This window comes from Peptoclostridium sp. AF21-18 (genome assembly GCF_003478825.1).
Taxonomy (GTDB): Bacteria; Bacillota; Clostridia; order Peptostreptococcales; family Peptostreptococcaceae; genus Peptacetobacter.
The window spans coordinates 57,672-115,342 of the sequence record NZ_QUGE01000003.1; the positions used below are offsets into that span (position 1 = coordinate 57,672).

The 57,671-nt window shown below is 31.1% G+C and carries 52 protein-coding genes, 1 tRNA gene and 1 other annotated feature (2 of these 54 cut by a window edge); of the genes, 48 read left to right on the top strand and 5 right to left on the bottom strand.

Annotation, left to right across the window (positions count from 1 at the left end; translation table 11 throughout):
- Window positions 1–523, bottom strand: partial view of a GNAT family N-acetyltransferase gene (locus DWX74_RS02590; RefSeq protein WP_118548579.1) — the 5' portion only. Its footprint begins 122 nt before the window's first position; the window shows 523 of its 645 coding nt (coding positions 1–523); it begins with the start codon at window positions 521–523; its stop codon lies beyond the left edge, outside the window.
- 108 nt (window positions 524–631) lie between these two features.
- Here DWX74_RS02590 and DWX74_RS02595 point away from each other — a divergent pair, with 108 nt between their 5' ends.
- The 7 genes from DWX74_RS02595 to DWX74_RS02625 all read left to right on the top strand — a co-directional run bounded on the left by DWX74_RS02595 (window position 632) and on the right by DWX74_RS02625 (window position 7,757).
- Entirely contained in the window at window positions 632–1,474 is an 843-nt protein-coding gene (locus DWX74_RS02595; protein WP_118548580.1) for a MerR family transcriptional regulator, read from the top strand.
- An 84-nt stretch (window positions 1,475–1,558) separates the two neighbouring features.
- Window positions 1,559–2,860 carry an RsmF rRNA methyltransferase first C-terminal domain-containing protein gene (locus DWX74_RS02600; RefSeq protein ID WP_118548581.1) on the top strand — a complete coding sequence of 434 codons (1,302 nt, stop codon included), beginning with the start codon at window positions 1,559–1,561 and terminating at the stop codon, window positions 2,858–2,860.
- Window positions 2,861–2,960: 100 nt separating this feature from the next.
- Complete coding sequence (gene lepB / locus DWX74_RS02605; RefSeq protein WP_118548582.1) at window positions 2,961–3,617, top strand: signal peptidase I; 657 nt, start codon at window positions 2,961–2,963, stop codon at window positions 3,615–3,617.
- Window positions 3,618–3,635: 18 nt separating this feature from the next.
- Entirely contained in the window at window positions 3,636–4,430 is a 795-nt protein-coding gene (locus DWX74_RS02610; RefSeq protein ID WP_118548583.1) for an endonuclease, read from the top strand.
- Window positions 4,431–4,470: 40 nt separating this feature from the next.
- Window positions 4,471–6,132, top strand: coding sequence for a nucleoside kinase (locus DWX74_RS02615; RefSeq protein ID WP_199647519.1), 1,662 nt, complete (start codon window positions 4,471–4,473; stop codon window positions 6,130–6,132).
- Window positions 6,133–6,227: 95 nt separating this feature from the next.
- Window positions 6,228–6,779, top strand: a complete 552-nt coding sequence (locus DWX74_RS02620) for a winged helix-turn-helix domain-containing protein (protein WP_006440655.1) — start codon at window positions 6,228–6,230, stop codon at window positions 6,777–6,779.
- 150 nt (window positions 6,780–6,929) lie between these two features.
- Window positions 6,930–7,757, top strand: a complete 828-nt coding sequence (locus DWX74_RS02625; RefSeq protein WP_118548585.1) for a deoxyribonuclease IV — start codon at window positions 6,930–6,932, stop codon at window positions 7,755–7,757.
- Between the two features lie 262 nt (window positions 7,758–8,019).
- Here DWX74_RS02625 and DWX74_RS02630 read toward each other — a convergent pair whose 3' ends face one another.
- Entirely contained in the window at window positions 8,020–8,436 is a 417-nt protein-coding gene (locus DWX74_RS02630; RefSeq protein WP_118548586.1) for a RusA family crossover junction endodeoxyribonuclease, read from the bottom strand.
- A 110-nt stretch (window positions 8,437–8,546) separates the two neighbouring features.
- Between DWX74_RS02630 and queG the strand changes: the two genes are divergently transcribed.
- From queG to DWX74_RS02655, 5 genes are all read left to right on the top strand, one after another.
- On the top strand, window positions 8,547–9,509 hold the full coding sequence (gene queG, locus DWX74_RS02635) for a tRNA epoxyqueuosine(34) reductase QueG (protein WP_118548587.1): 963 nt from the start codon (window positions 8,547–8,549) through the stop codon (window positions 9,507–9,509).
- A complete protein-coding gene (nth, locus tag DWX74_RS02640; RefSeq protein ID WP_118548588.1) occupies window positions 9,509–10,150 on the top strand; it encodes an endonuclease III in 642 nt (213 codons plus the stop codon). Before queG ends, nth begins: the two co-directional genes overlap by 1 nt.
- An 85-nt stretch (window positions 10,151–10,235) precedes the next feature.
- Window positions 10,236–10,706: a tRNA (cytidine(34)-2'-O)-methyltransferase gene (locus DWX74_RS02645; protein WP_118548589.1), complete on the top strand. Its 471-nt coding sequence runs from the start codon at window positions 10,236–10,238 to the stop codon at window positions 10,704–10,706.
- Window positions 10,707–10,723: 17 nt separating this feature from the next.
- Window positions 10,724–11,569 carry a DegV family protein gene (locus DWX74_RS02650; protein ID WP_118548590.1) on the top strand — a complete coding sequence of 282 codons (846 nt, stop codon included), beginning with the start codon at window positions 10,724–10,726 and terminating at the stop codon, window positions 11,567–11,569.
- 26 nt (window positions 11,570–11,595) lie between these two features.
- Complete coding sequence (locus DWX74_RS02655; RefSeq protein WP_158573225.1) at window positions 11,596–12,606, top strand: BMP family ABC transporter substrate-binding protein; 1,011 nt, start codon at window positions 11,596–11,598, stop codon at window positions 12,604–12,606.
- Window positions 12,607–13,983: 1,377 nt separating this feature from the next.
- On the opposite strand, the gene DWX74_RS02660 is transcribed toward DWX74_RS02655, so the two are convergent.
- Entirely contained in the window at window positions 13,984–15,444 is a 1,461-nt protein-coding gene (locus DWX74_RS02660) for an aminoacyl-histidine dipeptidase (protein WP_118548592.1), read from the bottom strand.
- 300 nt (window positions 15,445–15,744) lie between these two features.
- On the opposite strand from DWX74_RS02660, the gene DWX74_RS02665 reads away from it, so the two are divergent.
- From DWX74_RS02665 to DWX74_RS02705, 9 genes are all read left to right on the top strand, one after another.
- A complete protein-coding gene (locus DWX74_RS02665; protein ID WP_118548593.1) occupies window positions 15,745–18,126 on the top strand; it encodes an endonuclease MutS2 in 2,382 nt (793 codons plus the stop codon).
- A 282-nt stretch (window positions 18,127–18,408) separates the two neighbouring features.
- A complete protein-coding gene (locus DWX74_RS02670) occupies window positions 18,409–19,485 on the top strand; it encodes an ABC transporter ATP-binding protein (protein ID WP_118548594.1) in 1,077 nt (358 codons plus the stop codon).
- Window positions 19,469–20,338: a carbohydrate ABC transporter permease gene (locus DWX74_RS02675; protein ID WP_118548595.1), complete on the top strand. Its 870-nt coding sequence runs from the start codon at window positions 19,469–19,471 to the stop codon at window positions 20,336–20,338. The genes DWX74_RS02670 and DWX74_RS02675 overlap by 17 nt, the downstream gene beginning before the upstream one ends.
- Window positions 20,339–20,376: 38 nt before the next feature.
- Window positions 20,377–21,252, top strand: coding sequence for a carbohydrate ABC transporter permease (locus tag DWX74_RS02680; protein WP_118548596.1), 876 nt, complete (start codon window positions 20,377–20,379; stop codon window positions 21,250–21,252).
- A 31-nt stretch (window positions 21,253–21,283) separates the two neighbouring features.
- A complete protein-coding gene (locus DWX74_RS02685) occupies window positions 21,284–22,582 on the top strand; it encodes an ABC transporter substrate-binding protein (protein WP_118548597.1) in 1,299 nt (432 codons plus the stop codon).
- A gap of 46 nt (window positions 22,583–22,628) precedes the next feature.
- Window positions 22,629–23,891 carry an alkaline phosphatase family protein gene (locus tag DWX74_RS02690; protein ID WP_118548598.1) on the top strand — a complete coding sequence of 421 codons (1,263 nt, stop codon included), beginning with the start codon at window positions 22,629–22,631 and terminating at the stop codon, window positions 23,889–23,891.
- 235 nt (window positions 23,892–24,126) lie between these two features.
- Window positions 24,127–24,582, top strand: coding sequence for a DUF523 domain-containing protein (locus DWX74_RS02695; RefSeq protein WP_118548599.1), 456 nt, complete (start codon window positions 24,127–24,129; stop codon window positions 24,580–24,582).
- 180 nt (window positions 24,583–24,762) lie between these two features.
- Complete coding sequence (gene argS / locus DWX74_RS02700; RefSeq protein ID WP_199647521.1) at window positions 24,763–26,460, top strand: arginine--tRNA ligase; 1,698 nt, start codon at window positions 24,763–24,765, stop codon at window positions 26,458–26,460.
- Window positions 26,461–26,539: 79 nt separating this feature from the next.
- Complete coding sequence (locus DWX74_RS02705; RefSeq protein WP_118548601.1) at window positions 26,540–27,466, top strand: hypothetical protein; 927 nt, start codon at window positions 26,540–26,542, stop codon at window positions 27,464–27,466.
- Between the two features lie 6 nt (window positions 27,467–27,472).
- On the opposite strand, the gene DWX74_RS02710 is transcribed toward DWX74_RS02705, so the two are convergent.
- A complete protein-coding gene (locus DWX74_RS02710) occupies window positions 27,473–27,676 on the bottom strand; it encodes a hypothetical protein (protein WP_006440669.1) in 204 nt (67 codons plus the stop codon).
- Between the two features lie 171 nt (window positions 27,677–27,847).
- Between DWX74_RS02710 and DWX74_RS02715 the strand changes: the two genes are divergently transcribed.
- The 18 genes from DWX74_RS02715 to hisJ all read left to right on the top strand — a co-directional run bounded on the left by DWX74_RS02715 (window position 27,848) and on the right by hisJ (window position 46,841).
- The gene (locus DWX74_RS02715; protein ID WP_199647523.1) at window positions 27,848–29,602 is read left to right on the top strand and encodes a B12-binding domain-containing radical SAM protein; all 1,755 of its coding nucleotides are present in this window, start codon (window positions 27,848–27,850) and stop codon (window positions 29,600–29,602) included.
- 32 nt (window positions 29,603–29,634) lie between these two features.
- Window positions 29,635–30,780, top strand: coding sequence for a tetratricopeptide repeat protein (locus DWX74_RS02720; protein ID WP_118548603.1), 1,146 nt, complete (start codon window positions 29,635–29,637; stop codon window positions 30,778–30,780).
- 308 nt (window positions 30,781–31,088) lie between these two features.
- Complete coding sequence (locus DWX74_RS02725) at window positions 31,089–31,763, top strand: YczE/YyaS/YitT family protein (protein WP_118548604.1); 675 nt, start codon at window positions 31,089–31,091, stop codon at window positions 31,761–31,763.
- Between the two features lie 47 nt (window positions 31,764–31,810).
- The gene (locus DWX74_RS02730; protein WP_118548605.1) at window positions 31,811–32,716 is read left to right on the top strand and encodes a bifunctional enoyl-CoA hydratase/phosphate acetyltransferase; all 906 of its coding nucleotides are present in this window, start codon (window positions 31,811–31,813) and stop codon (window positions 32,714–32,716) included.
- A gap of 159 nt (window positions 32,717–32,875) precedes the next feature.
- Window positions 32,876–34,552, top strand: a complete 1,677-nt coding sequence (locus tag DWX74_RS02735; protein WP_118548606.1) for a formate--tetrahydrofolate ligase — start codon at window positions 32,876–32,878, stop codon at window positions 34,550–34,552.
- 105 nt (window positions 34,553–34,657) lie between these two features.
- Entirely contained in the window at window positions 34,658–35,167 is a 510-nt protein-coding gene (locus DWX74_RS02740; RefSeq protein ID WP_118548607.1) for a YcxB family protein, read from the top strand.
- Between the two features lie 20 nt (window positions 35,168–35,187).
- Entirely contained in the window at window positions 35,188–35,706 is a 519-nt protein-coding gene (locus DWX74_RS02745; protein WP_118548608.1) for a hypothetical protein, read from the top strand.
- 220 nt (window positions 35,707–35,926) lie between these two features.
- The gene (locus tag DWX74_RS02750; protein WP_118548609.1) at window positions 35,927–36,664 is read left to right on the top strand and encodes a hypothetical protein; all 738 of its coding nucleotides are present in this window, start codon (window positions 35,927–35,929) and stop codon (window positions 36,662–36,664) included.
- 3 nt (window positions 36,665–36,667) lie between these two features.
- Window positions 36,668–37,159, top strand: a complete 492-nt coding sequence (gene ilvN / locus DWX74_RS02755; protein ID WP_118548610.1) for an acetolactate synthase small subunit — start codon at window positions 36,668–36,670, stop codon at window positions 37,157–37,159.
- A 64-nt stretch (window positions 37,160–37,223) separates the two neighbouring features.
- A complete protein-coding gene (ilvC, locus tag DWX74_RS02760) occupies window positions 37,224–38,240 on the top strand; it encodes a ketol-acid reductoisomerase (protein WP_118548611.1) in 1,017 nt (338 codons plus the stop codon).
- 134 nt (window positions 38,241–38,374) lie between these two features.
- Window positions 38,375–40,039: a dihydroxy-acid dehydratase gene (ilvD, locus tag DWX74_RS02765; RefSeq protein WP_118548612.1), complete on the top strand. Its 1,665-nt coding sequence runs from the start codon at window positions 38,375–38,377 to the stop codon at window positions 40,037–40,039.
- A gap of 19 nt (window positions 40,040–40,058) precedes the next feature.
- On the top strand, window positions 40,059–41,741 hold the full coding sequence (ilvB, locus tag DWX74_RS02770) for a biosynthetic-type acetolactate synthase large subunit (RefSeq protein ID WP_118548613.1): 1,683 nt from the start codon (window positions 40,059–40,061) through the stop codon (window positions 41,739–41,741).
- Window positions 41,742–41,908: 167 nt separating this feature from the next.
- A complete protein-coding gene (locus DWX74_RS02775) occupies window positions 41,909–42,607 on the top strand; it encodes a TVP38/TMEM64 family protein (RefSeq protein ID WP_118548614.1) in 699 nt (232 codons plus the stop codon).
- A gap of 195 nt (window positions 42,608–42,802) precedes the next feature.
- Window positions 42,803–43,435, top strand: a complete 633-nt coding sequence (locus DWX74_RS02780; RefSeq protein WP_006440696.1) for a cyclodeaminase/cyclohydrolase family protein — start codon at window positions 42,803–42,805, stop codon at window positions 43,433–43,435.
- A 1-nt stretch (window position 43,436) separates the two neighbouring features.
- Window positions 43,437–44,294 (top strand): bifunctional 5,10-methylenetetrahydrofolate dehydrogenase/5,10-methenyltetrahydrofolate cyclohydrolase, encoded by an 858-nt coding sequence (locus DWX74_RS02785; RefSeq protein ID WP_118548615.1) that lies wholly within the window; start codon window positions 43,437–43,439, stop codon window positions 44,292–44,294.
- A 162-nt stretch (window positions 44,295–44,456) separates the two neighbouring features.
- Window positions 44,457–45,131, top strand: a complete 675-nt coding sequence (locus DWX74_RS02790) for a methylenetetrahydrofolate reductase C-terminal domain-containing protein (RefSeq protein ID WP_118548616.1) — start codon at window positions 44,457–44,459, stop codon at window positions 45,129–45,131.
- Window positions 45,131–46,018, top strand: a complete 888-nt coding sequence (locus DWX74_RS02795) for a methylenetetrahydrofolate reductase (RefSeq protein WP_118548617.1) — start codon at window positions 45,131–45,133, stop codon at window positions 46,016–46,018. Before DWX74_RS02790 ends, DWX74_RS02795 begins: the two co-directional genes overlap by 1 nt.
- Before the next feature lie 28 nt (window positions 46,019–46,046).
- On the top strand, window positions 46,047–46,841 hold the full coding sequence (hisJ, locus tag DWX74_RS02800; protein ID WP_118548618.1) for a histidinol-phosphatase HisJ: 795 nt from the start codon (window positions 46,047–46,049) through the stop codon (window positions 46,839–46,841).
- A 76-nt stretch (window positions 46,842–46,917) separates the two neighbouring features.
- On the opposite strand, the gene DWX74_RS02805 is transcribed toward hisJ, so the two are convergent.
- Window positions 46,918–47,011 (bottom strand) — tRNA-Ser (locus DWX74_RS02805).
- A 389-nt stretch (window positions 47,012–47,400) separates the two neighbouring features.
- Here DWX74_RS02805 and DWX74_RS02810 point away from each other — a divergent pair.
- From DWX74_RS02810 to DWX74_RS02850, 9 genes are all read left to right on the top strand, one after another.
- A complete protein-coding gene (locus DWX74_RS02810; RefSeq protein WP_118548619.1) occupies window positions 47,401–48,471 on the top strand; it encodes an ABC transporter permease in 1,071 nt (356 codons plus the stop codon).
- Window positions 48,471–49,241, top strand: a complete 771-nt coding sequence (locus DWX74_RS02815; RefSeq protein WP_118548620.1) for an ABC transporter ATP-binding protein — start codon at window positions 48,471–48,473, stop codon at window positions 49,239–49,241. Before DWX74_RS02810 ends, DWX74_RS02815 begins: the two co-directional genes overlap by 1 nt.
- Window positions 49,242–49,315: 74 nt before the next feature.
- Window positions 49,316–50,476, top strand: coding sequence for an ABC transporter substrate-binding protein (locus DWX74_RS02820; protein WP_118548621.1), 1,161 nt, complete (start codon window positions 49,316–49,318; stop codon window positions 50,474–50,476).
- 246 nt (window positions 50,477–50,722) lie between these two features.
- Entirely contained in the window at window positions 50,723–52,306 is a 1,584-nt protein-coding gene (locus DWX74_RS02825; RefSeq protein WP_118548622.1) for a ClC family H(+)/Cl(-) exchange transporter, read from the top strand.
- Between the two features lie 67 nt (window positions 52,307–52,373).
- Complete coding sequence (locus DWX74_RS02830) at window positions 52,374–54,266, top strand: ATP-dependent helicase (RefSeq protein WP_118548623.1); 1,893 nt, start codon at window positions 52,374–52,376, stop codon at window positions 54,264–54,266.
- 71 nt (window positions 54,267–54,337) lie between these two features.
- Window positions 54,338–54,549: a binding site (T-box leader), on the top strand.
- Window positions 54,550–54,815: 266 nt separating this feature from the next.
- Window positions 54,816–55,655, top strand: coding sequence for a transporter substrate-binding domain-containing protein (locus DWX74_RS02835; protein WP_118548624.1), 840 nt, complete (start codon window positions 54,816–54,818; stop codon window positions 55,653–55,655).
- Window positions 55,656–55,735: 80 nt separating this feature from the next.
- On the top strand, window positions 55,736–56,560 hold the full coding sequence (locus DWX74_RS02840; protein ID WP_118548625.1) for a transporter substrate-binding domain-containing protein: 825 nt from the start codon (window positions 55,736–55,738) through the stop codon (window positions 56,558–56,560).
- Between the two features lie 60 nt (window positions 56,561–56,620).
- Window positions 56,621–57,292, top strand: coding sequence for an amino acid ABC transporter permease (locus tag DWX74_RS02845; RefSeq protein WP_118548626.1), 672 nt, complete (start codon window positions 56,621–56,623; stop codon window positions 57,290–57,292).
- 25 nt (window positions 57,293–57,317) lie between these two features.
- Window positions 57,318–57,671: the 5' portion of an amino acid ABC transporter ATP-binding protein gene (locus DWX74_RS02850; RefSeq protein ID WP_118548627.1), read on the top strand. It continues 372 nt past the right edge of the window; 354 of the gene's 726 nt are visible here — the first part of the coding sequence; it begins with the start codon at window positions 57,318–57,320; the stop codon falls past the right edge of the window.

A 57,671-nucleotide genomic window follows, 5' to 3' on the forward strand; every position in this document is an offset into this window, starting at 1 on the left:
TTGTATCAGTGAATAAGTAGAAATCATTCATACCATCAGATTTCATATATTCTTTAGCTTTAGAGAATAGTTTCTGTCCAAGTCCCATACCTCTACAATCAGAATCTACGGCGAAGAATACTAATTCACCTGAATAATCTCTATTAGCTTCATTTAAAAGAACCGCGTCTGTATCGCTTACACCTTTAAATATTTTTGATGTCTGTCTACCTTCTTTATGTATAAGAAGAGAAAGTATAGCCATAAACTGTTTTAATTTGTATTTTATATTAGATTTTTCCTTACTTTTATTTCTAGCCATTATTACGCCAACTGGAACGTTGTCAATAAGTGCAACTTTAGTGAAAGTCTGCTGAGCTAAGCAGCTATAAAGGAATATAACAGATAATTTTCTAGCTATCTTTGGTGATGCAAACTGATCGTAGTTCCAAGTTTTTCTTATTATGTCGAATAATTTTTCGCTGTGACTTTTATTGTAGTCTTCAAATACTATTTCTTTTTCTAATTTTTTTTCATTTCCCATATTTTGTACCTCTTTTCTTAAATTTATTTATATTTTTCATTTCAATTCCGTTTGATTACGATATAATTAATATAAAGTATACAGTAACTGTAAAGTCAAGGAGGGAATATGAAAAATTTTAGAGAAAATGAAATAATAAAATTAACGGTGTCTCAATTTGCAAAATTACACAATGTAAATAAGAGAACTCTGCACTATTATGACGAGATTGGAATTTTTTCTCCAGATTATAAAGGAGATAATGGTTATAGATATTATGATTATATGCAAGGTGTTGATTTTGAGTATATAAAGATGTTAAAAGAGCTAAATATGGGACTTGATGAGATAAAAAGATATATAGATAATCCAAATGAGGAAGATTTCAAAGAAATAGCTGATGTAAAGATAAAAGAGATAGATCAGGAAATAAGGACATTAAATAGAAGAAGGGAAGTACTTGAGGATAAGTTAAAAAAATTAAATAAATGTGATGATGTAAGGAAAAAGAATTCTGTAAAAGTTATTGAATGTGAAGAGCAAAAATTTTTCTACACACCATTTAAGTTTGAAGATGACGATTTAAAGCAGCTTATATCACATATAAAAGATGTTTGGACTGTTGACGAGTATTGCAAAGGGATAGGAAGTTTTGTTTCGGTTGAAAAGATACAAAGAGGAGAATTTGAGGAATATGATGGTTTATTTATAGAGATGTTAGATGATATAGATTCTGATAATATGATAATAAAGCCAAAAGGAAAGTATATTTGCGCATATCATATGGGAGATTGGGATACATTGCCCGATTTTTACGGTGAAATTGTAAAATACGCAGAAGAAAATAATCTAACACTTGTCGGATATTCTTTTGAGATAGGCATGAACGACTTTGCTATTTCAGATATGAAGTATTATATTACTCAAATTATGATAAGAGTTGAAGAAAATAACATCAATAGTGTAAAATAAATTATTGGAATTAAAGAGATAATAAATTCTAAATAAAGGTTAGAATGATAAATTTTATAATATAAAAAATAGAGAGGAAAAAAGATGAATTTACCAGAAAGATTTTTAAATGATGTTAAGGAGCTTTTAGGGGATGAGTTTGACGATTTTATAAAAAGCTACGAGCAGAAAAAAACTACTGCTATAAGAGTAAATACAATGAAAATGGAAAAGGATAGATTAAAAGGTCTTTTAGATTGTAATACAGAGGATATTCCTTGGGCAGAGGAAGGTCTTTATTATGACGAAGATGAGTGCAAGCCAGGAAGAAATCCACTTCACGACGCAGGTGCATACTACTTACAGGAGCCTTCTGCAATGAGTGTTGTACCAAAGGCTGATATACAAGAAGGTGATAGAGTTCTTGATATGTGTGCAGCACCTGGAGGAAAATCTACATATATATTATCAAAGTTAAATAATACAGGGCTTTTAGTATCTAATGAGATAAATCCTACAAGAATAAAAGCTTTAGGTGAGAACTTAGAGAGATTTGGGGCAGCAAATAGCATAATAACAAACACAGATTCTAAGGGATTATTAAAAGTATTTGAAGGTTATTTTGATAAGGTTATAATAGATGCGCCTTGTTCTGGAGAGGGTATGTTTAGAAAAGATCAGGTTGCAATCGACGATTGGAGCTATGCAAAGGTAATAGAATGTAGAGATATTCAGCATGAAATAATTAGAGATGGATATAAAATGCTTAAAAATGGAGGAACTTTAGTCTATTCAACTTGTACTTTTGCAAAGGAAGAGGACGAAGATATAATCGACGGATTTGCAGAAGAATTTGAAAATGCAGAGGTTGTATTAAAGGAAAGATTATGGCCACATAAGGTAAAAGGAGAAGGTCACTTTGTAGCTAAGATAATAAAACATGATGAAGAGGATTGTAGTGTAAAACCAGCGAAATTCAAAAGATTGGATAAAGAGCTAAAAGACTTTAGAGATTTTGAAAAAAAATTCTTAAACATAAAACTAGATGGAGATTTCTTTATAAGAGGAGAAAATTTATATCTAATGCCTAAAGATTCTCCAGATACTAAGAAGATAAAATTATTAAGACAGGGATTACATCTTGGTGAGTTAAAGAAAAATAGATTTGAGCCTTCTCATGCATTAGCTCACTATCTTAAAGAAGAAGATGTTAAAAACTTTGCAGATTTTAAATTCAATTCAGACGAGATAAAAGCGTATATGAGTGGAGATGTAATAAGCACTGGAGAGAGCAGAGGATGGATAATTGTAGGTGTTGAAGGTGTTTCTCTAGGTTGGGGAAAAGAGTCTGGAGGAGTTATAAAGAACAGATATCCTAAGGGACTTAGAAGAAAAATTCAACTTTAGAAAAATAAAAGACGAAATTATAAAAAAGTGATATAGTATAAGTATGTTTTGAAGACAACTGATTATTTCAAGATGTGTTTATATTTATTTATGATTGGAGATGAAGCTTTTGAGTAAAAAAGATAAAAACGAAAATAAAAATGCAGAAAAAGAAAATAAAGGTGCTTTTTCTTTTGTAAAAGAATGGGTTGGAATAATAGTAACAGCCCTTATAATAGCAGGTGTAGTAGTTCAGTTTGTTAGACCTACAAGAGTTGATGGAGAATCAATGCTTTCTACACTTCAGGACAGAGATTATCTAATAGTAAATACTATAAAATATAAAATAGGAGATCCAAAGAGAGGGGATATTATAATATTTGATACAGATATGCCACTTGATGGATACTCAGATTTATCAGTTGAAACAAGAAATCCTTTTAGAAGAGCTATGGACTTTATTCTTCACGATGACAGTAGAGGTAAGGACCTTGTTAAAAGGGTAATCGGTGTTGGTGGAGACCATATACAGATATCTAATGGTGAGGTAAGAGTAAATGGTGAAGTAATAGATGAACCTTATTTAGATGAAGGAATGTACACAGAAGGAGATGTTGATGTTGTAGTTCCTGAGGGTAAGGTATTTGCAATGGGAGATAATAGAGTAAATAGTTTAGACAGTAGATTCCCAGAAGTTGGTTTAATAGATGAAAAAGATATAATGGGCCATGTTATGCTTAGACTATTCCCAATGTCTAGTTTTGGCTTTGTAGATTAATATTAAGGAATTAGAAAAATGAGAATAGGTGTAGCTTGTTTATACTACGAGATTGAAAAAACTCTAGAGATTATAGAGCGAAATAGAGATTTTATTAATCATTTAGAAATAGGAATAGACACAGTTGCTCAAATTGACAAGATAGCTCCTTTTATCGACAAGATAGAGGAGCTTGGCTTGTCTATTGGAGTACATTTGGCTATGGAGATAAATACATGCGAGGAAATAGAGTGTATTAGAAGCTCTTGGGCAAAGTTCTGTTCTGATATGTGTAGAGGTGTTGAATTTTTAAAACCAGCGTATTTAAATTTACATATGGGATATGCTATGAAGAATAGATTTTTAAAGGATAAGAAAAGATATTTAAATAATTCTGTGGATTTCTTTTTTAAATTGCAGGAAAATTTAGAACAGTTATCAAGAGTTCCTGTGATAACTGTGGAAAACTCATACAGTTTAGAGGGTGGAGATTTGATGAATACGGGGATATCCACAGGAGAATTTGAGTATATTTTTGAAAATACAAATAAAATAAGGGAAAAAGTTGATATGCCTTATTTCTGCTTTGATACAGGTCACTGTATTTTAAGTGAAGATGACTATTCTACTCTTAAAGAATATACAAAGGTTGTTCATATTAGTGATTGTAGCGGTGAAGTAGACGATCATGTTGAAACTTTCTCTGGTAGACTTACAGGGGAAGAGCTGCAAGCAGCAATAGATATGAGTCCAGATTACGCAGTAATAGAGGTTAAATCAGAGTATTTGGAGAATAGTATAACTATGGTTAAAGAATTTTTTAAAATAATATAACAATAAGTAAGTGTTAAATAAACAATTTGGGAGGTTTGAGATGGGAGTAATAGAAGTTAAAGTTGACGGAAAAATTGAAAAATTTGAAAGAAAAAATAGAGATTATTTACTTCTTTCTGAAATAGCAGATGAGTTTAATGAAGCACATGATGGAGTTGTAACTGCAGCTATAAAAGGGAAATCTCTTTGTGATTTATACGAAAAGGTATATAACGGTGAAGAGGTAGAGCTTTTAGATTTTTATAATGAAGATGGAGCTAGAGTATACTTTAGAGGTCTTTCTTTTGTATTTATAACAGCTTGCAGAAAACTTTATGAAAAAATGGAAGTTACAGTAGAGCACTCTTTATCAAATGGTGTCTACTATAGTATGGATATAGGTAGAGAGCTTACAGATAAAGATATAGAAGATATAAAAAATAAAATGAGAAATATAGTAGCTGAAGATTGTCCAATTAAAAAGGTTGTAATGGATAAATTGGATGCTGGACAGATTTTTAGAATACTTAGCAGAGAAGATAAAGCAGAACTTATAGAAAATAAGGATGAAGAGAATGCAAAAATATATGTGTGTGAGGGCTATATAGATCATTTTTATGGAATGATGCCACCTTCTACAAAATATATGGATGTATTTGATGTAGTTAAATACAAAAAAGGTGTCGTTCTTATGGGGCCATCAGAAGATGATGCACTAGTTCCAGAGAAGTTTATAGATCAGCCTAAGCTATCAAATATTTACGATGAGTCTGAAGATTGGGCGGCAAAATTAGGTGTAATGAATGTAATAGATTTAAATAGAATAATTGAATCTGGAGAGTCAGGAGATGTTATAAGAACTGTTGAAGCACTTCATGAGAAGAAGATTTCTCAGATCGCCGATATGATAAAGGAAAGAAATAGTAGAGTTATTTTAATAGCAGCTCCTTCATCATCAGGAAAGACAAGCTTTGCACATAGGCTTTCTATTCAGATGAGAGTTAGTGGTGTAAAATCTAGAGCAATTTCATTAGATGACTACTTTATAGAAAGAGAGCATACTCCTCGTAAGGCAGATGGTTCTTATGATTATGAATCTATAAATGCTATAGATGTTGAAAAATTTAATGAAGATATGAATACACTTCTAAGTGGTGGAGAAATTGAGATAATCAGATATGACTTTAAAACTGGTAAAAGAGTGTTTACTGGAGAGATGATGTCTATTGGAGAAAATGAATCTATAATAATCGAGGGAATACATGGACTAAATCCTAAATTAACTGCTCATATAGATGATAGTAAAAAGTTCAGAATATATATAAGTGCATTAACTCAGATAAATCTTGATTCTCATAATAGAATACCTACAACAGATTTAAGGCTTATAAGAAGAATTGTAAGGGATTCTAATTTTAGAGGATATAGTGCAGAAGAAACTATAAAGAGTTGGAAGAATGTAAGAGAAGGTGAAAAAGAAAATATATTCCCTTATCAGGAGGAAGCTGATGCTATGTTTAACTCAGCATGTGTATACGAAATTTCAGTATTGAAGAAATATGTTGAGCCACTTTTAAAGGAAGTAGATCCAGAAAGTGTTGAATATATAGAAGCAGCTAGAATTTTAAGCTTTATACAATACTTTGCTACGATAGAGGATGTTTCTGATATACCATCAACATCTATTGTTAGAGAATTTATTGGAGGAAGCAAAATAGTTTAATGACATAAAAATTTTTTTTGACAATATAAGGATTGGTAATATATAATTGAGAGTAGTATGATTTATATTAAAAAATTTTTTTAGGAGAGAGAATTATGAAAGAGGTAATGGTTTTAAGAGATTTAGAATGCATAAAAGCTGTAGCGCATCCAAAAAGAATAGAAATATTAAACCAGTTCGAAAATTCTCCACTATCTGCTAAACAATTGTCAGAAATTTTAGAAGAACCTCATGCAAAAATAAACTACCATATAAAGATGCTTTATAAGGTGGGGATATTAGATTTAGTAGAGGAAAAAATAAAATCAGGAATAGTTGAAAAATACTATTATCCAACAGCTAAAAGTATAGAGATAGGGAAGAATGTTTTTAATTTTTCATTAGCAGGAAAAATTGAAGGGGAAACTGATGAGTTCTATGTAAATAAGTTTGAAGATGTTAGCGAAGCGTTTTTCAATGCTGCTGAAGCTGGAAAATTAAGTGGATCTAATATAGAAGATTTCCACAATGTAGAATTATCAAAAGAGGAAGCCGAAGAAATAAAAGAAACTCTTCGTGCCAAACTAGAGGAAATATCAGCTAGAGCAAATAGAGATGCTGATAGAGAACGTTATGAAGTGGCTTTTGTTTCTATACCAGAGAAATAAATATTATAATATGAGATATAACAAGGGATATCTAGTTAATTAAAGGTTAATTAGAATCCCTTATTTTTTTGTTTTGCTTATTATATAATTTTTAGGGTATAAGAATGTATATGAAATTACGAAATTTATAATTTATTAGGAGGATTATTTATGTTTACTATAGGTGCACATGTTTCAATAGCAAAAGGATTTAAAAAGGCAGCTCAGATTTCTGTGGATATCGGAGCAAATACGTTCCAGTTTTTCAGTAGAAATCCAAGAGGTGGAAATGCAAAAGAATTTAATGAAAAGGATATGGAGGCATTTCAGAAGATTAGAGAGGAAAATAATTTTGGAAAATTATTAGCACATGCTCCATATACTATGAATTTAGCAGCTGCAAATGAAGATACTTATGAATTTGCAAAGATGGTTATTAGAGAAGATGTTAAGAGAATGGATTCAATAGGTGTTGAGTACATTTGTTTCCATCCAGGAAGTCATGTAGGTGGTGGAGTTGAAGAAGGTACTAGAAAGATAATAGAAGGTCTTAATCAGGCTATAACTGGAGATGAGAATATAACTGTACTTCTTGAAACTATGTCTGGAAAAGGTACTGAGATAGGAAGAAGTTTTGAAGAAATAAGAGCTATAATCGATGGTGTTGAGCATAATGAGAGAATGGGAGTATGTATGGATACTTGTCATATATTCTCTGCAGGATACGATATAGTTAATGATTTAGATGGGGTTTTAGACGAGTTTGATAGAGTGATTGGTCTTGATAGATTAAAGACTATACATTTGAATGATAGTATGATGCCTTTTGGAAAGAATAAGGATAGACATGCTGGTATAGGTGAAGGAGAGATTGGGATGAAGGCTCTTTTAGAGGTTGTTAATCATCCTAAATTAAGAGATATTCCATTCTTCCTAGAAACACCTTATGATGATGAGGGACATGGAAGAGAAATTGCAATGCTAAAAGAAAATAGATAATATAAAAGGACTGTTTCAATGATTTATCGCAGCCAATGACTTAACACAAGTATTCGCTCTCCAGGCTTCAGCGCCCCACTTGTTTATGTAACACATTTTAGTGTTGTGGGGCGCTTGCAGAATTGTCGGTGCGATATACTTGTGTTTAAGTCTTAAAAAAGGCTGCGAGCAAATCTATTGTTAACAGCCTTTTTTGTTATCTATTTTTTAGTATTGTAATTAATATAGAAGATTGATGTATATAATTATTAATTATTGAGTTTTATTTTTCGTTATCTTTTTTTATGATGTTGTATTCTATAGCGTATTCTGATGCTGGGTATAGTTCTATTTCTACTCTAGGGTTTTCTTTGTCTATGAAGTCAAATAGCATGACAGGTTTTAGTTGTTTGTCATTTTTTATTATTCCGCTTTTTTCTAGTCCGTCACATATGCTTTTTGGATAGTTGTGAAGGTCTCCCATTTTTTTGTTTGGGAAGTATAGTTTCATGACTGTTATTAGGTTTTCTTCTATTTGTTCACCTTGATATTGTTGGTTTACGTATCCTGCAATCATGTTTTCGTAAGCTAGATATTTTGAATATTTACCTTTTGCTGGCATCCAAGCCTGTCCGTTTACGTTGTGTAGTTTGAAGTTGGATTTACTTATTGGTCTACCAGGTATTACCAGTTTTATCATAATTTACCACCTTTTTTTAATTTGTGTTATCATATTAATAATAACATTATACTTTTTTAGTGATGTTAAATCAAATTGAATGTTTCTGAAGTAAAAAGGAGGAGGCATTTTTGTTAATTAAAGATGGTTTTGAAGGTATAGAGAAAAAATCGAGAAACGATATTGTGAAGTCAATTTTTTTAGAGTATGGAGTTGAGTGTTGTGGAATTGCTCCAGTAAAATTTGGAAATGAGATTAGAGAGATTTTGCAAAAGAGAGCAGATGAGAATCATCTTAGCGGTATGGAAGAGAGTGATATAGATAAAAGGCTTGATGCTACTTTGATAATGGAGGATGCTAAGTCGATAATAGTTGCAGCTTTTCCATATTATTGTGGAGAGAATAATGATTCTAATATTTCCTGTTATTGTAGAGGATACGATTATCATTTAGTAATTAGGGGTATAATGAACAATATCTGTGAAAAAATACAGGAAAAATTTTCTAATGGAGAAAATTGTACAAATGAAAATTCTATAAAAATGGAGATATTTGTAGATAATGGGCCGTTAGTTGACAGGTATTTGGCTTATATTTCAGGGATAGGATTTTGGGGGATGAATGGTAGCATAATAACTGATAAATATGGATCATATGTTTTTATTGGTTATATTGTTACCAACCTAGATATAGAAAAAGATGCTCCTTTGGAAAAGACCTGTTTAAAATGTGGAAAATGTATAAAAAGCTGTCCAGGAAATGCACTTCTTGAAGGATATGATATGGATGCTAAGAAATGTCTTTCTTATATAACACAAAAGAAAGGCGAGCTTAGTGACGATGAAAAGAATATAATCAAGGAAAATAAAATTATTTTTGGATGTGATATGTGTCAAAAGGTATGTCCTCATAATAAAAATGTTGAAATGACAAATATTGAGGAATTTAAAAATGATTTAATTGAAAAGCTTGATTTGGATGAGATAAATCGGATATCAAATAAGGAATTTAAAAGAAGATATTATAATAGAGCATTTTCTTGGAGAGGAAAGGGAATTATAAAGAGAAATCTTGAGATATTGGAGGAAGATTAATGGGAAAAAGTAGTGAAGAGATAAAAGAAATTTTAGATTTATTAGAGATTCAGTATCCTGATGCTGAGTGCGAGTTGCATTATACGACTCCTTTTGAATTGTTAGTTGCGACAATTCTTTCTGCTCAGTGTACGGACGTTAGAGTAAATAAGGTAACAGATGAAATGTTTAAGGTTTGCAATACGCCAAAACAGTTTGCAGATCTTTCTGAGGAAGAAATAGGAGAGATGATAAAAACTTGTGGTCTTTACAAAAGTAAGGCTAAAAAAATAAAAATGACATCAGAAATTTTATACAACGATTACAACTCAGAAGTTCCAGACTCATTAGAAGAACTTGTAAAACTTCCAGGTGTAGGAAGAAAAACTGCTGGAGTTGTTTTAAGTAATGCATTTGGGCATCCTGCGATTCCAGTAGATACTCATGTTTTTAGAATAGTAAATAGAATAGGAATTGTCGAAACTTCTACTCCTGAAAAAACAGAATTTGAACTTATGAAGGTTCTTCCTAAAGAAAGATGGTCAAAAGCACACCATTTATTTATCTTTTTAGGAAGAAGAATGTGTAAGGCTAGAAAGCCAGAATGTACCGACTGCCCGATAAAAAAGCATTGTAATTATTTTTTAGAGATAGTAAAATAAAAGACTGAGAATACTTTATAATGAGGAATACTATTGAATAAAATAAATGCTTTATAGGAATAGTATATATGTAGGAGGAAGATAGATGGCAATTAATATAGTTTTAGTTGAGCCTGAAATACCACATAATACAGGCAATATAATAAGAACATGTGCGGTTACAGGTGCAAAATTACACCTTGTAAAACCATTAGGATTTGAATTAACGGATAAACATCTTAAAAGATGTGGTCTTGATTATTGGGATATAGCAGATGTTAAGATATATGAAAACTTTGAAGAACTAGAGGCTCAGAATCCAGATGCACAGTATGTTTTAGGGACAAGTAAGGTCAAAAGAACTCATACTGATGTAGAGTATAAAGATGGATGTTTTCTTGTTTTTGGAAGCGAAACAAAAGGTTTATCTAAAGAAATAATAGAAAGACATATAGAGGATTGTGCAAGAATCCCTATGCTTGATTTAGAAAGAGCTAGATGTTTAAATCTTTCTAATGCTGTTGCGGTTATGACATACGAAGCGCTTAGACAGCTAGATTACCCAGGAATGAGATAAACAGGAGGAGAATAGATATGAGCAAAATAAAAATAATATGCGATAGTCTTTGTGATTTAGACAAAAGCATAGTAGAGCAGAATGATATAGAAATGATACCACTAACTGTAATAATCGGGGAAAAAGAATATAGAGATGGTATAGATATTTCAAAAGATGATTTTTATAAAATGTTAAGAAATGAAAATGTATATCCAAAAACATCTCAGGTAACTTATGGACAGTTTAAAGAAGTGTTTGGTAAATACAATTCAGAAGATACCAGCATATTATATATAGCTGCATCTTCTTCAGCAACTGGAACTTGCCAGAGTGCAATAATGGCAAAAAATGATATGTCAGGAGATATAAGAGTTTTCGATTCTCAACAAGTTTGCTACGGTATAGCTAGATATGTTATAGAGGCAATAAAATTAAGAGATGAAGGAAAAACTATAGATGAGATATTAGAAGCTCTTGAAGCTATGAAAGAAAAAGTATTTGTAATGTTCTGTACAGATACACTTGAATACCTTCAGAAAGGTGGAAGAATTTCTTCTACTAAGGCTGCTATAGGAAATATACTAAATATCAAACCTATATTATACGTTAAAGATGGTTTAGTATCACAGTTATCTCAGGTTAGAGGTAAAAGAAATTTAGTATCTAAAATGGTAGAATTGACAAAGGATGAATGTGGTGATCTTGCAGGACAGACTGTATATGTGGGATATACTGATAACGATGAAGATGAAATAAAGAAATTTATGGATTGTGTAAAAGAAGAACTTCATCCAGATAATATAGAGTTATTCCAGATAGGAACAGGAATAGGAACTCATTCAGGACCTGGAGCAATGGGAATTATTTGTTTAAAGAAATAGAATAATTATTTTTTATGGAGGGCAAGATGAGGTTAAAAAAATTTATAATTTCATCTCTTTCGGCTATTATGATTGCTACTAGCCTTGGTGGTTGTAGTATGATTAATAAAGAAAAGGAAAAAGAGGAGCCGGTATCGGATTTAGTAAATGTAACTCTTTTAACTGATGCAGAAGGTGGCGCAGGGGAAGCACTTATTTCATCAGCAAGAGCAGGACTTGAAGAGGCTGAATCTGGTCTTGGTATAGATGGAAGATTTATAAAATGTTCAAGCAAAGATGATATAAAGAGTAATATAGAGGTTCTTGTAAAAGGTGGGAAAACTGCTCTAATAATAGGTGCAGGACCTAGATTTGAAAATATAATAAGTGTATGTGCTAAAAAATATCCTAACCAAGATTTTGCATTAATAGATGCTACAGTAGATGGAGATATGCCTAAAAATTTAACTACTATAACATTTGATGATGAAAGATCTGGATTTATAGCTGGATTTATAGCTGGAAAAATGACAGCTAAGAATAAAGTTGGATATATAAGTGGAACGAGTGGAAGTAGTGAAAATGCGTATAGACAGGGATTTGAAAAAGGTCTAAAAAAAGCAAATGATAAAAATCCAGAAATAATATCAAGAAATGTAAATATTTATGAATCATATGAGGATGCAAAAAATGCATTTGTAGATGTAGAATATTATGGAGCTGATATATTATTTGCTCCGACAGAAGACGATTCAAAGGCAGCTATAGATTCTATTAATAACAATTATTCAAAAATTATAGCAGTAAACAAGGATCAGTATCATTATTCTAAAGATAAGGTAGTTGCATCAATAACAAAAAGTTACTCAAAAGCTGTTTATGATTTATGTGCAATGGTATATGATGGAGGAGATTCTTTTAAAGGTGGAAAAAATACTGAATATGGTGTAGCTGAAAAAGCAATAGCATTGGCGCCATCTACAGAAAATACAGTTCCGCCAGATGTTCTTAGCTCTTTGAGCAAGGCATTAAAAGAAGAATACTCTGGATCTAATTAGAAATTTTGAGAAAAGAAAAATATTTTTTGAAAAAACTTCAAAAAATGATAAAAAATTAACTTTAGAAAATAATATATAAAAACTTTTATATGTTAAAAAGGCAAGGTATTTAAAAAATATCTTGCCTTTTTTGATTGAATATATTGTTGCACTTTAAAAAGAAAGAATTAATAAAAGATTCTGAAAAATAATTGACAGCTTGCAAAATAGAGAGTATAATCTAATTAAAGAAAAAGATAAAAACACTTTTTCAAAACTAAATCTAATAAAAAGATTAAGTTAATTGGAAGATTTGGATAGAATCCAAAAATAAGGAAAAAGAAAGTGGTGGGTCCAATGAAAATATAAGGAATAAATAAAAATCTATTCTCTAAACATTAAAGCAATTAAACTTCATCCAGCAAAGTAGTAAGTAACAGAAAAAACCTCCGAGAAAAGTAGTTCAAAGTTACATTAATCGCATTATAATCTAATATGATAAAAAATATAAACTAAAATAATTTGCAAAAGGATAATTAAAGCTAAATATTAATTAAAATTCTAAAAAGGACAGGTAAAAAATGGTAAAGAAAAACGGTGATACATTATAGACACCATCTCTAGAAGGTCAAAGAAAATTGGCAAAGATGGTGTCTATAATTTTTTTTGTTTTTTTGTAGTTGATGTATGTAATAATCAAAGTTGGATCTTGTTTAATCAAATATTAAAATCTGAGCAGGAAGAATATTTAAGGATAAATTCAAAAAATATTCTGAAAAATAATTGACATCTTGCAAAAGTGGGGGTATAATCTAATTAAAGAAGAAGATAAAAAAGCTTTTAAAATAAATCTAAATTTAGAAATCTTCGAATACAGCTAAAGTAGCTAATATAAAAAGGAAGTGGTGAGTCCAATGAAAAGTTAAAGATTAAATAAAGTATCCAGCATAGAGTTTACATTAGCCATTACAAATTAAAACCTCCAAGATTAAAGAAGTAAAATCAGTACAAAGAAGTTAAAACTAAAGGATAAAGCAAGTGGATCTTAAAAAGATTCGTTATATACTAACAAGTGTTACAAAATATAACATATTGATAAAATAGATAAGATCATCTAAAAGAGAAACAATTAAGCGAATTTAATTAGATGATATAAAAAATAATATTACAATTAAAATTAATATAGATTGTGGAAAAGGAAAGGTAAAAAATATGATAAAGAAAAACGGTGACATATTATAGACACCATCTCAGAAGTAAAAACTGAAAGAGATGGTGTCTATTTTTTATTTTTGAAGTTTAAAGGATTAGTATAATAAAAAAGAGATTGAATCTTAAAGAAACAACCTCTTTTAATCTATTATTTATTCAGTTTTAATTTTGTTTGTACTTTTAATTTTAGTACTGGTTCATAGATTCTAATACATCTAGAACGAATTCGTAGCAGTTTTTAGTTGATGGTATGCTTAAATGTTCTTTTTCAGAGTGAACATCGAACATATCAGGTCCTATAGATATAGCTTCTACACCTTCCATTTTGTCAAGAAGAAGACCACATTCAAGTCCTGCATGTATAGCTATTATAGCTGGAGTTTTACCAGTTATTTTAACCCAAGAATCTGTACATATTTTTTCTATAGTAGAGTGAGGTATTACTTCCCAAGCTGGGTATCCTGCTATTATTTCGAATTTGCATCCTAAAGCAGCAGCAAGTAATTCAACTCTCTTAGCTATTTCTTCTTTTATAGTTTCTTTAGCACTTCTTATAGAGAAAGTAACTTTAACCTGATCTCCAACGTTTTCAACTATAGCCATGTTTGTTGAACTTTCTGGAAGAGAAGTATCTAAAGTACCATCTTCGTTAACTGTGTAAGAATTTACACCGTGTGGTAATACTGTTAATAATGTTAATAATTTTGTTTTGAATTCATCAGTATAAACTTTTTCAACTGAAGCATCTTCAAATACTAAGTTCATGTGAGGTTCAGAAACTGCGAATTCAGCTCTCATTTTGTTGTATAATGCTTCTAATTCAGCTTTAACAGCATCAACATCTTCTACTAATATAACAGCTTCAGCGTGGTTTGGTATAGCATTGTGCATAGTACCACCAGTTAAGTCAGCTAAATCGAAATCAACTGAAAGCTGAGTTAACATTCTTACAACTAATTTAGTTGCATTAGCTCTCTGTAACTGTATTTCCTGTCCTGAATGTCCACCAAGTAAATCAGTAACAGCGAATTTTAATGCTTTTTTGCAGCTGCAAGCTTCTTTGTATTCTCTATCTAATGTTAGAAGTGGAGTTTTACCACCAGCACATCCTATAGTGAAGCATCCTTCTTCTTCAGAGTCTATGTTTAGAAGGTATTTACCTTTTAATAAAGAAGTATCTAGAGCATAAGCACCATCCATACCACTTTCTTCATTTATAGTGAATACAGCTTCTAAAGCTGGATGTTTTAAAGTGTTGTCTTCTAATATAGCTAAAGACATAGCAACTGCTATACCATTGTCAGCACCAAGAGTAGTGTTGTTAGCGTATATCATATCGTCAACTATTCTCATTTCTATTGGATCAGTATCGAAATTGTGGTTAGATCCTTTTCCTTTAACTGGAACCATATCCATGTGTCCCTGAAGTATAACTGCTGGGCAATTTTCATAACCTGGAGTAGCTGGTTTTTTGATTATTATGTTACCAACTTTATCCTGGATAGTTTCTAATCCTAATTTTTCACCGAATTCTTTTAACCAGTTACTAACTGCTTCTTCATGATATGAAGCTCTTGGTATCTGGTTCATTGCTTCGAAGTTTTCGAAAACTCTTTTTGGTTCTAAGTGTCCTAATACATTTGACATTTGTAAAGTCCTCCTGAATAAAATAATAATAAATAAAATTGCTTTTGTATTATACAAATTTTATATGTTTATGTATAATATTAAATAGCTACATTAACAGTATAATACAAAATTTAAAAAAAAACATTGGAAAACGTCAAATTTATATTGAAATCTGAAAATTTTTTGAAAAAGAAAAAACGATTTTCTCAATATGTCCTAAAATTCAACGTTTTATAAATAAATATAAATTATATTAAATTTAATTGATAAAAAAAATTGATTAATAAATTTAAAAAATTTTGAGAAAGAGGGGATATTATGGACAATAAATCATTTAAAGTTCTTGAGTTTGATAAAATAATAGAAATTTTAAAAACAAAAGCATCGTCATCTCTAGGTCTTAATAAGGTAGAAAAATTAGAACCTAGTTCTGATTTTGAAGAAGTTCAGTATAGATTGCAGGAAACTACAGAGGCTCAATCTATTTTAATAAAGAGAGGACATGTAAGTCTTGGAGGAATACACGATGTTTTAGATAAGGTAAAGAGAGCGGAAATAGGAGCATCACTTGATCCAGGAAGTTTATTAATGGTTGCTGATACGTTGAGAGCAGCTAGAGTATTATCTAATAGCTTATCTGGAGATGGTGAGGAAGAAGATTTTAATTATCCTATAATACAGTCACTTGCTACATCTCTTTATATACACAGAGAAATAGAAGACGCAGTATACAATGCGATAGTTAGTGAAATAGAGATTGCAGATAGTGCATCTCATACACTTAGGGATATAAGAAGAAAAATCGTACAAAAAAATCAGTCTATAAGATCAAAGCTAAATACTATAATATCTTCAGCTACATACCAGAAATACTTACAGGATAGTATTATTTCTATGAGAGGAGATAGATTTGTTGTTCCTGTAAAAGCGGAATACAGATCTGTTGTAGCTGGGATAGTACATGATCAATCTTCATCTGGTGCAACTTTATTCATTGAGCCAATGAGCATAGTTGAGATGAACAACGAGCTTAGAAAGTTAAAATTAGATGAGCAAGAAGAAATTGAAAGAATATTAGCTGAATTATCAAAGATGATAGGTGAAATAGCTAGAGAGATTATATCAAACCAAGAAATACTAGAAAAAATAGATTTTATATTTGCAAAAGGTAAACTTTCATTAGAAATGAAAGGTATAGATCCTAAGCTTAATAAGGACAAAAGCTTTGTAATAAAAAATGGACGTCATCCATTACTAGATCCTAAAAAAGTTGTTGCAAATACTATATATCTTGGAGATGAATTCCACACATTAGTTATAACAGGACCAAATACAGGTGGTAAAACAGTAACTATTAAAACTGTAGGTTTATTTGCACTTATGACACAGAGCGGTCTACATATACCAGCTGATTTTGGAAGTAGTATGTGTGTATACGACAATATATTTGCAGATATAGGTGATGAACAGAGTATAGAACAGAGTTTATCTACATTCTCATCTCATATGACTAGAATTGTATCTATATTAGATAAGGTTACAGAAGATTCTTTAGTAATATTTGACGAACTTGGAGCAGGAACAGATCCAGTAGAAGGTGCAGCACTTGCAATAGCAATACTAGAAGATGTTCGGATGGCAGGAGCAAAATGTATAGCTACTACTCATTACAGTGAACTTAAAAACTATGCCCTTACTAAAAAAGGTGTTGAAAATGCTGCGGTTGAGTTTGATGTTGAAACATTAAGTCCAACATATAGACTTCTTATCGGAGTGCCAGGAAAATCTAATGCCTTTGAAATATCGAAAAAATTAGGGCTTAGCGAATTTGTTATAAATAGAGCTAAAGAATTTATAAATACAGAAAATATAGAACTTGAAGACCTTCTTCAGAATGTAGAAAAGAATAGAATAAAAGCAGAAGAAGATAGAGCAGAAGCTGAAAAGTTAAAAACTGAAATACAGATGATAAGAGATGCTGAGGCCGAAAAACTAGAAAAACTAACTAATCAGAAAGAAAAGATGATGGAAAGAGCCAGAAGTGAGGCATTCTCTATAACAAGACAGGCAAAAGAAGAAGTAGACGAAATAATAAAACGTCTTAGAGAATTAGAACAAGAAAGAGCATCTAAAGAAAAAAATAGACAGATTGAGCAGCTTAGAAAAGAATTGACGGATTCAATGGGAAGTTTACAGCCTACTGTTAAGAGCATGATAGTGCCTAAAGTAGCTTCAAAGGAAATTAAAAACTTAAAGGCTGGTGAAGATGTAAAAGTAATTACACTTAACCAGGAAGGTATAGTTGTTTCAGCTGATGATAAAAAGAAAGAAGCAGTTGTACAGATTGGTATAATGAAGATGACCCTACCATATAAGTCTCTTCAGAAAATTAAGAATCAGCAGCAGGCTACAGTTACTAAGAAAACTAGAAGTGTAATAAAAGCAAAATCAGGAAGAGTAAAAGGAGAAGTTGATTTAAGAGGTATGAATCTTGAAGAGGCAACTCTTGAACTTGAAAAGTATCTTGATGATGCTACAGTTGCAGGTTTAGAACAGGTAACTGTAATACATGGTGTTGGGACTGGAGTATTAAAGACAGGACTTCAGGATGTTCTTAAAAAGAATAAACATGTAAAGAAAAAAAGACCGGGTGGATACGGTGAAGGTGGCGTAGGTGTCACAATTGTAACATTAAAATAAAAATATAATATTAAAATTAAAAGGTGAAACTCATCAATTGCGATAGAGTTTCACCTTTTTTATATAAATAAAATTTAAAATTTAATATATATTTCGTTTTTTTTTGTTTTAAAAAAATAACGTTTTACTTACTGATGTTAAAAAAATTATTTGTTATTTAATTCTAATTTAAATAACTTTACCATAAGTTTAATTATATTTAATCTTCTCTTTATAAACCAATAGTAATATTAGTTATGCAATTAAATAATTAATCTAGAAAATAAATTTAGGAGGATAAAAATGGCAGATATAAGGCTAGAAAATGTAACAAAATCTTATAATAAAAAAAACACAGTTATAGAAAATTTAAATCTTAGTATAGAAGACGGTTCTTTTACTGTATTAGTAGGACCAAGTGGATGTGGTAAATCTACAACATTAAGAATGATAGCAGGACTTGAGGATATAACTTCAGGAAAATTAGAAATAGAAGGAAAAGATGTTACACATACAGATGCAAGTAAAAGAGATATAGCAATGGTATTCCAGAACTATGCACTATATCCACACATGACTGTTAAAGAAAATATAGAATTCGGTCTTAAAAATAGAAAAATAGAAAAAGAAAGGAGAGAAAAACTTATAGATGAATTTATAGACATTGTAGGATTAAGAGAATATTTAAATGTAAAACCAGGAAATTTATCTGGTGGACAGAGACAGAGGGTAGCACTTGCTAGAGCAATGGTTAAAAATCCAAAAGTATTCTTAATGGATGAACCACTATCTAACCTAGATGCTAAGCTAAGAAATCAGATGAGAACAGAATTAATACAGTTACATCAGAAGTTAAAATCAACATTTGTTTATGTAACTCATGACCAGATAGAAGCAATGTCTATGGCTGACAAGATAGTTATAATGAACAAAGGTAAAATAATGCAGGAGGGTTCTCCTAAAAATATATATCAAAATCCTGAAAATTTATTTGTAGCTCAGTTTATAGGTAATCCATGTATGAATATATTAGAAAAAAATGATATTAAAATTGGTTTTAGACCTGAAAAAGCAACTTTAGAAGACATAGATATGAACATAGACATAAAAAGCGATGATGATGTATTTAGCTTATTAGGAGAGGTAATAACTAAAGAAGTACTAGGAAATGAAACAATATACTGTCTATCAGTTCTTAATAATGAAGTAAGAGTTAAAACAGAAAATGATATGTTTGATATGGGAAAAACTTTAAGAGTAAATATATTAGAGAAAGATTTATATTATTTCGATAAAAATGGAGAAAGAATAGAAGATTCGGAAGCATGTAAAAATATATATTCTGAGATTAAAGGAGATATTTATGAAAAAGCAATTTAATAAAGCGTATTTATATATAGCACCAGCTATTTTTGGAACTTTATTGTTTATAATATATCCGATAATTAAAACAATATCTTTAAGTTTTCAGTCAGGAAGTCTTATTAGCTCAAGTTTTGAAAATGTTGGATTAAGAAATTATATAGACTTATTAAATAACCCAGAATTTATACAGACTATAACAAATACAGCTATTTATACTTTCTTTATGGTAACTATATCAATAACATTGGCGGTATTACTTGCTGTTTGGTTAAATAAAAATTCTATAATACATAACTTAACACAAAGTATAATATTTACACCATATGTAATATCTTTAGTATCTGTTGCTGTATTATGGCTTTGGATTATGGAGCCTCAGTATGGACTTTTAAACTGGATATTATCTACATTACATTTGCCAACATCAAAATGGCTTTCGAGTGAAAAATCGGCATTAATGTCATTAATTATAATAGGAATATGGAAAACACTAGGATACAATGTTTTAATCGTTTTATCAGGACTTAAATCTATACCCAATTATATATACGAAGCATCTAAGTTAGATAATGCAAATAAAATAACTACTTTCTTTAAAGTAACATTACCGTTATTATCTCCTACTATATTCTTCCTTATGATAACGACAACAACAGCATCTTTCCAGGTATTTGACGAGATAAGTATAATGACTCAGGGTGGTCCTCTTGGATCTACAAATATGTTGTCTTACTTTATATACGAATCTGGATTTGTATATTATGACATAGGTCAAGCAAGTGCAGCTAGTATGTTCTTATTGGTTATAGTTATGATAGCAACTTATGCTAACTTTAAATTATTATCGAAAAAAGTTCACTATCAGTAAAGATAGATAAGAAAAGACATATTTAGAAGGAGGATAAAATGGATATTACACAAAATATCAAGAAAGAAAAAGTTGAAGTAAAAGAAATTGATGTAAAAAAAATAGCATCAAAAGCAATAGAAATAGTAGCTCTATTAATCCTATCTGCTATATTTATATTTCCTTTTGTGTGGATGTTATCGACATCTGTAAAAAATCCACAGGAAATGATGCAATTACCACCTACAATAATTCCAAAAGAAATTGTATTAGAAAATTATAGTGCAGCATGGAATTCAGGGCCATTTTTCAGGTATTTATTAAACAGTATATTTGTAACAGGAAGTATTTTAATTATACAGTTTGTAGTTATGGTTCCAGCAGCCTATGCATTTTCAAAAATAAAATTTAAAGGTGAAAAAATACTATTTGGAATTCTACTTGTAGGACTTATGATTCCACCACAGGTTACTTTTTTACCTGTATATATGATGATGAGTAAACTTGGACTTATAAATACTTATGTTCCACTTATAATTCCATTTATGACAACTTCATTTGGTATATTTTTACTAAGACAGAATTTTATGCAGATTTCTGATGAAATTATTGAGGCAGCTAAACTAGATGGAGCTTCTGATTTAAAAATAATGTTTAGAATAATGGTACCTATGGCTAAACCAGCTGTAATAACATTTATATTATTTAACTTTATATACCATTGGAACAACTACTTCTGGCCTTTAGTAATGACAAATACAGATGCCATAAGAACACTTCCAATAGGAGTAGCTTTATTAAAATCTTCAGAGGGAATTACTGCATGGAATGTAATAATGGCAGGAAATATAATTCTAATTTTACCTATAATTCTTGTTTATATATTTGCAAATAAAAAAGTAAAAGAAGCTTTTATGTATTCGGGAATAAAATAAAAAAATAAAAAGATAAATTTGGAGGAAAAACATGAATTTCAAAAGAAAAATAGCAACAGGATTGGCAATAACATTATTAGTAAGTTCGTTAGTAGGTTGTTCAAGTTCTAATAAATCAGGGGATTCTGCAGATGCTAGTGGAAGTGCGACAACTATAGACTTCTGGGCTCCTTTAGGTGGAACTAACGGAGAAACTGCTCAGAAAATGGTGGATCAGTTCAATAGTGAGCACGAAGATATAAAAGTAAATATGTTAAAACAGAAAGATTATTATGAAAATGCGACAAAATTACAGGCAGCTTTAACATCTAAAGACCAGCCAGACGTAACATTATTGGAAATAACTCAGACAGGAACATTTGCATCAGAAAATGCATTAGTTGATATGAGTAACTATTTTGACAAAACATATCAGGAAAGATTCTTCCCAGGTCTTTTAACAAATTCATATTATGAAAATAAATTTGTTGGTGTACCATTTAATAGAAGTACTCCTATACTATATATAAATAAGGATATGGCAACTAAAGCAGGCCTTGATCCAGCAGGGCCAAAAACTTGGGATGAACTTAAAGAATACGCTACTAAAATGACAAATAAATCAGAAGAAATTTATGGATTTGAAACACCAATAGATATTTGGTTCTATGAAGCGATGGTAATGCAGAGTGGAGGAGAAATAACTAACGGTAAAAAAGTAGCATTCAACAATGAATCAGGACAGGCTCCTGTTAAATTCTGGCAGGAAATGATGAAAGAAGGCGTAATGAAAATGCCTCCAGGTGAAGATTATAATGCTTGGGATGTAGCAAAACAGGACTTTGTAAATGGTAAAGTAGGTATGATATTTACATCAACAGCAGATTTAGCAGGTCTTATACAGCAGACAGAAGGAAAATTTGAAATATCTACAGCATTCTTACCTGAAAATCAGAAATACGCAACTCCTACAGGTGGAGCTAACTTAGCAATGCTTGAAGGTGGAACAGATGAAGAAAAAGAAGCAAGTGCTGAATTTATAAAATGGATGACAGAAACAGATAGAATAGTTGAATTTAGTTCATCAACAGGATACTTACCAACAACTGAAGATGCAACAAACTCAGAAAAATTACAGACATTATACAAAGAAAAACCACAGTATAAAGTTGCAACTGATCAGTTACAGTATGCTGTTGCGCTTCCAATGTTAAGTGGTTATAAAGAAGCAACTGATAAATTAATGGATGAAATTAAAAAAGGACTTACTGACCTAAATTCAAATCCTAAGGATATAGTAGAAAAAGGAACTTCTGCTATGCAGGCAGTAATAGACAAAACAAACAAATAAACATATAAAAAGTATTAAATTATATGTAAGTAAAGGGGAAGTGTAAATGACAAAGGCTATAGTATTATCAATAGATTCTTTATTTGAAAAAGACTTAGAATTTGTAAAGGATTTGCCAAATTTTAAATCCATATTAGAAAATTGTTCAATAGTTAAAAATATAAACTGTATTTATCCAACTTTGACATACCCATGTCATACAAGTATGGTTACAGGTGTATATCCTAAAAAACATGGAATATATCACAATGAGAAGTTTGAGCCAAATAAGAAGAACAGCGATTGGTACTGGTATTCAAAAGATATAAAAGTAAAAACAATTATGGACGTGGCAAAAGAAAATAATCTAACTACATCAAGTGTATTATGGCCTGTAATGGGTGGAAATCCCAATATAGATTACAATGTTGCGGAAATATGGGCTCCAAATAGAGAAGATGACCCAAGAGAAACTTTTGAAAAAAGCTCAAGTAAGATTATAATGGATGATATTTATAATAGACATTGTCATCACCTTGATTGGAAATTTGAGCCAAATTTAGACTTCTTTGGTGTAAATTGTGCAGTTGATATAATAAAAGAATATAAGCCAGATTTAATGTTAATACACCTAGCTACACTAGATCATACAAGACATGACAATGGTCTTTTTAATGAAAAAGTTGATGAAGCATTAATAATGAATGATAAATGGTTAGGAGAAATTATTCAAGCTACAAAAGATGCTGGAACATATGAAGATACAAACTTTATAGTACTTGGAGACCACGGACATCTTAGAGTAGATAAAGTTGTAAATCCAAATGTACTTCTTAAAGAAAGAGGATTTATAAAAGTTGAAGATGGAGAAATTAAAGATTTTGATGCTTTTGTAAACTCTTCTGGAATATCAGCTCAGGTAATAGTAAATAATTTAGATAGACTTCAAGAGTTAAGAGAACTTCTTGAAGAATACAAAGATGAATTATTTATAGAAAGTATTTTTTCTAAAGAAGAAGCCTCTGAACTTGGAGATGAAGGCAATTTTGAAATGGTACTTGAAGGACTTGAAGGAATTTCGTTTGGAAATGATTTAGATGGAAGTGTTATAAAAGGACCAGATACAAAAGATTATAAGTTTGCTGTTTCTACACATGGGCATCTACCAACAAAAGGAAATAGACCTCCATTTATAGCTTTTGGACCAAATATAAAAAATGGAGAAGTTGTAGAAGAAGGCGACATAAGATCACACGCTGCAACAATATTAAAAATATTTGGTTTAGAGTTGGATGGTGTAGAAAAAGAAGCATTCAACTTCATTAAATAGTCTAAAAAGATTTGTTATAAGTTAAAATAAATATTTGCTTTATGCAAAGGAAAGACTTCTATTAAAAAATAGGAGTCTTTTTTTATTTATATAAGTATTTTGATTAAGTAGAAGGTATAATTGAATTAGTAAGTATAGATAGTGAACTGGTAAGTACAGGCATATAATATATAAAATAATATAAAATAAATTTAATCAGTAATTATCTATAGAGATAAAAATAGGAGGATGTTTTATGATAGTTGTATCAGCTTGTTTAGTTGGAGAAAATTGTAAGTACAGTGGTGGAAATAATAGAAATGAGGCTGTTTTAAGTTATTTAGAGGGAAAGGAATACATAACTATTTGCCCAGAATGTACAGGAGGTCTTTCTACTCCAAGAGAGCCTGCAGAGATAATAGGTGGAGAAGGAAAAGATGTAATAGATGGAAATTGTAAGGTTATATCTAGAGTGGGAGCAGATGTTACAAAAGAATATATGAAGGGTGCAGAGGTTAGCTTAGAAGAGGCTAAAAAGTATGATGTAGAATTAGCTATTTTGAAAGAAGGAAGTCCTTCTTGTGGCGTTAATAAAATACACAATGGAGAATTTAAAGGAATAAAGAAAGAAGGAAAAGGAGTAACTGCAGCTCTATTTGAAATGAACGGAATAAAAGCGATTAGTGAGAAGGACTTAGAAGCTCAAAAGTAAATAAATAGAAAAAGAAAAAATGAATGATTAAATTCTCTAAATAGCTTGAAAAATAGTTGAAATTGTTTTAACATAGAGAGATAAGTGTAAGTATGTAAAATCGAAAAAATATGATTTTTGTACGGAAAATATAAAGAAAATTAATAATATATAAAGAAAATATTTGAGGAGGAAGAAATAATGGATTTTAAATTAGAAGTAGCTTCTGCTTTAAAGGAACAGATAGAAGACCTTACTTTAGAAGAAATACAGAGCTATATAGAAATACCACCTAATAAAGAAATGGGAGATTATGCATTCCCTTGTTTTAAATTAGCTAAAATATTTAGAAAAGCGCCAAATATGATAGCTGAAGATATAGCAGGAAAGATAGAACCAAAAGGATCTATATCAAAAGTTGTTCAGTTAGGAGGATATGTGAACTTCTTCGTTGACAAATCAAAATTAGCTGAAACAGTTATAAATAAAGTTCTTACTGAAAAAGAAAACTACGGTAAAAGTGAATTAGGAAAAGGTAAAACTGTTGTAGTTGACTTCTCTTCTCCTAACATAGCAAAACCATTCCATATAGGACATATAAGAACTACAGTTATAGGTAATGCACTATACAAAATATACAATTCTCAGGGATACAATATGGTTAGAATAAACCATCTTGGTGACTACGGAACACAGTTCGGTAAATTAATAGTAGCATTCAAATTATGGGGAGATAAAGAAACAGTAGAAAGCAACCCAATACCAGAATTATTAAAATTATACGTAAGATTCCACGATGAAGCTGAAGTACATCCAGAAATGGAAGATGAAGCTAGAGCATGGTTTACAAAACTAGAAAACGGTGATGAAGAAGCTAAAGCTTTATGGCAGTGGTTCAGAGATGAAAGTTTAAAAGAATTCTCAAGAGTTTACGACCTTTTAGACATAGAATTCGATTCATACGCAGGAGAAAGTTTCTATTCAGATAAAATGGATAGAGTAATAGATTTAATAAAAGAAAAAGGATTACTAGAAGAATCTGAAGGAACAAATATAGTAAATCTTGACGCATATAATATGACACCAGCTCTTATAACTAAAAAAGACGGTTCAACACTATATATGACAAGAGATTTAGCAGCTGCTATATACAGAAAAGAAACTTATGATTTCGATAAATGTTTATATGTAGTTGGTTCTCAGCAGGCACTTCACTTCCAGCAGCTATTCAAAGTACTAGAACTTATGGGATACGAATGGTCTAAAGACCTTGTTCACGTTCCATTTGGTATGGTTGCTCTTGAAAGTGGAACAATGTCTACTAGAAAAGGTAGAGTAGTATTCCTTGAAGACGTTTTAAGACAGGCAATAGAAAAAACTAAAGATATAATACTTACTAAGAATCCTAACGCTGAAAATGTTGATGAAATAGCTAAACAGGTAGGTGTAGGTGCAGTAGTATTCCAGGAATTATCAAACAGTAGAATAAAAGACTACACATTCTCTTGGGATAAAACACTTAGCTTTGATGGAGAAACTGGACCTTATGTACAGTACACTCACGCTAGATGTTGTGCGGTACTTAGAAAAGCTGGCGAAGAGGTTACTTCTGATATAGATTACAGCCTACTTTCTGATGAAGGAAGCTCAGAAGTTCTAAAAGTTATAGAATCATTCAACAAATGTATACTTGCATCAATGAAGAAAAATGAGCCTCATATAGTAACAAGATTTGTACTAGATCTTGCTCAGGCATTCAATAAATTCTATCATGACAACCCAATACTTGTAGACGATGCAGAATTAAGAAAAGCAAGACTTGCTCTTGTTGAAGCTACAAGACAGTCAATAGAAAATGGTCTTGCATTATTAGGAATGCACGCACCACATAAAATGTAGTTTTTAGATTTAAAGTAGTTTAGAGTAAAGAGAGAGGTTTATTTTTATAAGCCTCTTTTTTTAAATTAGAGGTGAAATTATGGAAAATCAAATAGATAATTTTGTGAAAAATGCCTATATAAGTGCGTTTGATACAGATAGTGATATAATAAAAATGTTGATGCTTGTAAATACAAAATGTCTAATAGATGATTTTAAGCAGAGATATTTATTTGTAGATAATAACAGACTTAGAGATGAGCTTAGATATTATAAGTTTTATGGAGCTGAGTACAACGGTGAAAATCTTTTAAATATTTTCCTTCCGGTAATATTGGGAAATAATGATGGAGAAAAATGTGATAAAGAGCTTGTTGAGCTTGTAAAAAAATATGTTATGTACTTTAAAATTGAAAATAAGTATAGCGAATATTTAATTGCAACGTTGATTTACAGTGAATTAATTCATAATTTATTAAAAAATCCATCTATTGAGTATGATGAGATAATGGACATGATAAAAGAAAGAGTGGTTTCTTTAAATATAGATATGGAAAAATCTCATGTAGTAAAATTCCAGATGTACAGAATTGGTATTATAAAAACTATAGATGAGTATAAAGATGGAAAGAGAAATTCTAGTAGTGATATATGCTCAGGATTACTTGATGCTATTTTTGATATATATGTTGAAGATAGAGATGAAAAGTCTGATATAGATTCAATAAAAAAAGTCCTATTCTCGCTATTAGGTCAAAAGATTTCAACGGAAATAGAGAATATAGACTTTGTGGATTCCATGGCTGAATATACTGTAAAACTTAAAAAATATAAAATTAATAAAAAAGAGTATAATGCTAAGGCAAATCCTCTGGAAATTATTTCGTTAAATGAGGGTGATTCGATTCAAGACCCTATATTAAACAAGCTTACAGTAAAATCAAAGATTATAAATGGAAATTTATTAAAAATAAATGTGCACGCTAAATCAGGAGAGTACTGCTTTAGATTTGCTAAAAAATCTTAATTAGAATTATTCTGATTTAGATTCGATATAAGAAAGAAATTCTTCTTCAGTTGTTTCAGTAAGGAAACAAAGCTCTTTTACAAGATTATTTCTAAGATCGCCAAATACATTTAGTTTAGTATTTTCGTTAGTGTATTCAAGGGCTTTTATTATAAGAAGAAGATCTTGAACAGATAAATCATTAAGTGAGACTTTTTCGAATTTTTCCATGATAGCTATCCTTTCTGTCAAAATAGACGATTATAATATATTACCTACAATTATTATAATAATAAAATAAAGAACAAAATACAAGGAAAGATGAGAATGTTGCAATATTAAACTAAAATAGATGAAAATATTGCACAAATAAATATAAAAATAATTTTGGAGGGTGATTTTTTGAAGATATTACTTACAACCCTTAACTCTAAATTTATTCATACAAATTTAGCGATAAGATATTTAAAAGAATTTGCAAAAGATGTACAGGAAACAGAAATAAGAGAGTATACGATAAATAATCAGGCAGATTATATTTTAAAAGATATATATAAAGGTGGATATGATGCTGTATTTTTCTCAGTATATATTTGGAATGTTGTAGATATAATGAGCCTTTGCGAAAATTTAAAAAAGGTTATGCCTAATTTAATAATAGGTTTAGGTGGGCCTGAGGTTAGTTACGACAGCGAAAACTTAATGAAAGAGAATAAATTTATAGACTATATTCTTTATGGCGAGGGTGAGGTTACATTTAGAGATGTTTGCTTAATGTTAAACGGCAAAATGAATGCAGCTGATATAAAAGGTCTTGTTTGGAGAGATGGAGAAAAAGTTGTAGTTAATGAAGAAAGACCTTATCTACAGGACTTAGACTTAATACCTAGTCCATACGATAATATGGATCCTAAAGAATACGAAAATAGAATAGTTTATTATGAATCTTCAAGAGGATGTCCATTTAACTGTCAGTACTGCCTATCATCAGCAATTAAAGGTCTTAGATATTTTAGCTTAGATAGAGTTAAAAAAGATTTAAAAAATCTTATAGATGCTAGAGTTGCACAGATAAAATTTATAGATAGAACATTTAATGCTAAGAAAAAAACTGCTATGGATATAATGAAATTCCTTATGGAAAATGATAATGGATTTACGACATATCATTTTGAGGTAACTGCTCATTTAATTGACGATGAGATGTTGGAATTCTTAAAAGACTGTAAGCCAGGTTTATTCCAGTTTGAAATAGGTGTTCAGTCTACAGACCAAAATGTACTTGAGGCATGTGGAAGAAAAGACGATTTTGTAAAACTATCTAAAGTTGTAAAACAGATAGAATCTTATAAAAATATACATCAGCACTTAGATTTAATAGCAGGTTTACCTTATGAAGGGTATAAAGGATTTGAAAAATCTTTCAATGATGTATATAACTTAGGAATAGAGCAGCTTCAGCTAGGATTTTTAAAGATGATTAAGGGAACTGGAATAAGAAAAATGGCTAATATGCATGGTTTTGAGTATAAATCATATCCTCCGTATGAGGTGTTATCTAATAAATATATCTCTTATGGTGAAATATTAAAACTAAAAGATATCGAGGAAATGGTTGAAAGATACTACAACTCAGGAAACTTTAGAATGTCTATGGAATTTATTGTAAAGAGATATTATAGAGAATATCCATTTAAATTCTATGAAGAATTTGCAGAGTATCACGATTCAAATGGATATTTTGATGCGGGGCAAGGAAAAAATCAGAATTACAAGATATTACTAGATTTCTATGAAGAAAAAATTGGAGAGGATATAGAATTGTTTAGAGATACTCTAAAATACGATTATGTATCTCTTGGAAAAACTAGTAATGTACCAGACTTCTTTGTTAGAAATTATCCTGAGGACTTTAAAAATAGATGTCATGTATTCCTTCAGGATGACGAAAATGTTAAGAAGTATATTCCAAAACACTTCGATACTCCAGCTAAAATGATAATAAAATATGTTCAGTTTGAGCCATTTAGATACGATGTAGAGGCATTAAAAGAAAATATTATGATAAATCCTGAAAAGATTGACAATATAGTGATGTTCGATTATGATATTTCAAAGATATTTGAAAAATCTCTATCATATAGAGTAAAAATTTAGTTGAATATACAAAAAAGGAAAGGTGAATAAATATGAAATATAAAATAGAAAAATACCTTCTTAAAAAGACAGATGAGCTTGCTTTTATAACTCTGAAAGCAGACGGAGATTTTAAGATAAAAGGATATGATATTCCAGCAGAAGGGCTTGACGTTCCAATAAAAAATGAGGTTCTTGTAAAAGGAATAAAAGACAAAACTGCTCAGGAAAGCTTAAACTCTATGTCTATAGCAGATGCGATGATTTATATAATGGGGATAGATTCTACATTCAAATACAATGAAGAATACGATAAATTTATAGAAGCACTTGCTAAAGGATTAGACTTAGATTTAAAAGCATATATGGGATATATGTCTAATAAATACTTTGAAATAGGTGAATACACAGATTCATTAATATACATGAAATCATTAGTAAATAAATATCCAGAAGATGTAAACGGACTATATCACTATGCAATAATCTGTCAGCAGATAGCAGAACAGTATAAAAAAGATGAAGATGCAAAAGCGGTAAATGATTTTTTACTTGATGCACTTGATAAATTAGAAAGAGTAATAAATATAGATCCAAACTTTGGTTTAGCTTATTATCAGTTAGGATATCATTACTACAATCAGGACCAGTATATAAAATCTAAATTAACTTGGGAAGAAGCTTTAAAATTAGACTTAGATGATGATATAGTAGCCGAAATTCAAGATAATTTAGGTAAGATGGACTATAAAGTTCAGTATGAAGAAGGGTATACTCTAGTTCTTTCTGGAAAATGCGAAGAAGGTTTAGAAAAACTTCTTCCATTAGAAGATGAATTCCCAGATTGGTGGAACTTATTATTTATGATAGCACTTGGATATAAAGGTATGGCTGATATTGAAAACGCCCAGAAATACTTTGAAAAAATATTAGTGTTAAGACCAACTCAGGTTGATACTCTTGTCGAAATGGGACTTTTAGAAGCTCAGAAATACAACCTTGAAGGAGCTATAGAATACTTTGAAAAAGCTGCTAAGCTTAGAAAAGAAGACCCAGAGATACTTTGTAATCTAGGAATGGCATATTTCAACAATGGAAATACGGATGATGCAGCTTACTACATAGAAAGAGCTTATGAACTTGATCCAATGGATGAGGTTACAAATGCTTGTTTAAGAGAGTTAAATAAATATAGATAAAAAATCGTGAGAATAAAAAATAACTATACTCGTTTCCTGGCTTCAACTACGGCTTAGCTTACGCCTGTAGATAGTCAACGAGTTATAGTTATTTTTTTATTCTCATTTTTTATCTATATTTATTGTTAATTCTATTAAACAAGTATTTTGTATAATGAGAGTAGGAAATATTTATAAGTTTTGAAAATGTTTAATCTTTTTTGAGTCTTAGAAATAAATTATGTGATATTTTTTCTTATAATTTACTTATTTACGAAAAAGTTATAAACTTATATTAGTAGAATTTTTTTAGGGAGAGGGTCGAGATTTTGGAAAAGGTTAAGAAGAGTGAGAGAGTGAGTTTGTTTAGACTAATTAGATTGTTTGCAGGATTTTTTATAGGTGCTACAGGTACGGTATTTATGATAAATGCAAATATCGGAGTTGCACCATGGGATGTGTTGCATATAGGTATTTCAGAAATGTTTGGAATTACTATAGGTCAGGCATCTATTATGGTTTCTCTGTTGGTTATAATTTTGGACCAGATATCTGGAGAGTATATTGGATGGGGAACTGTTTTAAATATGATATTCTTTGGATTGTTCATAGATTTAATAATGTATATGGACTTTGTTCCGCATACTAATGGATTTTTAATGAGTGTTTCTATGGTGATAATGGGTCTTACACTGCTTTCTATATGTATGTGGTGGTATATAGGTGCTGGAATGGGTTCAGGGCCGAGAGATGGTATGATGCTTTTATTCCATAGAAGAACAGGAAAACCTATTGGACTTATAAGAAGTTGTATAGAGGTAATAGTATTAATTATAGGGTACTTCCTTGGAGGACCTGTTGGAGTAGGGACTCTTTTAAGCGCATTTGGAATGGGTGTTGTTATGCGGATTGTTTTTAAAATAGTAAACTTTGATGCAAAAGAAGTAAAACATCAGTATATAGAATTTTTAATTTCTAAGGAAAAAAGAGAGAATATAGGATAAAATATTTTTAAAATATTTATTATAAAAATACATCTGGAGGTGGAGCGATGATAAAAAAATTAGACGATATTTTTAATGAGCTAAAATCGTGTGATAAAAAAGCTGTTCTTTCTGTTGCAGCTGCACATGACGAAGAAGTATTACTAGCTGTTAAAGACGCTTGTGAAATGGATATTATAAAAGCTATTCTTATTGGGGAAGAAGATAAGATTAGAAAAATAGCTAGTGAAATCAATTTTAATTTAGATAATGTAGAAGTTATCGATGAGAGTGATTTAAAACTGTGTGCTGAAAAGGCTGTAAAATTAGTATCATCTGGTAAAGCTGACTATGTTATGAAAGGATTACTAGATACTTCTATAATATTAAAAGAAGTATTGAATAAAGAATATGGACTTAGAACTGATAGTTTACTAAGTCATGTTATGATTTATGAGGTACCATCATACCACAAACTTTTAATTCTTACTGATGGTGGAATGAATATAGATCCAGATGTATCTCAGAAAAAGAAGATAGCAGATAATGCTATAAAAGCTGCAAAATCTCTAGGCATAGATACTGTAAAAGTTGCTTGTTTAGCAGCTAAGGAAAAAGTAAATCCAAAAATGCAAGCTACATTAGATGCAGACGAACTGAAATCTATGTGTAAGGATGGAATGTTCGGAAAAGGGGTTGTTGTTGAAGGACCAATAGCATTTGATTTAGCTGTTTCTGAAGAAGCATGTAAAATAAAAGGATATGAGAGTGAAGTAGGTGGAGATGCTGATATTTTACTTGTTCCAACTATAGAAACAGGTAATGGGATAGGTAAAGCGCTTACATATATGGCAAATGCTAAGTCTGCTGGTATAATTATGGGTGCAAAGGCTCCAGTTGTACTAGTTTCAAGGGCTGATACACATGAGTCTAAATTATATTCTATAGCATATGGAGCTATAGCTACAAAATAGAACTACAACGACTATTAAATAATATTAAAAACATAATAACAAGAATGATTTTGAAAAAATACTTGAAATTATTCGTGTTTTTGAATATAATCTAAATATAGGAACGTAAAAAAATATTTTTATCTATAAAATCAAAATTATTAGTTGGAGGGAATTAACATGGGATTCAAATCTGATATCGAAATAGCACAGGAAGCTAAACCTTTAGACATAAGAGAGGTTGCTAAAAAAGTTGGTCTTTCAGAAGACGATATAGAACTTTACGGAAAATATAAAGCAAAAGTTGACTACAACTTATTAAAAAAAGATACAGGGAAAAAAGCTAAATTAATACTTGCAACAGCAATAAACCCTACTCCAGCAGGAGAAGGTAAAACAACTACAACAATAGGTGTTGCAGATGCATTCTCAAGATTAGGAAAAAATGCATTAGTTGCTCTTAGAGAACCATCACTAGGACCAGTTTTCGGTATAAAAGGTGGAGCTGCAGGTGGAGGATATGCACAGGTAGTGCCAATGGAAGATATAAACCTTCATTTCACAGGTGACTTCCACGCAATAGGAGCAGCAAACAACTTATTAGCTGCTATGCTTGATAACCACATACATCAGGGAAATGCTCTTAACATAGATACAAGAAGCATAACTTGGAGAAGATGTGTGGACATGAACGACAGACAGCTTAGAAATGTTGTAGACGGATTAGGAAGAAGAGTAGACGGTGTAACAAGAGAAGACGGATTCGATATAACAGTTGCTTCAGAAGTAATGGCTGCTTTCTGTTTAGCAAATGATATAGCTGACTTAAAAGAAAGATTAGGTGACATAATAGTTGCTTACAACTACGATGGACAGCCTGTAACAGCTAGAGAATTAAAAGCTAATGGAGCTATGGCTGCATTATTAAAAGACGCATTAAAACCAAACTTAGTTCAGACATTAGAAGGAACACCAGCATTTGTACATGGTGGACCATTTGCTAATATAGCTCATGGATGTAACTCTGTTATAGCTACAAAAATGGCTATGCATTTCTCAGATTATGTATTAACTGAAGCAGGATTTGGTGCTGACCTAGGTGCTGAAAAATTCATAGATATAAAATGTAGAATGGCTGACTTAAAACCAGATGCAGTTATAATAGTTGCTACAATAAGAGCATTAAAATACAACGGTGGTGTAGCTAAAGATCAGTTAAATGAAGAAAACTTAGAAGCACTTGAAAAAGGTCTTCCAAACTTATTAAAACACGTAGAAAACATAACTAAAGTATTTGGATTACCAGCAGTTGTTGCTATAAATAGATTCCCAATGGATACAGAAGCTGAGCTTAAATTAGTAGAAGATAAATGTAAAGAATTAGGTGTAAATGTTGCATTATCTGAAGTTTGGGCAAAAGGTGGAGAAGGTGGAATCGAAGTAGCTAAAGAAGTTTTAAGATTAATAGACGAAGAAGAAAATAACTTCCAGTTCTGCTATGAAGAAGATCTATCAATAAAAGAAAAAATAAATGCAATAGCAACTAAAATATACGGAGCTGATGGTGTAGATTTCACTAAAGAAGCTGAAAAAGAAATAGCTAAATTTGAAAGATTAGGATTCAACAAATTACCAATATGTATGGCAAAAACTCAGTACTCATTAACTGATGACCAGACTAAACTTGGTAGACCAGAAGGCTTCAGAATAACAGTTAGAGATTTAACTGTATCAGCTGGTGCAGGATTCATAGTAGCACTTACTGGTGCTATAATGAAGATGCCAGGACTTCCAAAAGTTCCAGCAGCGGAAAGAATAGATGTTGATGAAAACGGAGTAATATCAGGACTATTCTAATTTAAAATTTGATTTGTAGATTGTTTAATAGAATCCCCGGATTTTTTAAAATTCGGGGATTTTTTATGTTATAATATACTATACTACGCAAAAAGAGGTGAAAACATGACGATCAAAACTAGAAATGAAATAAGCGAAAAAGATATGATAGAGGTTATGAAATTTGGAATACCAAAATTTTATTCTATAATGAGTTTATTCTTTGGTGTCTTTGGAATAGCTATGGGATTTTACGGAATAAATAAAGGTAAAACTTTTGCAGCAATAGCTTCTATACTTCTTGCAATAGGGATACTTATTTGGAGATTCTATTATCTACCAGTTAAAATGGGTAAACGCCAGTATAGAGCTAAATTACAGGCTCAAGGTGGTAAAGAAATGGTTCAGAATGTAAACTTTTTTAATAACCATGCAGAAATGATAACAAGTGGATCAAAGATGATAAAGTTAAAATATGCTGATATGCATATGATGAGAGAAACTAAGGATAAATTAGTAATAATCCTAGGAAATGATGTAGTTATGATAATCAAAAAAGATGGATTTAAAGAGGGAACAGTGCAGGATTTAAAAGATTTACTAATCCCTATAATTAATAATAATGAGGTTAAATAGTTATAACGGAGGATTGAAAATTGGCAAAATCAGAAATAATAAAAGCTAGAAATACTAGCTATATAACAAAAGAAGATTATGTAGAATCAGTAAAACTTTCTACAAATAGAAAAATAAAAACAGTAAGTATAATATTGAGTTTAATATTAGTTGTTGTAGGTGGATATGGTGCATTTACAGGAGCTATTGCATACGGACTAGCATTTGCGATATTTGGACTTGTTATGCTTATATGGGAATTATTCATATCTTATAACGTACTTGGATCAAAAAGTTTTAAAAAAGTTGTAGAAGAAAATGGTACTGACAAGATAAAATTAAAAATAGACTTTTATAAAGATCACTTAGTATTAAATAATCAGAATGGATTAAAATCAGAATTAAAATATAGAAAGATACAGAAGATGGGAAGAGGACAGAATGTAGTAGTTTTAGTTTTTAATAAAGATTATGCGGTTACATTTAAAAAAGATGGCTTCACATATGGAGATTTTGAAACGGTAGAAGATTTAATATATGCAGCAAGAGGAATGAAATAGGGGCAATAAGCCTCTATTTTTTTATATTTTAATAATTTTTTCATTAATAGAAAAACAATTTTTTATCAGAAAATTTAAATTTTACAGAAAAAAGTGTTGACTAAATTTTCGGAAAAAGATATTATATAAAGCAAGAAAAAAATGCGCCATTAAAAAAAGGTTAGATATAAAATTATAAAAATAAGTATACATTATACTAAGAAAAAGGGAGGTAAAGGAAATGAAACAGCGCAAGTACAACATAATAGACATAATAAAAATAGAAAACCGTACTTGTGCGGATCATGAAATTTCAGGACTAATTATTGAGGATAATCTCATACCAAAGGAATCAATAATTAACATTGTCATACAGGAAAGAGCTTGTATAATAATAAGAATTTTTGATTCAATAATAATTTCAGGTATAGCTATAATTTACATATGTAATTCAATAGCAATACGTCAGAAAGAGATAGTTTTCAATAAAAGTAAATATGAAATTAAAAAAGCAGTAGAGAAGATTGAACTTGTGAAAACTCTGTCAAATAAAAATGATGGTGTGGTAATCAATGATGATTTACCATATAGTTTTGCGAGTAAAAAAATCGATTATGCAATAGATGTATATGAGGTGCTTAATGATACATTGGGAGAGGATAAAAACAGTAAACTGATAAAAAATCTGAACTCGATGTTTATAGAAAATGCACTTGATATTTATATAAATCATACTGAATGGATGTATAGGAAATTGATGTACAGAAATTTAAAAAAAGTAGATGGAATTATTGTGGATGATTTTATTCACGTAATTACAGATAATGAGAAGTTGCTTCTACTGAATTGGCATGTATTAAATATGCTGATAGAGTGGAAGCAATTTTATTTTTTTATAAAAAAGTGGGATATACTGTATATTTTAAGATGTATACAGTATTTAAATTCAATATTCAGAATATTAAAGAAAGAAGGGTAGGATATGAGAAAACTAGTTTTATCTATACTGGCAAGGGATGATGCAGGTGTTCTTACAAGAATCAGTGGATTATTTGCACGAAGAGGATATAGTATTCTTAGCATATCGGCGGGGATAGCTGAAAATAAAGGTTTATCAAGACTTACTGTTGTTGCTCAAGGTGAGCCACAAACTCTTGAACAGATAAAAAAACAAGTAAAAAAACTAGAGGATATTTTAGAAGTAGATATTCTTGAACCTGAAAAATCTGTTTTAAGAGAACTTGTTATGATAAAGATAAAAGCAGATTGTACTAAAAGAGAGGCAGTATCTGCTGTAGCTAAAATATTTAGAGCAAAAGTGGTAGATGTATCAAAAGACTCTATGGTTGTAGAAGCTACTGGTGATAGCGTTAAAATAGATGGATTTATAGAACTTCTCAAAGAATTCGAAATTATGGAAATAGTGAGAACAGGTTTATCGGCAATCAAAAGAGGATGCGAATACCGGAATTAAAATTAATAAATAAATAAAAATAAAATAAATAAAAAACAATAAATGATAAAAAGGAGATAGGAAAATGGCAAAAATATATTATATGGAAGAATGTAATCAGAAATTATTAGAAGGAAAAACAGTAGCAATAATAGGGTATGGTTCACAGGGGCACGCACATGCATTAAATCTTAGAGATAGCGGTGTTAAAGTAATAGTTGGTCTTTATGAAGGATCTAAATCATGGAAAAAAGCTGAAGAACAGGGATTTGAAGTATATACATCTGCTGAAGCAGCTAAAAAAGCCGATATAGTTATGATACTTATAAATGATGAATTACAGGCAAAACTTTATAAAAATGAAATAGAACCAAATCTTGAAAAAGGAAATATGCTTATGTTTGCCCATGGATTTAATATACATTTTGGACAGATAGTTCCTCCAGAAGGTGTAGATGTTACTATGATAGCACCAAAAGCACCAGGACATACTGTAAGAAGTGAATATTGTACAGGTAAAGGAACTCCTTGTCTTGTAGCTGTTGAACAGGATGCTACAGGAAATGCAAAAGATTTAGCACTTGCATATGGAGCTGCTATAGGTGGAGCAAGAGCAGGACTTCTTGAAACAACATTTAAAACAGAAACAGAAACAGATTTATTTGGAGAACAGGCCGTATTATGTGGAGGTATATGTGCACTAATGCAGGCAGGATATGACACTTTAGTAGAAGCAGGATATGACCCTGAAAATGCATATTTTGAATGTGTGCATGAAATGAAATTAATAGTTGACCTTATATACCAGTCAGGATTTGAGGGAATGAGATATTCAATATCTAATACAGCTGAGTATGGAGATTATGTAACTGGTCCTAAAATAATAACAGATGAAACAAAAGCTTCTATGAAAAAAATATTAAAAGATATACAGGATGGAAGTTTTGCAAGAGAATTCCTTCTTGAAATGTCAGAAGCTGGTGGACAGGCTCATTTCAAAGCAATGAGAAAACTTGCGGCAGAACATGGTTCTGAAAAAGTAGGTAAAGAAATAAGAAAATTATACAGTTGGTCAGATGAAGATAAATTAATAAACAACTAATTAATATATATTATTTAGGCAGACTAAAATGTATTTCTGCCTGAATAATAAAAATAATAAGTATCTTTTATAGGGGTAAAAGCAATGATTAAAAAATTATTAGCCTTATAGATGTAAGAATATAGGAGGAAAATATGAAAAGTAATAATGTGAAAAAAGGAGTGGAAAGAGCTCCTCATAGATCTCTTTTCAACGCACTTGGCATGACAGAGGAAGAACTTAATAGACCGATAATAGGTGTAGTTAATTCATATAATGAAATAGTTCCAGGACACATGAATCTTGATAAAATAGCCGAGGCTGTTAAAAAAGGTATATATATGGCAGGTGGAACACCGGTTGAAGTTCCTGCAATAGCGGTATGTGACGGAATAGCTATGAATCATACAGGAATGAGATATTCACTTGTTACAAGAGAACTAGTATGTGATAGTACTGAGTGTCTTGCAAGAGCACATCAATTTGACGGACTTGTAATGATTCCAAACTGTGATAAAAATGTTCCTGGACTTCTTATGGCAGCAGCAAGACTAGATATACCAACAGTATTTGTAAGTGGGGGTCCAATGCTTGCAGGAAGAAAACTTGATGGAAAGAAAACTTGTCTATCAACACTTTTTGAGGCTGTAGGTGAGTACAATGCAGGAAAAATGAGCATGGATAAATTAAAAGAATTTGAAGAAAAAGCTTGTCCTACATGTGGCTCTTGTTCAGGTATGTATACCGCAAATTCAATGAATTGCTTAACAGAAGCTCTTGGAATGGGACTTAAAGGAAATGGAACAATACCAGCAGTTTATAGTGAAAGAATAAGACTAGCAAAACATGCTGGTATGAAAATAATGGAGCTTGTTGAAAAAGATATAAAACCTTCAGATATAATGACAGAAAGTGCGTTTAGGAATGCAATGGCTGTTGATATGGCACTTGGATGTTCTACAAACTCAATGCTTCATCTTCCGGCAATAGCATATGAAGCAGGAGTTGATCTTAATCTTGAAATAGCAAACGAAATAAGTCGGAAAACTCCTAACCTTTGTCATCTTGCCCCAGCAGGAGATACTTTTATGGAGGATCTTAATGAAGCTGGTGGAGTATATGCGGTAATGAATGAGCTTGATAAGCTAGGAATATTAGATAAGGAATGTATGACAGTTACAGGATTTAGTGTTGGAGAAAATATAAAAGGATGTGAAAATCTTGATACAAGTGTAATAAGACCAGTTGAAAATCCGTACAGTAAAACAGGTGGAATAGCTGTATTAAAAGGAAATCTTGCTCCAGATAGCTGTGTTGTAAAAAAATCAGCGGTTGCGCCAGAAATGATGAAACATAAAGGATCAGCAAGAGTATTTGATGGTGAGGAAAGAGCAATAGAAGCTATAAGAGCAGGAAAAATCAAAGCTGGTGATGTTGTAGTAATAAGATATGAAGGACCAAAAGGAGGTCCAGGAATGAGAGAAATGCTTTCTCCTACATCAGAAATAGCTGGTATGGGACTTGATAAAGATGTAGCTCTTATAACTGACGGAAGATTTTCTGGAGCTACAAGAGGTGCATCTATAGGACATGTATCACCAGAGGCAGCACTTGGTGGAACAATAGCATTTGTAAAAGACGGAGATATGATAGATATAGATATAGAAAATAATAGTATAGAGCTTCTTGTTTCAGATGAGGAACTTGAAGAAAGAAGAAATGGATTTGTACCAAAAACTCAGAATGTGAGCGGTTATCTAAAAAAATACGCTTCAATGGTTACTTCAGCAAATACTGGTGCAGTCCTTAAAGTAAAATAAAAGAGGATGGTGAAAATATATGAGGCTTAAAGGAGCAGATATGGTAATGGAATGCCTTTTAGAACAGGGAGTTGAGACAGTATTTGGTTATCCTGGAGGGGCAATACTTGAAATATATGATAGTTTATATAAATATAAGGATAAAATACAGTCAATACTTACATCTCATGAACAGGGGGCATCTCATGCAGCTGATGGATATGCGAAATCTACTGGAAAAGTAGGAGTTTGTATGGCTACAAGTGGTCCTGGTGCGACAAATCTTGTAACAGGAATTGCAACTGCATTTATGGATTCAGTTCCTATTGTTGCAATAACTGTAAATGTTGGACTTTCATTTCTTGGAAAAGACAGTTTTCAAGAAATAGATATTACAGGAATTACAATGCCAATAACAAAGCATAACTTCATAGTAAAAAAAATTGAAGACCTTGCTCCTGCAATAAGAAAAGCCTTTAAAATAGCTAGAGAGGGAAGACCTGGGCCTGTAGTTATAGATATAACTAAAGATGTAACAGCGGGATATGGAGAATACGAAAAAAAAGAGATAGATACAAATTCAAATAATTTACTATTATATAATGAAGAAAACTATCAAGAAAATCTTGAAGAGGCAGTTAAACTTATAGAAGAAAGTAAAAAGCCATTTGTATTTGTTGGCGGTGGTATAAAATCGTCTAATGCATCTGATGAGCTTAAAAAATTTGTAGAACTTATAGATGCACCTGTTACAGATTCGCTTATGGGAAAAGGTGCTTTTGATGGAAAAAGTAGAAGATACACAGGCATGTTAGGGATGCATGGTACAAAGGCTAGTAACCTTGGAGTAGCAGAATGTGATCTTCTAATAGCTATAGGAACTAGATTTAGTGATAGAGTAATTGGAAATTCAGCGAGATTTGCATCTAAAGCAAAAATAATACATATAGATATAGATGAGGCAGAAATAAATAAAAATATACTTGTAGATCTTGGAATAACAGGAGATGCAAAATATATACTTAAAAAGCTAAATCTTATGTTAAAAAAACAAGAACATAAAGAATGGATGGAAGAAATAGAAAATCTTAAAGATAAATATCCAATGAAATATAATAAAAATGTGCTTACAGGCCCATATGTAATAGAAAAAATAGAAGAGTGCTTTGATGATAATACAATAATATGTACAGAAGTTGGACAAAATCAGATGTGGGCTGCACAGTACTTCCATTATAAAAATCCAAGACAGTTTGTAAGTAGTGGCGGACTTGGAACAATGGGATATGGTTTGGGTGCAGCTATAGGTGCAAAATATGGAAATCCAAAATCAAGAGTTATAAATATAGCTGGAGATGGATGCTTTAGAATGAACATGAATGAGCTTGCAACAGCTTCAAGATACAACGTTCCGATAATACAAGTTATACTTAATAATAAGGTTCTTGGTATGGTTAGACAGTGGCAGACATTTTTCTATGAGGGAAGATATTCAGATACAGTTCTTGATGATCAGGTTGATTTTTGTAAGGTTGCAGAAGGACTAGGATGTAAAGCAGTAAGAGTGACAAGAATGGACGAATTAGAAAAAGCACTTTTAGAAGCAGATTCATATAACGGTCCTTTTGTTATTGAATGTATGATACAGGAAGATGATAAAGTATTTCCTATGGTTGCTCCTGGCAAAAGTCTTAAAGATACTTTTGACCAAGATGATTTATAGAATTAATTTCATTCTACAATTAAATTAAAAAAATATATATCATAGATAATATAAATAATACTTATATATACCATAGACAAAATGTATAAACCAAAATATAATTACTATAGTATTATTAAAGGTATAGAACAAGATTAAAAAATTTATATGTAGAAGGGAATATATAAATGACTAAAGAAAATCAGAAAAAACTAATCACAAGAGTAGGTGCGGTTTTAATAGTATTTGCAATCTACTTTTTTGTAACTCCAGTAAAAACATTTGTAAATCAGATGGTATTTTACTTATCTAGCTTAGACTTAGAATCTATAAAACAATACATACTTTCATTTGGAATTTGGGCTCCAATAATTTCATTCTTACTTATGCTACTTCAATCAGTAGCTGCACCACTTCCAGCATTTTTAATAACATTTGCAAATGCAGCGTTATTTGGTTGGGTATGGGGAGCTATACTATCTTGGTCAAGTGCAATGGCAGGAGCAGCGCTATGCTTCTTTATAGCTAAATTCTTAGGAAGAGATGTTGTTGAAAAGCTTACTAGTAAAATGGCTATAAACAGTATAGACGAATTCTTTGATAAATATGGGAAATATACTATATTAGTTTGTAGATTACTTCCATTTATGTCATTTGACATAGTAAGTTATGCAGCAGGTCTTACTTCAATGAAATTTATGCATTTCTTTATAGCTACTGGATTAGGTCAGTTGCCAGCGACAATAGTTTACTCTTATGTAGGTGGAATGCTTACTGGTGGAGCAAAATTATTTGTAACAGGGCTAATGATATTATTTGCTCTTACAGTTGCTATATATATGTTTAAGAAAATATATAACGATAAAAAAAATAAATCAAATGCATAATACTAAAGTAATAATACATTTAAAAGGACACCAAGTTATATTTTTTAGCTTGGTGTTTTTATTTTTGAAAAATAACATTAAAATGAAAAAATTATAAATTTATATAAAAAATATTTAAGTATAGTGTCTAAATTGATATAATAGAATACAAGATTAAAAAGTTAGAAAATTGAGAAAGAAAAGAGGTGCTGATTATTGAATATAGTAGATAAAAGCTGCGTAGAATTTATAGAAGTTCTTTCTTCAAGAGAGCCAGTTCCTGGTGGGGGTGGCGCTGCTGCTTTTGTCGGAGCGATAGGTGTGGCACTTGGAAATATGGTGGCAAATCTTACAATAGGTAAGAAAAAATACGCAGAATATGAAGAAGAGATAAAAGAGCTATTAAAAGAGGCAAAAGAAATAGAAGCAGAACTATTATCAATGGTTGATAGAGATGCAGAGTGCTTTATGCCACTATCTCAGACTTATGGTTTGCCAACATCGACAGAAGAAGAAAGAGAATATAAAACAAAAAGAATGGAAGTAGTATTAAAACAAGCTTGTGAAATACCTTATAAAGCAGCAAAAGTTTGTTTTAAGGCTATAAAAATACATGAGAATATAGTGGACAAATCTTCTAGAATAGTTATAAGTGATATAGGGGTAGGAGTTCAGTGTTTAAGAGCATGTTTACTTGGATCAAAGCTGAATGTAAAGATTAATACAAAATCTATGAAGGATAGAGAATACGCCGACAAGATTTCTAAAGAAGTAAACGAAATAGTAGAAGAAGGGATTGCTATATGTGATCAAGTCTTTGAAAGAGTAGTAGAAATTATGGAGGAATAGTATGGAAACTAATATAATAAAAGGAAAGCCGGTTGCCGACAATATAACCGAAAATTTAATAGAAGAAGTTAAAAATTTAAAAAATGATGGAATAGAACCAAGTCTAGCTATAGTTAGAGTAGGAGAAAATCCAGATGATATGTCTTATGAAAGAGGAGCTATGAATAGATGTGGCAAGATAGGCATAGATGTTAAAAATATTATTCTAAAATCAGACGTATCTGAAGAGGATTATATAAATGCTATAGAAGATTTAAACAATGATAAATCTATAAACGGTATACTTTGTCTAAGACCACTTCCTAAACATATAGATGAAAACAAAGTAAAATATGCTATAGATGCTGAAAAAGATGTGGATTGTTTTAATCCTATAAATTCAGCTAAACTTTTTGAAGGAGATACTGATGGATATGCTCCATGTACTCCTGAAGCAGTTATGAAAATTTTAAAATATTATAATGTGGAATTATCAGGCAAAAGAGCTGTTGTTTTAGGAAGATCTTTAATAGTTGGTAAGCCAGTATCTATGATGCTTATGGCACAAAATGCAACTGTTACAGTATGTCATTCTAAGACAGAAAATTTATCAGATGAGGCTAAAAAAGCTGATGTACTTATTGCAGCTATAGGTAGAGCAAAAATGGTGGATAACTCTTATGTAAAAGAAGGAGCAACAGTTATAGATGTAGGTATAAACGTAGATGAATGTGGAAATCTATGTGGAGATGTGGATACTGAATCTGTTTTAGGAATTGCTAACATGGTTACTCCAGTTCCAGCTGGTGTAGGATCTGTCACTACATCTGTACTTGCTGAACATGTTATAAGAGCTTGTAAAAAACAAAATAATATTTAATGTATAAATTTAATAATAAAATAAAAACCTGCGTGTATTTTGCGCAGGTTGATTTTTTATAAAGACATATATAAAAAAATTAAACATATTAGAATTATTAAATAGATAAAAAATTAAAGTTAAAAAACAAAAAAATATAATTTAAAAAGGGGGTTGTAAAATATGATTATTTCAGGAAATAAGCCATTTGATGAGATAAAAGAGTTTTTAAAAGATGATAAGACTGTATTTATAATCGGCTGTGGAAAATGTGCGACAGTTTGTAAAAGTGGTGGAGAGGAGCAAGTTCAGGCTATGAAGCAGCTTCTTGAGCGGGAAGGTAAAGTAATAACAGGAACTACGATTTTAGATCCAGCATGCACACTTTCAAAAACTAAAAGAGATTTAGAGGAATTTATGGATATTATTCAAGACACAGACTCTATTTTATCTATGGCTTGTGGCGATGGAACGCAGACTATAGCAAAAGTTATGGAATATAAGCCAGTTTATCCAGCAAATGACACACTGTTTATTGGTGAGGTTCAGATGTTGGGTAGATATGAAGAGGCATGTAGAGCATGTGGAGATTGTCAGCTCGCTTGGACAGGAGGAATTTGTCCAGTAACGTCTTGCTCTAAAGGATTGTTAAATGGAGCATGTGGAGGGGCTGATAAAGATGGAAGATGTGAGGTAAATCCAGAATATAGATGTGCATGGGTAAAAATATATAAAAGATTAGAAAGATTAAACCAACTTGAAAATTTATTAAAAGTCAGAGATGAAAGAGATTACTCAAAACTAAATAGAAAAAGAGATATAACTATGAAGGAATTGAATGATAGGAGGAAACGCTAATGGGTAGATTAAAAGACTCTCTAGAAAGTGGAAAATTTACTGTAACATGTGAAATAGCACCTCCAAAAGGAACTGATATTTCTCATATTATGGAGTGTATAGATGTATTAAAAGGAAAAGTAGATGCCGTAAATGTGACAGATTTTCAATCAGCTGTTGTACGCTCTACATCACTTGTAACTTGTAAAATATTAAAAGATAATGGAATAGAGCCGGTTTTACAGATGACAGGTAGAGATAGAAATAGAATTGCAATACAGGGAGAGCTTTTATCAGCAGGAATTTTGGGGATAGAAAATTTATTTGCTATAACGGGAGATCATACAAGCAAGGGAGATCATCCTCAAGCAAAAAATGTATTCGACCTAGATAGTATAAATATATTAAAGGCTGCTGAATATATTTCATTTGGAAGAGATATGAATCACAATGAATTAAAAGGACATCCAAAATTTTATATGGGAGCTGCTGTATCTCCGGGATTTGTTCCTATAGAAATTCAAATTATAAAAATGATAAAGAAAATAGCAGCAGGAGCAAAATTTTTCCAAACACAGGCTGTTTTTGATATAGAAACTGTTAGAGAATTTAGAAGAAGAACTAAAAATTTTGAATGTAAGGTTCTAATAGGTGTTATTCCATTAAAATCACCTGGAATGGCTAGATTTTTAAATAGAAATATTCCTGGTGTGGATGTTCCAGAAAATATAATAGAAAGAATGGAATCTGTTGGAAAAGAAAATTATAGAGAAGAAGGAATGAAAATAGCAGCAGAGTTTATTAAGCAATTAAAAGAAGAAAAATTATGTGACGGTGTTCATATAATGTCTGTTGGAGCAGAAAAAAATATTCCTGAAATTATAAAAATGGCTGGAGTTGAAAGATAGATAAAATATTTTTATAGAGGTGATTTTTATGAAAGATGGTCATATACATTCACATTATTGTCCTCATGGGACAAGTGATTCTTTTGAAATGTACATAGAAAATGCTATAAAAAACGGATATGATGAAATAAGTTTTACCGAGCATTTTCCATTACCTGAGGGATTTGTAGATCCTTCTCCAGAGCAGGATAGCACACCTTCTGTTGAAGCTTTTGAACGGTATTTAGATGAAGCTGAGGAAATGAAAAAGAAATATCGTGACAGAATAAAGATAAATGTTGGTACTGAAGTAGATTATCTTGAAGGATATGAAGAACAGATAAAAAATAATTTAGAAAAATATGGAAAGAGATTGGATGATGCTTTGCTTTCTGTACATAATATGAAGGTTTGTGGTGAATTTGTATGTATAGACTATAGCCCAGAAGAATTTAAAAGAATCGCTGATTTATCTGGAGGAGTAGATAAGCTTTATGGTAAATACTATGAAACTGTTAAAAAAGCTATAGAAGCTGATTTAGGAGAGTATAAACCAAAGAGATTTGGGCATCTAAACCTAATAAGAAAGTTCTGCAAGGTGTTTGAGTATGATTATATTGAACAAGATATTTTAGAGGATATAATGAAAGCATTAAAAGAAAACGGATTTGAACTTGATTTAAATGTTTCTGGAATTAGAAAGCCATACTGTGGAGAGGTATACGTTTCAGGATATTTAAAAGAATTAGCTGATAAATACGATATAAAAACTGTTTTAGGATCTGATTCACATACAGCTGAAACAATAGTGAGTAGAGAAGAGTACGAAAAATTTACTAGATAAAATAGAGAAAATTAATATTAAAAAATTTTATAAAAAGATATAAAAAAAAGACCTTTGAAAAAAGGTCTTTTTTTACTGGCGGAGAAGGAGGGATTCGAACCCTCGCACCGGTGTTACCCAGCCTAAACCCTTAGCAGGGGCTCCTCTTATAGCCTCTTGAGTACTTCTCCAAATACTTATTATATTCTACCTTATAAAATTAAATTAGTCAATATATTTATGTATAGAAATATAATATATAAGGTGAATAAGTCTTAAAACTAAGAATTTAAAAATAAAATTAATAAAGTAAAGTTAAATAAAGTAAATTTGAATGAAAGTAAATAAAGTTTTGATTATAGATTTAATCTATGCTGCTATAGAAAAAATAAATGTACAGAAAATTTTTTATAAAAAAATCTTATTTACTTATAAAAAACAAGTATTTAACAAATGTTGAGGGATATTGTAAAATGTTATAGAAATAAATATGAAAAACGAAAGAAATAAGTATGAAAAATAAATGTAAGTCAAAATTTTAAGTGAAAAAATTATAAAAAATGAAAGGGAGAATTGATTTATGGGAGCAAGTAATGAAGAAATTTCTAAAAAGAACGCTGATGCTAAATTAGGAAATCTTACACGTCAGCAGTTAAAAGACTTAGAAGCAAGAGATAAGAGTAAACTACAGAAAACTTTGGATTTATTAATCATGATTTTACCTGTAGTTTGTGGAATAATAGCTATTTGTGAATACAAGTTCATTCCAGATAACAGTCCAAATGAAAATCCAAATACATATCTGGGATTACTTATAATATTAATCGGTGCATATGTACTATATTTAGCATATGCAGGAATTAAAAATGTGAGAAATGATAAAACGGTTTTAGAAAAGATACGTTATAAAGCGCCGTTATATTCAGCATTATTCTTACTATTAGGAATGTACGATTACCTTACACTAAAAACAGGTGTATTAACACAGCCTTTCGTTCCATGTCTAAACTATGTATTAAATATAGCATGGATAGATAGAGGATATTTAATAGAGTCTACATTACATACTTTAAGACTATTATTCTTAGGATACACAATAGGGGTAGCTCTTGGACTAGTAACTGGTATAGCTTGTGGATACTCAGAAAAAGCACGTTACTGGATAAACCCTATTATAAAATTCTTAGGACCAATACCAACATCTACTTGGATACCTATAATAATGGTTGTTGCAACATCATTATTCGGAGGAGCTGTTTTTATAATAGCACTAGGATCTTGGTTTGCAGTAACAGTTGCATCTATGACAGGTATATCTAACGTAGATAAGTCATTCTTTGAAGCAGCACGTACATTAGGTGCGAGTGAAAGACAGCTTGTATTTAAAGTTGCAATTCCACACGCTATGCCTTCTATACTTCAGGGATGTACACAGGCGATGAGTTCTGCATGTACAGCAATAATGGTAGCAGAAATGATGGGGGTTGAAGCCGGTCTTGGATGGTATATGACTTGGGCTAAATCATGGGCAAGTTACGACAAGATGTTCGCAGCACTATTTGTAATTTGTTTCATATTCACAGTTGTTACTAAAATACTTGATTTAATCAAAAAACGTGTATTAAGATGGCAGAATGGAGTTGTGAAATAATGGCAGAAAAAGAAGTAGTATTAAAATTAGAAAAAGTATCTAAAAGTTTCGCAAAGATAGAAACTGATGAGGTAACTCATGCACTTAACAACGTAGATTTAACAATGAAAAGTGGAGAATTTATAAGTCTTGTTGGGCCATCAGGATGTGGTAAATCGACTATTCTTCGTCTTATAGCAGGTCTTATAAACCCTACAACAGGAAAAGTAACTATGGATGGGAAAGAAGTTTTAGAGCCATCTCCAGAAAGAGGTATGGTATTCCAGAAACCAACATTATTCCCATGGCTTACAGTTGAAGATAATATAGCATTTAGTTTAAAAATGCAGGGAAAATTAAAAGGAAATGAACCTAAAGTTGAACGTATGCTTAAAGTAATCGGACTTGAAGCATTTAAAGATGATTATCCAGGGCAGTTATCAGGAGGTATGGCACAGAGGGTTGCTCTAGTTCGTTCTCTTATAAATGAACCAGATGTTTTACTTCTTGACGAACCACTAGGAGCACTTGATGCATTTACACGTATGAATATGCAGGACGAGATTATAAGAATGTGGCAGGAAAAAGGTCAGCTTGCAATAATGGTAACACACGATGTAGACGAAGCAATATATATGGGAACTAGAGTAATAGTTCTAGAAGCAAATCCAGGACGTGTTGTTGCAGATATAAAAATAGATGATAGCTATCCTAGAGATAGAGCATCAGAAAAATTCGTTAAATATAGAAATGATATATTAAATAAACTTCATTTCGCAGGTAAAAGATAATTTACCAAAATCTATAACTTAGTACCAAAAACCATTTAAATTTGGTTATATATTTTTAGAGGAGGATATATTTTATGAACAAAGGATTTAAAAAATTTATGGCATTAGCTTTAGTTTCTGCTATGATGATCTCTACTGTTGCTTGTGGTAAAAAAGAAGCTACAGAAGAATCAAAAGAACCTGCAAAACAGGAAGCAAATGTAAACATGGAAAAACCAGAAGCGGTTTCAGAAGAAGATTGGGAAGCAATGAAAAAAGAACCAGCTTTCGGAACAGAATTAAACTACTTATTCAACGGTGGACAGTGTGTTTCTGCTAAATACTTAGCTGAACAGCTTGGATACTACAAAGAATACGGAATCAATGCTAAATACGTTCAGGGTAGTTCAGTTGTTGAAACTGTAGGTAATGGTAAAGCTTTATGGGGAACTGACCATATAGCAACTATGCTTGTACCAGTAACAAAAGGTGTTAATATGACATTCGTTGCAGGTGCACATATAGGATGTAAATCAATATTCGTACCAAAAGATAGTCCTATAAAATCAGTAGAAGATTTAAGAGGAAAAACTATAGCTATACACGATGGTATAGGTAACTCTGACCAGAATATAAGCTACCGTTTATTAGATGAATACGGAATAGACCCAACTAAAGATGTTAAATTCAAAAATATAGAAGATAGTGCAGCTACAGTTGCAGCTATGGAAAATGGAGAAGTTGATGCTTCTATATTCTCTGATTACTTTGTACTTTCAACATATAGAGATGATATGCGTATGATATGCTCTATAACTCACAGCCCTGAATTCCAGGATGAAGCTTGTTGTGTAACAGCAATGAACAATGACTTTATAAAAGATAACCCAGTTCATGCTAAATATGTTGTTAAAGCTATAAAACGTGCTGGTGAATTTGCTCGTTTACAGCCAAATGATGCAGTGCAGATAATGTACGATACAGATAAAATGACTGGTAAAGAAGAAGATCAGTTAGAATTCTGGAATACTTTACATTTCGGATTATCTGATGAATTCACAAAACAGGCTCTTGAAGAAATAGCTGAAGATTATTTAAGATTAGGAATAATAGAAGACAAAAACTTATCTGTTGAAGATGTAATGGCTAAAGCATGGAAAGATGTTTGCCCTGATTCAGAAATAGAAGGATTAACAGTTGGTGATCCAGTTAAACCTGAAAATGCTACAGTTACAATAAAACAGAGAGAAGAATAATATATAATTGATTAAAAAATCATTATAGAAACTATAGGGAGATATTATATCGGTACTTTATCGATATAAATCTCCCTTTTTTATTATTTTTATATTATAAAGATACAAATAAAAACTTTCGGAATAATGGCAAAATCTTTTTTTAAGAAAATTTATGATATACTAATAGAGTGTGAAAATTTCAAGTAAAGTAATAATAAAAATTGAAATAAAAATAAAAAAGGATATTAATGCGAGAGGTGAATTATGGACGGAAAAGGATTAAAGATTTCTGATATATTTCAGAGAACTAGAACTATAAAAAATAGGCTTATTTTGGATTCACTTATGGTCGGAATAATAACAGGTGTTGTTATAGTTGTTTATAGAATATTAGCATCAAAATTAGCTGTATTTTTTAATTATCTTTATGGATATGCGGATAAAAATATACTTATGATACCAGCGGTATTTATATTACTTGCGGCATCGGCTTTTGTAGTTGCAGAATTTGTAAAGAAAGAGCCTATGATTTCAGGAAGTGGTATACCACAGTTAGAGGGAATACTTTCAAGAAAATTAAGCATAAACCGGATGAAGGTATTATTTTATAAGTTTGTAGGGGGAGTAATCTGTTTAGGTGCAGGTCTTTCTGTGGGTAGAGAGGGCCCTTCTGTTCAGATGGGTGGATGTATAGGTGAAGAATTCTCTAAAAAAGGGAAGAAGCCAGACTATGAAGAAGTGTATCTAACTACTTGTGGAGCTAGTGCAGGCCTTTCAGCAGCATTTAATGCACCTATGTCTGGAGTTATGTTTGCACTTGAGGAGGCTCATAAAAACTTCTCGCCAATGATTTTATTGTCTGCTATGATTGCATCACTTACAGCCGATTGTGTTGCAAAACAGTTCTTTGGTATAATACCATCTTTAAAGTTTAATCAGTTAAATATAATGCCGATAAAATATTACTGGGTACTTATAATATTGGGGATAGCTGTTGGAATTAGCGGTGTTATATTCAATAGTGGAATACTAAAAACTCAAAAGATGTTTAAGGAAAGTAAATTAAATAGATATGTAAAAATAATGATACCATTTTTTATAACAGGTGTTATAGGAATGATTTCACCAATACTTATAGGTGGTGGACATGAGCTTATAATGGAGCTTCAAAGCACAGATTTTATGCTTATGACATTAATAGTATTTTTAGTAGTTAAATTTATTTTTACGTTTATATGTTTTGGATCAGGAGTGCCAGGAGGGATATTCTTCCCACTTTTAGTACTTGGTGCACTTGTAGGAAATATAGTTGGACTTATATCAATAAGATATCTTGGAATACCTAGTATATATATAATGAACTTTGTCGTACTAGCTATGGCAGGACATTTTGCTGCAATAGTAAAGGCACCTATAACAGGTATAATATTAATTTCAGAAATGACAGGATCTCTTGCTCATCTACTACCACTTGCAATAGTTAGTGTAGTTGCGCAGTTGACAGCAGATGTATTAAAAGGAGAGCCTATATATGAAAGCCTACTTGATAGACTTCTTGCTAGAGAACACAGTGCAAACGAATATAAAGGTGCGTCTAAACAGAAAACATTGCTTGAAGTTTCAATAGATATGGATTGTATGGCAGATGGTAAAAAGATAAAAGAGATAAAATGGCCGGAAACATCTTTAATAGTTGCTGTAAATAGGGGAGAAAAGGAAATAATTCCAAAAGGTGATTTAACGCTTATACATGGCGATTTAATAACTGTAATGACTTCTCAAGATAATTCTCCTTATGTACTAGAAGAGTTAAAAACAATATCAACTTTGACAACTGTCAATGAATAGATATAAAAATGAAAATATATGTTGATACTTACAATAGATAAGACTTTTGAGAAAGGAGGAGAAAAGTATGAATTTAGATAGTTTAAATGAAAACCAATTAAAGGCTGTAGAGCATATAGAGGGCCCTTGCATGGTTCTTGCAGGTCCTGGTTCTGGAAAGACTAGAGTTATAACATATAGAATTGCAAATATGGTTCTCAATAAAAATATTCCAGGAGCTAGAATTTTGGCGATAAGTTTTACAAAGGCTTCATCTATGGAAATGAAAAATAGATTAATGGCAATATCTAATGATGTTAGATTAGCAAAAGTTACATGTGGTACTTTCCACTCGGTATTCTTTAGGATGTTGAGATATTTTGAAAATCTGCAGCTAAAAAGTATAGTCGATGACAAAGAAAAAAGATATGCTATAAAGAATATAATAAAAAATCTTAAAATAGAAAATACTGATGACGATGATACAATTACTCAGATAATGACTGAGATTTCTTATATAAAAAATGAACTAATGAATCCTTCTGATTTTAATTCTGATGTACTCACAAGGGATGATTTTACAAGAGTATACTCTATGTATGAAGGTTATAAGGAAAATGTAAGAAAAATAGATTTTGATGATATGCTTATTAGAACATATTATATGCTTAAAGAATATCCAAATAGATTGGATTTTGTAAGAAATGTGTATAAATATATACTTATAGATGAGTTTCAGGATATAAATAGGGTACAATTTGAGATTATAAGAATGATTGCAAATCCTTTAAATAATATATTTGCTGTTGGAGATGAAGACCAGAGTATTTACGGATTTAGAGGTGCTAGACCAGATTTTCTTTTAGAATTTGAAAAGTACTTTGGAGGTACTGAGAAGATTTTTCTTGATGTAAATTATCGCTCTAAAAAAGAGATTATAGATATATCAAACAGCTTAATTAAAAACAACTTAAATAGATTTGAAAAAACTATAAAATGTGCATCTGGAGAGGGTGCATCTGTTAGGTATATAGAGCCTTATGACCCGGAAGAAGAGGCTACATTTATAGCTAAGGAAATACAGAAAAAAGTACAAGAAAACGACGATGAGTACAGTGAATATGCGGTCATATACAGGACTAATATTCAGTCGAGAGCTCTTGTAGACGTTTTTATGAATATGAGAATTCCATTTAGTGTAAAGGACTCTGTGGTAACTATATACAGTCATTGGGCAATTTGTGACATTATATCATATTTAAAATTGGCATTAGATCCTAATAGGAATATGGATTGGGAGAGAATAATAAATAGACCTCTTAGATATATTCCAAAAGTAGCTATATCAAAGGCGAAGGCGTCTAAAAACTTTATCGGATGCCTTATGTCTGAATGTGATTTAAAAAAGATACAGATTAGAACTTTAGAAGAACTAGATATAGATATGGGATATATAAAAACTTTGCAGCCTAAGTACGCAATATCATATATAAGGTCTACATTGGATTATGATAGATATATTCTGGATTATTGTCAAAATAGAAAAATTAAGCCAGCTGGAATTATAGAGATAATGAATGAATTTGAAAGCTCTGCTGTAAATTTCAAAACGATAAAAGAATTTTTAGATCATATTGAAATGATAAAGAAAAAGGCAGAAGAAAATACTCTAAATTCGCAGCAAGATGGAGTAATATTTACCACAATGCACAGTGCAAAAGGGCTTGAATTTGAAAATGTATATGTAATTGGAGCAAGTGAAGGAATTTCTCCGCATGAAAAGACATGTGATATTGAAGATGATGATAAAAAAGAATCTCAGATAGAGGAAGAAAGAAGACTTATGTATGTAGCGGTTACAAGAGCGAAGAATAATGTTTGTATAAGTTCTCCTAAAAATAGATACTCAAAAAAAATACAGGTATCTAGATTTGTAAAAGAGATGGAAGATACAAATAAAAGAGTAAAAATAAAGAAGTAAAAAAATTTTCAAAAAATTGTTGACAAAAAGAAATAGTAAAAGTATAATAATAATCAACAACTGAAAGACATATAAATCCAGTGACAAAGAGAGTAGCCTATAATGGATTTCCAGCGAGTCGGAGTTTGGTGTGAGTCCGATAATGAAGTATAGAGTGAAGAGAACTTTTGAGGAGAATTCCAGAAATAATAGTATGGAATTAGGTCGCCCGCCTTAAGGGTTTGAGAGGGTAGGTAGAAATACTTATCAATAAGAGTGGTAACGCGGTTAATTCGTCTCTTAGTCTTCGGACTAAGAGATTTTTTTATTCCTAAATTCGAAAGACTAAAAAGAATTCACTAATTACTACATAGTATTTAAACCTATCAATAAGAGTGGTAACGCGGTTAATTCGTCTCTTAGCTAAGTAAAATTAGCTAGGGGACTTTTTTATTACTCAAAACTGGACAGTTGTATCTGAACTACCAATTCAGATTGGCGACAAACTACCAAAATACCAAAAAAACTAAAAAACAAAAAAGGAAAAATTAAAAAAAGGAGTGGTTTCATATGAAAATGAAAAAATTAATCAGCTTAGGAATGGCAATGGTATTATCTTTAGGCTTAGTAGCCTGCAGTGGAGGAGAAGATAAAGAAGCTTCAACTTCATCAACATCAGACAAATTAGAACAGGTAAAAGAAAGTGGAAAATTAGTTGTAGGTATATACCCAGACTACCCACCATTTGAGTTCCACTCAACTGCTAGTGGTTCAGATCAGATAGCAGGAGTTGACAAAGATCTAGGAGAAGCAATAGCTAAAGAATTAGGTGTAGAGGCAGAATTCAAAGAAATAACATTTGATGGACTTATAGGAGCATTAAAAGCAGATAAAATTGATATCATACTTTCAGGAATGTCTCCAACACCAGAACGTGATAAAAGCGTAGACTTTACAGATTTATACTACACTGGTAAAAACATAGTAGCAGTTAAAGAAGGAGAAGAAGATAAAATAAAATCAGTAGATGAATTAAAAAATCTTAAGATAGCAGTTCAGAAAGGTTCAATACAGGAAGCATATGTAACAAAACTTGGATGTACTTCTATAAAATCTCTTGAAGCTATACCAGATGTTATGACAGAACTTAAAAATGGAAATGTAGATGCAGTAGTAGTAAACGATACAGTTGGTATATTAAACATGCAGGAAATGGGTGGACTTGTTCAGGCTAACTTAGAACTTCCAGCAGGAGATTCTGAAGAAGGTATGGCAGCAGCTGTAAAACAGGACGACAACAACAAAGCTTTCTTAGAAGCAGTAAATAAAGCAGTAAGTAACTTCAAAACTAATGAGTTTGAAAAATCATTAAAAGAAAATACAGATTTAGCAACACAGGAAAATAAATAGTAATATACAAAAGCTGATTTTAAATAATGACTAAAATAAAAAATAATAAAAAATTTATAACATGAAGGAGAGTAATTAAAATGAAAATGAAAAAATTAGTAAGTTTAGGAATGGCAATGGTATTATCTTTAGGTTTAGTAGCTTGTGGCAACGGAGGAGGAGAAGAATCTTCTGAAGCAGCAGATAAACTAGACGCAGTAAAAGAAAGTGGTAAATTAGTAGTAGCTATGTCAGCTGACTATCCACCATTTGAATTCCATTCAACAAAAGACGGAGCAGATAAAATAGCAGGTGTTGATGCAGATTTAGCAAATGCAGTAGCTAAAGAAATCGGAGTAGACGTAGAATTCAAAGAAATGACATTTGATGGATTAGTAGGAGCTTTAAAAGCAGACAAAGTTGATATGGTTATATCAGGAATGTCTCCATCTCCAGAAAGAAAGAAAAATGTAGATTTCTCAGATGTATACTACACTGGTAAAAACGTACTTATAGTAAGAGAAGGTGAAGAAGATAAAATAACTTCTGAAGATCAGGTTAAATCAATGAAAGTTGCAGCTCAGAAAGGTTCAATACAGGAAACATACGCTAATAAAATAGGATGTACTGGATTAAAATCTCTTGAATCAGTGCCAGATTTAATGATGGAACTTAAAAATGGAAATGTAGATGCAGTAATAGTTAATGATACAGTTGGTTTAATAAACATAAATCAGATAGATGGTATAGCATTATCTAGCTTCAATTTACCAGAAGGTGATGCAGAAGAAAGTATGGCTATAGCAGTTAAAAAAGGAAACAACACAGCATACTTAGAAGCAATAAACAAAGCAGTAAAAGATTTCGTAGCTAACGATCTTCAGAAATCATTAGAAGACAATTCAGCTTTAGCTGCTCAGGAATAATAAGAAACAAATACGATAAAGAATAAGAATTCTTTTGTAAGGGGATAGGAGAGATATAACATGAGTTTTGATTTTGTAGGACCATATTTACCAACCTTTATAAAATCAACATTAACAACTATAGAAATATCATTTATAGCATTATTCTTTGGTTTTATAATAGGGCTTATACTTTGCTTAGCTAAAATGTCAAAAAATGGCATATTCAAAGCATTATCAACAATATATATAGAAGTAATTCGTGATACACCACTTTTAGTACAGTTATCAATCATATATTACGGACTTCCACAGGTTGGAATTAATTTCCCAAGTTTATTTGGAATACCAAGTGACTTTATAGCAGGTGCTTTTGCATTATCTATAAACTCTGGTGCATACGTAGCAGAGATAATGAGATCTGGAATACAGTCAGTAGATAAAGGTCAGATGGAAGCAAGTAGATCACTAGGGCTTAGCTACTGGGCAACTATGAAACACGTAATAGTTCCTCAGGCAGTTAAAAACATACTTCCATCATTAGCGAATGAATTTGTTTCATTAGTAAAAGAATCAGCAATACTATCATTCATAGGAGTAATCGACATAATGTTTACTGCTAATACAGTTAAAAATGCTACATACGATAGTTTTGGCCCATATCTATTCGCAGCGGCAATCTACTTCGTATTAACATTTACTCTATCAAAACTAGTTGGTCTTCTTGAAAAGAAGATGGCTGCATCAAATTAATTATAGATAAAGGAAAGTGAGAATTATGATTACGATAAAAGATTTACATAAATCTTTTGGTGACCACGAGGTACTAAAAGGTATAGATTTAGAAATTGAAAAAGGTGAAATACTAGTTATAATAGGTCCATCTGGATCTGGTAAAAGTACAATATTAAGATGTATGAACCTTTTAGAAACTCCTACATCAGGGGATATAATATTTGAAGGAAAAAGCTTAGTAGATAAAAATACAAATATAGATGAAGTAAGACAGAACATAGGAATGGTGTTCCAGCACTTCAATCTTTTCCCACACAAAACAATATTAGAAAATGTAACTTTAGCTCCTATAACTCTTAAAAAGATGAGTAAAGAAGAGGCTGAAAAGAAAGCTGAA

Bases quoted from the DNA above. Each gene is read 5' to 3' on its own strand.
- DWX74_RS02595 (WP_118548580.1), top strand. From the start codon at position 632: ATGAAAAATTTTAGAGAAAATGAAATAATAAAATTAACGGTGTCTCAA.
- DWX74_RS02600 (WP_118548581.1), top strand. From the start codon at position 1,559: ATGAATTTACCAGAAAGATTTTTAAATGATGTTAAGGAGCTTTTAGGG.
- lepB (WP_118548582.1), top strand. From the start codon at position 2,961: ATGAAGCTTTTGAGTAAAAAAGATAAAAACGAAAATAAAAATGCAGAA.
- DWX74_RS02610 (WP_118548583.1), top strand. From the start codon at position 3,636: ATGAGAATAGGTGTAGCTTGTTTATACTACGAGATTGAAAAAACTCTA.
- DWX74_RS02615 (WP_199647519.1), top strand. From the start codon at position 4,471: ATGGGAGTAATAGAAGTTAAAGTTGACGGAAAAATTGAAAAATTTGAA.
- DWX74_RS02620 (WP_006440655.1), top strand. From the start codon at position 6,228: ATGAAAGAGGTAATGGTTTTAAGAGATTTAGAATGCATAAAAGCTGTA.
- DWX74_RS02625 (WP_118548585.1), top strand. From the start codon at position 6,930: ATGTTTACTATAGGTGCACATGTTTCAATAGCAAAAGGATTTAAAAAG.
- DWX74_RS02630 (WP_118548586.1), bottom strand. From the start codon at position 8,436: ATGATAAAACTGGTAATACCTGGTAGACCAATAAGTAAATCCAACTTC.
- nth (WP_118548588.1), top strand. From the start codon at position 9,509: ATGGGAAAAAGTAGTGAAGAGATAAAAGAAATTTTAGATTTATTAGAG.
- DWX74_RS02645 (WP_118548589.1), top strand. From the start codon at position 10,236: ATGGCAATTAATATAGTTTTAGTTGAGCCTGAAATACCACATAATACA.
- DWX74_RS02650 (WP_118548590.1), top strand. From the start codon at position 10,724: ATGAGCAAAATAAAAATAATATGCGATAGTCTTTGTGATTTAGACAAA.
- DWX74_RS02655 (WP_158573225.1), top strand. From the start codon at position 11,596: ATGAGGTTAAAAAAATTTATAATTTCATCTCTTTCGGCTATTATGATT.
- DWX74_RS02660 (WP_118548592.1), bottom strand. From the start codon at position 15,444: ATGTCAAATGTATTAGGACACTTAGAACCAAAAAGAGTTTTCGAAAAC.
- DWX74_RS02665 (WP_118548593.1), top strand. From the start codon at position 15,745: ATGGACAATAAATCATTTAAAGTTCTTGAGTTTGATAAAATAATAGAA.
- DWX74_RS02670 (WP_118548594.1), top strand. From the start codon at position 18,409: ATGGCAGATATAAGGCTAGAAAATGTAACAAAATCTTATAATAAAAAA.
- DWX74_RS02675 (WP_118548595.1), top strand. From the start codon at position 19,469: ATGAAAAAGCAATTTAATAAAGCGTATTTATATATAGCACCAGCTATT.
- DWX74_RS02680 (WP_118548596.1), top strand. From the start codon at position 20,377: ATGGATATTACACAAAATATCAAGAAAGAAAAAGTTGAAGTAAAAGAA.
- DWX74_RS02685 (WP_118548597.1), top strand. From the start codon at position 21,284: ATGAATTTCAAAAGAAAAATAGCAACAGGATTGGCAATAACATTATTA.
- DWX74_RS02690 (WP_118548598.1), top strand. From the start codon at position 22,629: ATGACAAAGGCTATAGTATTATCAATAGATTCTTTATTTGAAAAAGAC.
- DWX74_RS02695 (WP_118548599.1), top strand. From the start codon at position 24,127: ATGATAGTTGTATCAGCTTGTTTAGTTGGAGAAAATTGTAAGTACAGT.
- argS (WP_199647521.1), top strand. From the start codon at position 24,763: ATGGATTTTAAATTAGAAGTAGCTTCTGCTTTAAAGGAACAGATAGAA.
- DWX74_RS02705 (WP_118548601.1), top strand. From the start codon at position 26,540: ATGGAAAATCAAATAGATAATTTTGTGAAAAATGCCTATATAAGTGCG.
- DWX74_RS02710 (WP_006440669.1), bottom strand. From the start codon at position 27,676: ATGGAAAAATTCGAAAAAGTCTCACTTAATGATTTATCTGTTCAAGAT.
- DWX74_RS02720 (WP_118548603.1), top strand. From the start codon at position 29,635: ATGAAATATAAAATAGAAAAATACCTTCTTAAAAAGACAGATGAGCTT.
- DWX74_RS02730 (WP_118548605.1), top strand. From the start codon at position 31,811: ATGATAAAAAAATTAGACGATATTTTTAATGAGCTAAAATCGTGTGAT.
- DWX74_RS02735 (WP_118548606.1), top strand. From the start codon at position 32,876: ATGGGATTCAAATCTGATATCGAAATAGCACAGGAAGCTAAACCTTTA.
- DWX74_RS02740 (WP_118548607.1), top strand. From the start codon at position 34,658: ATGACGATCAAAACTAGAAATGAAATAAGCGAAAAAGATATGATAGAG.
- DWX74_RS02750 (WP_118548609.1), top strand. From the start codon at position 35,927: ATGAAACAGCGCAAGTACAACATAATAGACATAATAAAAATAGAAAAC.
- ilvN (WP_118548610.1), top strand. From the start codon at position 36,668: ATGAGAAAACTAGTTTTATCTATACTGGCAAGGGATGATGCAGGTGTT.
- ilvC (WP_118548611.1), top strand. From the start codon at position 37,224: ATGGCAAAAATATATTATATGGAAGAATGTAATCAGAAATTATTAGAA.
- ilvD (WP_118548612.1), top strand. From the start codon at position 38,375: ATGAAAAGTAATAATGTGAAAAAAGGAGTGGAAAGAGCTCCTCATAGA.
- ilvB (WP_118548613.1), top strand. From the start codon at position 40,059: ATGAGGCTTAAAGGAGCAGATATGGTAATGGAATGCCTTTTAGAACAG.
- DWX74_RS02775 (WP_118548614.1), top strand. From the start codon at position 41,909: ATGACTAAAGAAAATCAGAAAAAACTAATCACAAGAGTAGGTGCGGTT.
- DWX74_RS02785 (WP_118548615.1), top strand. From the start codon at position 43,437: ATGGAAACTAATATAATAAAAGGAAAGCCGGTTGCCGACAATATAACC.
- DWX74_RS02790 (WP_118548616.1), top strand. From the start codon at position 44,457: ATGATTATTTCAGGAAATAAGCCATTTGATGAGATAAAAGAGTTTTTA.
- DWX74_RS02795 (WP_118548617.1), top strand. From the start codon at position 45,131: ATGGGTAGATTAAAAGACTCTCTAGAAAGTGGAAAATTTACTGTAACA.
- hisJ (WP_118548618.1), top strand. From the start codon at position 46,047: ATGAAAGATGGTCATATACATTCACATTATTGTCCTCATGGGACAAGT.
- DWX74_RS02810 (WP_118548619.1), top strand. From the start codon at position 47,401: ATGGGAGCAAGTAATGAAGAAATTTCTAAAAAGAACGCTGATGCTAAA.
- DWX74_RS02815 (WP_118548620.1), top strand. From the start codon at position 48,471: ATGGCAGAAAAAGAAGTAGTATTAAAATTAGAAAAAGTATCTAAAAGT.
- DWX74_RS02820 (WP_118548621.1), top strand. From the start codon at position 49,316: ATGAACAAAGGATTTAAAAAATTTATGGCATTAGCTTTAGTTTCTGCT.
- DWX74_RS02825 (WP_118548622.1), top strand. From the start codon at position 50,723: ATGGACGGAAAAGGATTAAAGATTTCTGATATATTTCAGAGAACTAGA.
- DWX74_RS02830 (WP_118548623.1), top strand. From the start codon at position 52,374: ATGAATTTAGATAGTTTAAATGAAAACCAATTAAAGGCTGTAGAGCAT.
- DWX74_RS02835 (WP_118548624.1), top strand. From the start codon at position 54,816: ATGAAAATGAAAAAATTAATCAGCTTAGGAATGGCAATGGTATTATCT.
- DWX74_RS02840 (WP_118548625.1), top strand. From the start codon at position 55,736: ATGAAAATGAAAAAATTAGTAAGTTTAGGAATGGCAATGGTATTATCT.
- DWX74_RS02845 (WP_118548626.1), top strand. From the start codon at position 56,621: ATGAGTTTTGATTTTGTAGGACCATATTTACCAACCTTTATAAAATCA.